57 protein-coding genes (1 of these 57 cut by a window edge) are annotated in these 55,927 nt (G+C 72.1%); 32 read left to right on the plus strand and 25 right to left on the minus strand.

The genetic code is table 11. The features are described from left to right. Positions 1-113 precede the first annotated feature (113 nt). From MT346_RS16855 to MT346_RS16870, 4 genes are read left to right on the plus strand one after another with little or no spacing between them, the layout of a single operon-like run. Entirely contained in the window at positions 114-1,073 is a 960-nt protein-coding gene (locus MT346_RS16855) for an ABC transporter permease (protein WP_243564251.1), read from the plus strand. Positions 1,074-1,128: 55 nt separating this feature from the next. Beyond that, positions 1,129-2,025, plus strand: a complete 897-nt coding sequence (locus tag MT346_RS16860) for an ABC transporter permease (RefSeq protein WP_243564252.1) — start codon at positions 1,129-1,131, stop codon at positions 2,023-2,025. Beyond that, complete coding sequence (locus MT346_RS16865) at positions 2,022-3,743, plus strand: ABC transporter ATP-binding protein (protein ID WP_243564253.1); 1,722 nt, start codon at positions 2,022-2,024, stop codon at positions 3,741-3,743. The genes MT346_RS16860 and MT346_RS16865 overlap by 4 nt, the downstream gene beginning before the upstream one ends. Beyond that, positions 3,743-4,663: an ROK family protein gene (locus MT346_RS16870; protein WP_243564254.1), complete on the plus strand. Its 921-nt coding sequence runs from the start codon at positions 3,743-3,745 to the stop codon at positions 4,661-4,663. Before MT346_RS16865 ends, MT346_RS16870 begins: the two co-directional genes overlap by 1 nt. A gap of 143 nt (positions 4,664-4,806) precedes the next feature. Here MT346_RS16870 and MT346_RS16875 read toward each other — a convergent pair whose 3' ends face one another. Next, positions 4,807-5,265, minus strand: a complete 459-nt coding sequence (locus MT346_RS16875; protein ID WP_243564255.1) for a DUF4383 domain-containing protein — start codon at positions 5,263-5,265, stop codon at positions 4,807-4,809. Between the two features lie 212 nt (positions 5,266-5,477). On the opposite strand from MT346_RS16875, the gene MT346_RS16880 reads away from it, so the two are divergent. The 3 genes from MT346_RS16880 (at position 5,478) to MT346_RS16890 (ending at position 8,790) form a co-directional block, all read left to right on the plus strand. Continuing rightward, the gene (locus tag MT346_RS16880) at positions 5,478-6,209 is read left to right on the plus strand and encodes a trypsin-like serine protease (RefSeq protein ID WP_243564256.1); all 732 of its coding nucleotides are present in this window, start codon (positions 5,478-5,480) and stop codon (positions 6,207-6,209) included. Between the two features lie 104 nt (positions 6,210-6,313). After that, the gene (locus tag MT346_RS16885) at positions 6,314-7,807 is read left to right on the plus strand and encodes an ATP-binding protein (protein ID WP_243564257.1); all 1,494 of its coding nucleotides are present in this window, start codon (positions 6,314-6,316) and stop codon (positions 7,805-7,807) included. A gap of 95 nt (positions 7,808-7,902) precedes the next feature. After that, positions 7,903-8,790 (plus strand): SDR family oxidoreductase, encoded by an 888-nt coding sequence (locus tag MT346_RS16890; protein WP_243564258.1) that lies wholly within the window; start codon positions 7,903-7,905, stop codon positions 8,788-8,790. Positions 8,791-8,921: 131 nt separating this feature from the next. Here MT346_RS16890 and MT346_RS16895 read toward each other — a convergent pair whose 3' ends face one another. Then, positions 8,922-9,782 (minus strand): helix-turn-helix transcriptional regulator, encoded by an 861-nt coding sequence (locus MT346_RS16895; protein WP_243564259.1) that lies wholly within the window; start codon positions 9,780-9,782, stop codon positions 8,922-8,924. Positions 9,783-9,884: 102 nt separating this feature from the next. Between MT346_RS16895 and MT346_RS16900 the strand changes: the two genes are divergently transcribed. Then, on the plus strand, positions 9,885-10,568 hold the full coding sequence (locus MT346_RS16900) for an SDR family NAD(P)-dependent oxidoreductase (protein ID WP_243564260.1): 684 nt from the start codon (positions 9,885-9,887) through the stop codon (positions 10,566-10,568). Positions 10,569-10,632: 64 nt separating this feature from the next. Here MT346_RS16900 and poxB read toward each other — a convergent pair whose 3' ends face one another. After that, complete coding sequence (gene poxB, locus MT346_RS16905; protein WP_243564261.1) at positions 10,633-12,357, minus strand: ubiquinone-dependent pyruvate dehydrogenase; 1,725 nt, start codon at positions 12,355-12,357, stop codon at positions 10,633-10,635. Between the two features lie 144 nt (positions 12,358-12,501). Between poxB and MT346_RS16910 the strand changes: the two genes are divergently transcribed. Beyond that, positions 12,502-13,218 (plus strand): phosphatase PAP2 family protein, encoded by a 717-nt coding sequence (locus tag MT346_RS16910; RefSeq protein WP_243564262.1) that lies wholly within the window; start codon positions 12,502-12,504, stop codon positions 13,216-13,218. Between the two features lie 190 nt (positions 13,219-13,408). Here the strand turns inward: MT346_RS16910 and MT346_RS16915 are convergent, their stop codons facing one another. After that, a complete protein-coding gene (locus MT346_RS16915; protein ID WP_243564263.1) occupies positions 13,409-14,656 on the minus strand; it encodes a multidrug effflux MFS transporter in 1,248 nt (415 codons plus the stop codon). A gap of 46 nt (positions 14,657-14,702) precedes the next feature. Between MT346_RS16915 and MT346_RS16920 the strand changes: the two genes are divergently transcribed. Continuing rightward, complete coding sequence (locus MT346_RS16920; protein WP_243564264.1) at positions 14,703-15,140, plus strand: MarR family winged helix-turn-helix transcriptional regulator; 438 nt, start codon at positions 14,703-14,705, stop codon at positions 15,138-15,140. Here MT346_RS16920 and soxR read toward each other — a convergent pair. After that, positions 15,137-15,628 carry a redox-sensitive transcriptional activator SoxR gene (gene soxR, locus MT346_RS16925; RefSeq protein ID WP_243564265.1) on the minus strand — a complete coding sequence of 164 codons (492 nt, stop codon included), beginning with the start codon at positions 15,626-15,628 and terminating at the stop codon, positions 15,137-15,139. The genes MT346_RS16920 and soxR overlap by 4 nt on opposite strands. 133 nt (positions 15,629-15,761) lie before the next feature. Between soxR and mgrA the strand changes: the two genes are divergently transcribed. From mgrA to MT346_RS16940, 3 genes are all read left to right on the plus strand, one after another. Beyond that, positions 15,762-16,805, plus strand: a complete 1,044-nt coding sequence (gene mgrA, locus MT346_RS16930; protein WP_243564266.1) for an L-glyceraldehyde 3-phosphate reductase — start codon at positions 15,762-15,764, stop codon at positions 16,803-16,805. Between the two features lie 94 nt (positions 16,806-16,899). Beyond that, positions 16,900-17,073, plus strand: a complete 174-nt coding sequence (locus MT346_RS16935; protein ID WP_243564267.1) for a hypothetical protein — start codon at positions 16,900-16,902, stop codon at positions 17,071-17,073. Positions 17,074-17,268: 195 nt separating this feature from the next. After that, complete coding sequence (locus MT346_RS16940) at positions 17,269-18,486, plus strand: MFS transporter (protein WP_243564268.1); 1,218 nt, start codon at positions 17,269-17,271, stop codon at positions 18,484-18,486. A 148-nt stretch (positions 18,487-18,634) separates the two neighbouring features. On the opposite strand, the gene MT346_RS16945 is transcribed toward MT346_RS16940, so the two are convergent. The 7 genes from MT346_RS16945 to MT346_RS16975 all read right to left on the minus strand — a co-directional run bounded on the left by MT346_RS16945 (position 18,635) and on the right by MT346_RS16975 (position 25,957). Continuing rightward, positions 18,635-18,988, minus strand: coding sequence for a monovalent cation/H(+) antiporter subunit G (locus MT346_RS16945; RefSeq protein ID WP_243564269.1), 354 nt, complete (start codon positions 18,986-18,988; stop codon positions 18,635-18,637). After that, complete coding sequence (locus tag MT346_RS16950) at positions 18,985-19,314, minus strand: sodium:proton antiporter (protein WP_243564270.1); 330 nt, start codon at positions 19,312-19,314, stop codon at positions 18,985-18,987. The genes MT346_RS16945 and MT346_RS16950 overlap by 4 nt, the downstream gene beginning before the upstream one ends. Then, positions 19,311-19,895: a Na+/H+ antiporter subunit E gene (locus tag MT346_RS16955; RefSeq protein WP_243564271.1), complete on the minus strand. Its 585-nt coding sequence runs from the start codon at positions 19,893-19,895 to the stop codon at positions 19,311-19,313. Before MT346_RS16955 ends, MT346_RS16950 begins: the two co-directional genes overlap by 4 nt. Continuing rightward, the gene (locus MT346_RS16960; protein WP_243564272.1) at positions 19,892-21,559 is read right to left on the minus strand and encodes a Na+/H+ antiporter subunit D; all 1,668 of its coding nucleotides are present in this window, start codon (positions 21,557-21,559) and stop codon (positions 19,892-19,894) included. Before MT346_RS16960 ends, MT346_RS16955 begins: the two co-directional genes overlap by 4 nt. Then, positions 21,556-22,014 (minus strand): Na(+)/H(+) antiporter subunit C, encoded by a 459-nt coding sequence (locus MT346_RS16965; RefSeq protein WP_243564273.1) that lies wholly within the window; start codon positions 22,012-22,014, stop codon positions 21,556-21,558. The genes MT346_RS16960 and MT346_RS16965 overlap by 4 nt, the downstream gene beginning before the upstream one ends. Continuing rightward, on the minus strand, positions 22,011-24,902 hold the full coding sequence (locus MT346_RS16970) for a Na+/H+ antiporter subunit A (RefSeq protein ID WP_243564274.1): 2,892 nt from the start codon (positions 24,900-24,902) through the stop codon (positions 22,011-22,013). Before MT346_RS16970 ends, MT346_RS16965 begins: the two co-directional genes overlap by 4 nt. 110 nt (positions 24,903-25,012) lie before the next feature. After that, positions 25,013-25,957 carry a zinc-binding alcohol dehydrogenase family protein gene (locus MT346_RS16975; RefSeq protein WP_243564275.1) on the minus strand — a complete coding sequence of 315 codons (945 nt, stop codon included), beginning with the start codon at positions 25,955-25,957 and terminating at the stop codon, positions 25,013-25,015. A 72-nt stretch (positions 25,958-26,029) separates the two neighbouring features. On the opposite strand from MT346_RS16975, the gene MT346_RS16980 reads away from it, so the two are divergent. Beyond that, positions 26,030-26,443, plus strand: a complete 414-nt coding sequence (locus MT346_RS16980; protein WP_243564276.1) for a MarR family winged helix-turn-helix transcriptional regulator — start codon at positions 26,030-26,032, stop codon at positions 26,441-26,443. Positions 26,444-26,459: 16 nt separating this feature from the next. Here MT346_RS16980 and MT346_RS16985 read toward each other — a convergent pair whose 3' ends face one another. Further along, a complete protein-coding gene (locus MT346_RS16985) occupies positions 26,460-27,209 on the minus strand; it encodes an SDR family NAD(P)-dependent oxidoreductase (RefSeq protein WP_243564336.1) in 750 nt (249 codons plus the stop codon). Positions 27,210-27,266: 57 nt separating this feature from the next. On the opposite strand from MT346_RS16985, the gene MT346_RS16990 reads away from it, so the two are divergent. The 7 genes from MT346_RS16990 to MT346_RS18230 all read left to right on the plus strand — a co-directional run bounded on the left by MT346_RS16990 (position 27,267) and on the right by MT346_RS18230 (position 33,268). Beyond that, the gene (locus tag MT346_RS16990) at positions 27,267-28,001 is read left to right on the plus strand and encodes an SDR family oxidoreductase (protein ID WP_243564277.1); all 735 of its coding nucleotides are present in this window, start codon (positions 27,267-27,269) and stop codon (positions 27,999-28,001) included. A 232-nt stretch (positions 28,002-28,233) separates the two neighbouring features. Then, positions 28,234-28,650 (plus strand): hypothetical protein, encoded by a 417-nt coding sequence (locus MT346_RS18520; protein WP_308221920.1) that lies wholly within the window; start codon positions 28,234-28,236, stop codon positions 28,648-28,650. Further along, complete coding sequence (locus tag MT346_RS16995; RefSeq protein WP_308221921.1) at positions 28,533-29,345, plus strand: PQQ-dependent sugar dehydrogenase; 813 nt, start codon at positions 28,533-28,535, stop codon at positions 29,343-29,345. The genes MT346_RS18520 and MT346_RS16995 overlap by 118 nt, the downstream gene beginning before the upstream one ends. Positions 29,346-29,366: 21 nt before the next feature. Beyond that, on the plus strand, positions 29,367-30,188 hold the full coding sequence (locus tag MT346_RS17000) for an aldo/keto reductase (RefSeq protein ID WP_243564278.1): 822 nt from the start codon (positions 29,367-29,369) through the stop codon (positions 30,186-30,188). Between the two features lie 23 nt (positions 30,189-30,211). Further along, a complete protein-coding gene (locus MT346_RS17005; protein ID WP_308221922.1) occupies positions 30,212-31,111 on the plus strand; it encodes an SMP-30/gluconolactonase/LRE family protein in 900 nt (299 codons plus the stop codon). Positions 31,112-31,118: 7 nt separating this feature from the next. Further along, positions 31,119-32,276, plus strand: a complete 1,158-nt coding sequence (gene rlmC, locus MT346_RS17010) for a 23S rRNA (uracil(747)-C(5))-methyltransferase RlmC (protein ID WP_243564279.1) — start codon at positions 31,119-31,121, stop codon at positions 32,274-32,276. Positions 32,277-32,596: 320 nt separating this feature from the next. Beyond that, complete coding sequence (locus MT346_RS18230) at positions 32,597-33,268, plus strand: transglycosylase family protein (protein ID WP_279397204.1); 672 nt, start codon at positions 32,597-32,599, stop codon at positions 33,266-33,268. Positions 33,269-33,354: 86 nt separating this feature from the next. Here MT346_RS18230 and MT346_RS17025 read toward each other — a convergent pair whose 3' ends face one another. Together MT346_RS17025 and MT346_RS17030 are read right to left on the minus strand one after the other, a co-directional pair. After that, on the minus strand, positions 33,355-34,359 hold the full coding sequence (locus tag MT346_RS17025; RefSeq protein ID WP_243564280.1) for an LCP family protein: 1,005 nt from the start codon (positions 34,357-34,359) through the stop codon (positions 33,355-33,357). A 68-nt stretch (positions 34,360-34,427) separates the two neighbouring features. Continuing rightward, on the minus strand, positions 34,428-34,835 hold the full coding sequence (locus tag MT346_RS17030) for a MarR family winged helix-turn-helix transcriptional regulator (RefSeq protein WP_243564281.1): 408 nt from the start codon (positions 34,833-34,835) through the stop codon (positions 34,428-34,430). Between the two features lie 76 nt (positions 34,836-34,911). Between MT346_RS17030 and MT346_RS17035 the strand changes: the two genes are divergently transcribed. The 5 genes from MT346_RS17035 (at position 34,912) to MT346_RS17055 (ending at position 40,803) form a co-directional block, all read left to right on the plus strand. Further along, positions 34,912-37,077 carry an efflux RND transporter permease subunit gene (locus MT346_RS17035; RefSeq protein ID WP_243564282.1) on the plus strand — a complete coding sequence of 722 codons (2,166 nt, stop codon included), beginning with the start codon at positions 34,912-34,914 and terminating at the stop codon, positions 37,075-37,077. Between the two features lie 12 nt (positions 37,078-37,089). Continuing rightward, positions 37,090-37,740, plus strand: a complete 651-nt coding sequence (locus tag MT346_RS17040) for a GntR family transcriptional regulator (protein ID WP_243564283.1) — start codon at positions 37,090-37,092, stop codon at positions 37,738-37,740. 141 nt (positions 37,741-37,881) lie between these two features. Continuing rightward, positions 37,882-39,390, plus strand: coding sequence for an LCP family protein (locus MT346_RS17045; protein WP_243564284.1), 1,509 nt, complete (start codon positions 37,882-37,884; stop codon positions 39,388-39,390). Between the two features lie 42 nt (positions 39,391-39,432). Then, positions 39,433-40,011: a sigma-70 family RNA polymerase sigma factor gene (locus MT346_RS17050; RefSeq protein WP_243564285.1), complete on the plus strand. Its 579-nt coding sequence runs from the start codon at positions 39,433-39,435 to the stop codon at positions 40,009-40,011. Positions 40,012-40,020: 9 nt separating this feature from the next. After that, a complete protein-coding gene (locus tag MT346_RS17055) occupies positions 40,021-40,803 on the plus strand; it encodes an endonuclease/exonuclease/phosphatase family protein (protein ID WP_243564286.1) in 783 nt (260 codons plus the stop codon). A gap of 7 nt (positions 40,804-40,810) precedes the next feature. Here MT346_RS17055 and MT346_RS17060 read toward each other — a convergent pair whose 3' ends face one another. After that, positions 40,811-41,524: a hypothetical protein gene (locus MT346_RS17060; RefSeq protein WP_243564287.1), complete on the minus strand. Its 714-nt coding sequence runs from the start codon at positions 41,522-41,524 to the stop codon at positions 40,811-40,813. A gap of 229 nt (positions 41,525-41,753) precedes the next feature. On the opposite strand from MT346_RS17060, the gene MT346_RS17065 reads away from it, so the two are divergent. Next, positions 41,754-42,665: an SDR family oxidoreductase gene (locus MT346_RS17065; RefSeq protein ID WP_374202539.1), complete on the plus strand. Its 912-nt coding sequence runs from the start codon at positions 41,754-41,756 to the stop codon at positions 42,663-42,665. 87 nt (positions 42,666-42,752) lie between these two features. Here MT346_RS17065 and MT346_RS17070 read toward each other — a convergent pair whose 3' ends face one another. Continuing rightward, positions 42,753-43,073, minus strand: a complete 321-nt coding sequence (locus tag MT346_RS17070) for a hypothetical protein (protein WP_243564288.1) — start codon at positions 43,071-43,073, stop codon at positions 42,753-42,755. Positions 43,074-43,266: 193 nt separating this feature from the next. Between MT346_RS17070 and MT346_RS17075 the strand changes: the two genes are divergently transcribed. Then, positions 43,267-43,944 carry a TetR/AcrR family transcriptional regulator gene (locus tag MT346_RS17075; protein ID WP_243564289.1) on the plus strand — a complete coding sequence of 226 codons (678 nt, stop codon included), beginning with the start codon at positions 43,267-43,269 and terminating at the stop codon, positions 43,942-43,944. Between the two features lie 69 nt (positions 43,945-44,013). Here MT346_RS17075 and MT346_RS17080 read toward each other — a convergent pair whose 3' ends face one another. Next, positions 44,014-45,531 (minus strand): threonine/serine exporter ThrE family protein, encoded by a 1,518-nt coding sequence (locus MT346_RS17080; protein WP_243564290.1) that lies wholly within the window; start codon positions 45,529-45,531, stop codon positions 44,014-44,016. Between the two features lie 83 nt (positions 45,532-45,614). On the opposite strand from MT346_RS17080, the gene MT346_RS17085 reads away from it, so the two are divergent. After that, complete coding sequence (locus tag MT346_RS17085) at positions 45,615-46,319, plus strand: hypothetical protein (RefSeq protein WP_243564291.1); 705 nt, start codon at positions 45,615-45,617, stop codon at positions 46,317-46,319. Here MT346_RS17085 and MT346_RS17090 read toward each other — a convergent pair. Continuing rightward, entirely contained in the window at positions 46,297-46,557 is a 261-nt protein-coding gene (locus MT346_RS17090; protein ID WP_243564292.1) for a hypothetical protein, read from the minus strand. The two genes, MT346_RS17085 and MT346_RS17090, sit on opposite strands and share 23 nt — an antisense overlap. 81 nt (positions 46,558-46,638) lie before the next feature. Beyond that, entirely contained in the window at positions 46,639-47,079 is a 441-nt protein-coding gene (locus MT346_RS17095; protein WP_243564293.1) for an OsmC family peroxiredoxin, read from the minus strand. A gap of 120 nt (positions 47,080-47,199) precedes the next feature. On the opposite strand from MT346_RS17095, the gene MT346_RS17100 reads away from it, so the two are divergent. From MT346_RS17100 to MT346_RS18235, 3 genes are all read left to right on the plus strand, one after another. Further along, complete coding sequence (locus MT346_RS17100) at positions 47,200-47,790, plus strand: DUF805 domain-containing protein (protein WP_243564294.1); 591 nt, start codon at positions 47,200-47,202, stop codon at positions 47,788-47,790. A 10-nt stretch (positions 47,791-47,800) separates the two neighbouring features. Beyond that, positions 47,801-48,844: an NAD(P)-dependent alcohol dehydrogenase gene (locus tag MT346_RS17105; RefSeq protein ID WP_243564295.1), complete on the plus strand. Its 1,044-nt coding sequence runs from the start codon at positions 47,801-47,803 to the stop codon at positions 48,842-48,844. A gap of 160 nt (positions 48,845-49,004) precedes the next feature. After that, positions 49,005-50,165 (plus strand): peptidoglycan DD-metalloendopeptidase family protein, encoded by a 1,161-nt coding sequence (locus MT346_RS18235; protein ID WP_279397206.1) that lies wholly within the window; start codon positions 49,005-49,007, stop codon positions 50,163-50,165. A 55-nt stretch (positions 50,166-50,220) separates the two neighbouring features. Here MT346_RS18235 and MT346_RS17115 read toward each other — a convergent pair whose 3' ends face one another. The 5 genes in view from MT346_RS17115 to MT346_RS18525 are tightly spaced (at most 8 nt apart) and all read right to left on the minus strand, a layout consistent with a single transcriptional unit that may run on beyond the window. Next, positions 50,221-50,928 (minus strand): GntR family transcriptional regulator, encoded by a 708-nt coding sequence (locus tag MT346_RS17115; RefSeq protein ID WP_243564296.1) that lies wholly within the window; start codon positions 50,926-50,928, stop codon positions 50,221-50,223. A 7-nt stretch (positions 50,929-50,935) separates the two neighbouring features. Then, positions 50,936-52,606, minus strand: a complete 1,671-nt coding sequence (locus tag MT346_RS17120) for an ABC transporter ATP-binding protein (protein WP_243564297.1) — start codon at positions 52,604-52,606, stop codon at positions 50,936-50,938. Further along, on the minus strand, positions 52,590-54,467 hold the full coding sequence (locus MT346_RS17125) for a gamma-glutamyltransferase family protein (protein ID WP_243564298.1): 1,878 nt from the start codon (positions 54,465-54,467) through the stop codon (positions 52,590-52,592). The genes MT346_RS17120 and MT346_RS17125 overlap by 17 nt, the downstream gene beginning before the upstream one ends. 8 nt (positions 54,468-54,475) lie before the next feature. Continuing rightward, positions 54,476-55,342 carry an ABC transporter permease gene (locus MT346_RS17130; RefSeq protein ID WP_243564299.1) on the minus strand — a complete coding sequence of 289 codons (867 nt, stop codon included), beginning with the start codon at positions 55,340-55,342 and terminating at the stop codon, positions 54,476-54,478. A gap of 5 nt (positions 55,343-55,347) precedes the next feature. After that, a protein-coding gene (locus MT346_RS18525) for an ABC transporter permease (RefSeq protein WP_243564300.1) crosses the window boundary here: on the minus strand, positions 55,348-55,927 show its 3' portion. 374 nt of this gene lie beyond the right edge of the window; 580 of the gene's 954 nt are visible here — the last part of the coding sequence; the start codon falls outside the window, past its right edge — the gene reads right to left on this strand; it ends in the stop codon at positions 55,348-55,350.

Raw genomic sequence — 55,927 nt, forward strand, 5'->3', positions numbered from 1 at the left:
GGAAGTGGAGCAAGTAGGCCGCTGACGCGACCACGGCCTGGATGCGCGGTGCGGGTCCGACCCGCACCGCGCCTCCCGGCCGGCTCACGCAAGAACCGACCAACGGAAGCCGCATGACCACAGTCCTCTACCTGACCCGGCGGGTGCTCCAGGCGCTCGCCGTGGTCTTCATCGTCACGATCGTGGTGTTCTGCCTGCTGCACGCACTGCCGGGCGGTCCCGCCCGCGGTGTCCTCGGCGTCTCCGCGACGCCCGCGCAGATCGCCGCGTTCAACCAGGCGCAGGGCCTCGACCAGGCGCTGCCGATCCAGTACCTGCGGTTCCTCGGCCGGCTGCTCAGCGGCGACCTCGGCACCTCGTACACGCTCAACGAACCGGTGGCGCAGCTCATCCGCGAGCGCCTGCCGAAGACCCTGGTGCTCACCGGCCTGTCCGCGGTGCTCGGCCTGGTCATCGCGATCCCGGTCGGCATGTGGCAGGCGGCCCGCCGCAACGGTGCGGTGGACTACACGGTCACGGCCCTGGCGTTCGTCTTCTACTCCACGCCCGCGTTCTTCCTCGGTCTGGTCCTGATCGTCGTCTTCACCCAGCAGCTGCCGTGGCTGCCCTCGCAGGCGCCGAGCGGCACCACCCTGGCCGAGGTGTTCCAGGACCCCGCCGGACTCGTGCTGCCCGTGCTGACCGGAGCGCTCGCGATGATCGCCGTGTTCAGTCGGTACATGCGGGCCTCGACGCTCGAGAACCTGCAGGAGGACTACGTGCGCACCGCCCGTGCCGGCGGCGCCTCGACCGCGACCATCCTGCGGCGGCACGTGTTCCGGAACTCGCTGACCCCGGTCGTCGCGATGCTCGGCTACTACCTGCCCGTGCTGTTCGGCGGCGCGCTGGTCACCGAGCAGCTGTTCAACTACCCGGGCATGGGGCTGCTGTTCTGGAACGCGGCCCAGACCTCGGACTACCCGACCCTGCTCGGCTGCGTGCTCGTCATCTCGATCGCGACGGTGGTCGGCACGCTGCTGGCCGACGTCGCACAGTCCCTGATCGACCCGAGAGTGAAGGCGGACCGCGCATGACCGACGCAGCCCTCATCGACACGTACCGCTACCGCACAGTGAAGGCGGACCGCGCATGACCACCGTGCAGATCGCACCGGAAGCCCCCGGCGCCCCCGTCTCGGTCGCCGCGACCGGGTTCCGCCTGGCCGCCCGCCGGTTCTCGCACAACACGCTCGCCGTGATCGGCCTGGCCGTCATCGTCGTCATCGTGCTGTTCTGCTTCGTCGGGCCGTTCCTGTACCCGACCGACCAGACCCACACGCAGCTGTCCCAGGCGAACCTCGGCCCGAGCGCCGCCCACTGGCTCGGCACCGACGCCGTCGGCCACGACGTGCTCGGCCGCCTGATGTACGGCGGCAAGGTGTCGCTCCTGGTCGGCATCGCCGCCGGGGTGCTGGCCACCGTCGTCGGCACGCTGTGGGGTTCCGTCGCCGGGTACGTCGGCGGCTGGGTCGACGCCGTCATGATGCGCATCGTCGACGCTGGCATCGCGATCCCCGCGCTGTTCATCCTGCTCGTCATCTCGGCGATCACCACGCCGGGCGTCGCCGGGCTGATCGTGATCCTCGGCCTGGTGTCGTGGCTGGTGCCCTCGCGCCTGATCCGCGCCGAGACCCTGACGCTCAAGAACCGCGACTACGTGCTGACGCTCCGCGCGATCGGCGGCTCGCACGCCCGGGCGATCGGCAAGCACCTGCTGCCGAACTCGGTGTCGACGATCGTGGTCGCCGCGACGTTCCAGGTCGCTGACGCGATCCTGCTCGTCGCCTACGTGTCCTACCTGGGCCTCGGGGTGCAGCCGCCCGCGACGGACTGGGGCGGGATGCTGTCGGCGGGACTCACCGCCGCCTACTCGGGACGGTGGTGGCTGATCGTGCCACCGGGCCTGGCCGTGATCCTGGTCGTCTGCGCCTTCAACGCCGTGGGCGACGGGCTGCGGGACGCCTTCGACGTGAGGGGACGAGGATGACCGACATCCTGCAGATGACCGACCTGGGGGTCACGTTCACCACCGAGTCGGGACCGGTCGACGCCGTGCGCGGGGTCTCGCTGACCGTCGCTCCGGGGGAGACCCTGGCGCTGGTCGGCGAGTCCGGCTCGGGCAAGTCCACCGTCGCGCTCGCCGCGATGGGGCTGCTCTCCGGCAATGCGACCGCGACCGGCAGCGCCGAGATCGCCGGACACCAGGTCATCGGTGCCGCCGAACCCGCGCTGCGCGGACTGCGCGGCAGCACCGTGTCCATGGTGTTCCAGGAACCGGCGACGGCGCTCGATCCCCTCACGCGTGTGGGGGCGCAGATCGCCGAGGTGATCCGGAACCACCGGCAGGCGTCCGCGTCCCAGGCATCTGCCGAGGCCGTCGAACTGCTCCGCAAGGTCGGCATCCCGGACCCGTCCGAGCGCGCGAAGGCCTTCCCGTTCCAGCTCTCCGGCGGGCAGCGGCAGCGTGTCGTCATCGCGATGGCGATCGCGAACGCGCCGAAGCTGCTGATCGCGGACGAGCCCACGACCGCACTCGACGTCACGGTGCAGGCCGAGATCCTCGAGCTGCTGCGCGCGCTCGCCGTGGACAGCGGCACCGGTGTGCTGCTCGTCACACACAACATGGGTGTCGTGGCCGACTTCGCCGACCGGGTCGCGGTGATGCTGCAGGGCGAGATCGTCGAGACCGGATCCGTCGAGGACGTCCTGCTCCGTCCCGAGCACGCGTACACGAAGCGGCTGCTCGCCGCGGTGCCGCGGCTGGACACCCCCGAGACGATCGCGCTGCGCGAGCGGGCGGCGGCCCCGGATGTGCCAGCGGGTGCGGGTGCGGGTCCGGTCCCGGCATCCGGACCGTCGGACGGGAGGCCCGACCCGGCTCCGGCGGTCGACCTGCGGGACGTCTCGGTGACCTTCGGGCGCGGGGCGCGCGCGGTCCACGCCCTGCAGGGCATCGACATCGCGGTGCACGCCGGCGAGACGGTCGGCCTGGTCGGTGAGTCCGGCTCGGGCAAGTCCACGGCAGCGCGGGTCGCGCTCGGTCTGATCGCGCCGACGTCCGGCACGGTCAGCCTGTTCGGGCAGGACCTGCGTCGGGCTCCGCGGCGCGATCGACGGGCGCTGCGCTCGGGGATCGGTGTCGTGCTGCAGGACCCCGTCGCCTCGCTCGACGCCCGGATGTCGGTGGGGGAGTGCATCGCCGAACCACTCGCCGTGCACCATCGCGGGATGTCTGCGTCCGAGCGTCGCGGGCGCGTGGACGAGGTGCTCGACGCCGTCCGGCTGCCCCGGGCGCTGGCGAACCGGGCACCGCGCGAGCTGTCCGGTGGGCAGCGGCAGCGGGTCAGCCTGGCCCGGGCGCTCGTGCTCGAGCCGCGGCTGCTCGTCGCCGACGAACCCACGTCGGCGCTCGACGTCAGCGTGCAAGAGGCGGTGCTCGAGGTCCTCACCGAGCTGCAGGCCGACTTCGGCTTCGCGTGCCTGTTCGTCTCGCACGACCTGGCCGTCGTGCAGCACTTCGCCGAGCGCGTCGTGGTGATGCGCCGCGGCGTCATCGAGGAGCAGGGCACGACCGGCACCACGCTGCTGCACCCGACCACCGACTACACCCGACGTCTGCTGGCCGCCGTGCCCGTCCCCGACCCGGTGCTGCAACGGCAGCGTCGGACGGAGCGGCTGGCGACCCTCGCCGCGGTGAGCTCGTGATGCGCGTGCTCGCCGGCATCGACGTCGGTGGGACGAACACGAAGGTCGTGCTCGCGACCCCGGCGCTCGAGGTGGTCGACCGGATCGACCTGCCGACGCCGGCGCACGCGGGTGGCGCGGCGATCGTGACGAGTGCGCTCGGAGCGGTGAGCGGTCTGCTCGACACGCACCGGGCCGTGTTGGCGGGTGTCGGGATCGGCGCGGCCGGCGTGGTCGACGCGGCCACGGGGACCGTCCTGGTGACCGGCAACTCGTTCACCGGGTGGGCCGGGTACGGCGTGACCGAGGCGGTGACCCAGGCGCTCGGCGTGCCCGCGACGCTCGACAACGACGTGAACGCGTTCCTGCTCGGCGAGGTCGCTGCCGGCGCGGTCGTCGGCGAGCGCGACGTGCTCGGGATGACCCTGGGAACCGGGGTCGGCGGTGCCCTCGTGCTCGACGGCGAACCGTTCGCCGGACCCCGTGGCGCTGCGGGCGAGATCGGCCACGTGCCCGGGTTCGGCGACGCGCTGTGCACGTGCGGGCAGCACGGTCACCTCGAGACGATCGCGGCCGCCCGGGGGATGGCGGACCGCTTCGCGACGCTGACCGGCACCCGGTTGCCGGTGCACGCGATCGCCGATGCCGCCCGATCGGGGGATGCGGACGCCGCGTCGGTGTTCCACACCGCCGGGTGGGGGATCGCCCGTGGCATCCTGCTGACCGCCGGGATCCTCGACGTGACGACGGTCGTCGTCGGGGGTGGGGTCGCTCGGTCGTGGGACCTGCTCGGCCCGGCCATCGCCGACGCGATCGCTGCCGAGCCGCCCGTCTCCGGTGCGACCATCCGCGTCGAGCCGGCGTTGCTCGGGTCGGACGCGGTCGCGCTCGGGGCCGCCGCGCAGGTGCGTTCCCTGGTGCTGAACGCCGAGCTCGCCTAAGCGCTCGTCCGCCTGGCCGCCTGGCCCGGCCGCCGGCGTGTTCAGCGTGCGCTCGCACAACGAGAAGCACCTCGCACCACGACGATCCGTGGCGCGAGGTGCTTCCGGTTGTGCGGGTGGAGCCGTGCGGGGAGGCCGTGCGGTCAGGCGCGACGGGCTCCGACGCGGGGCAGGACCACGCCGAGCACGATCATCGCCACGGCCAGGACCGCGTGCAGCACGTTGTCGGCGCTGTTGAGCGGCACGAAGTTCGCGGCGCTGGTCATGTTCGCCGTGAACAGGCCGTACACGAACAGCACGGCGTAGACGATGCCGCCGACCAGCAGGTACAGGCGCGCGCCCGCGGCGGACCGGGCTGCGATGAGCCCGACGATGCCGAACAGCAGGTGGACGATGTTGTGCAGGACGGAGACCTGGAACAGGCCCAGCAGGTGCGCCATCGACCCGTTGCCGGCGGCCGACATCGTGCCCATGTCCATCGTCAGGCCGGGGACGAACCCGGCGATGCCGACGATCAGGAAGACGACCCCGAAGACGAGCGCGCCCTTCTGGGTCCAGGTGGAGCCGTAGCCGGTGCGGCCGGTTGCTGCGTGTGCGGTCATGACGGGACCTTTCGTGGTTGGTGGGTCGTCGTCCGACGCCCCTGTGTGTCTCAGGAGATTCGGAGCGGATGTGCTGCCGGTTTGCAGCAAATGCGGTTGACAACTTGGGTCCGTCGAAAAGCGGACTGGTGTCACCCTCGAACAGGGGACGAGGATGGTGCCCAGTTGCACAGCGCAACTGGGCAGGTCCTTCCACCGACAGAGGAGTCGTCATGAAGAAGTCCATCGCCACCGCGTTCGCCGCGGTCGTCGTCGTCGCGGGGAGCCTGGCGGCCGCCGCGCCGGCCTCGGCGCTGACCTCGAGCCCGCAGATCGTCGGCGGTTCGACCGCGCCCGCCACCGCGTGGGCCGTCCAGCTCGAGGCGTCGGGCGGATCGATCCCCGCCGGCTACGTCAGCAACTGCACGGGCGAGCAGATCAACGCCTCGTGGGTGCTCACCGCTCGCCACTGCATCGACGGCATCGGTGCGATGAACGTCTACCACTCCAACTCCACGGCGAACCGCGGGACCCCGGTCGCCGTCGACCGCGTCAGCGCAGCCCCGACCGGGGACATCGCGCTCGTGCACCTGCGCAGCACGTACGCGCTGTCGTCCTACGCGTCCCTCGACCTCGGCGCGACCGCCAAGTCGAGCGGTACCGGCACGATCGAGGGCTACGGCCTGCGCGCCAACGCCCAGCAGTCGACCGGGCTGTACCAGGCCTCGGTGTCCCTGACGGGTGCCAGCACCGATGCCTACAGCGGCACCGCGCAGCACGTGACGGGCATCAGCGGCGCGTCGAACCACGGCGACTCGGGTGGGCCGCTGCTGGTGAACGGCAAGGTCGTCGGCGTGTGCTCGACGGGCGACAGCGCCGACCCGGGCGCGAACACCACGGCCGGCTCGAACTACGCCCTGCTCGCGCAGTCCGCGTCCTGGATCCGGTCGACCGCAGGCGTCTGACCCACTGACGAACCGGAGGCCTGTGGCGGACCCGCCACGGGCCTCCCGTCCTTCCTGTGGTCGCGTTCATGGCGAGCGCCGCCCGGTGCTGCCAGGATGCGGTCGTGCTGGATGACGACGACCGGACCATGATGCTCGCGCTCAGGCGCTACCTCGAGCACGCGAACGAGCTGGCAGGCCGCGAAGAGCGGACCGAGCTCACCCCGATCGGCGAACGGATCCGCGACCACCTGGGCGTCGACCCGCAGACCGTCCCCGTCGTCACCGAAGAGATCGCCGACCACCGACTGGTGGATGCCGACATCGCGCTCGAGGTCCTCAGCGGCGGCGATGCTGCGTCCCTGGTCGGCATCGCCGGGGACGACGGGCGGTTCCACAGCTCGCTGAGCGAGTTCATCGCACACGCACACTCGCGGTGGTCGATCGGCCCGGTCAGCTACGCGGCGAGGGCGACCGGACCGGACACCACACGCCGCGTCGTGTCGTTCGGGCTGTGGCTGCTGACGATCGACGGCACACCGATCGCCGTCCTGCAGCGCGCGGCGAAGCCCGAGTACGGGCGGGCGAGCGCGACGCTCGACGTGCTCTCCGCCGACCAGGACCGTGCGTCGGCGTTCCTCGTCCGGCTGCGTGCCCTGATGATCGAGCACAGCGTGCTGCGCGGACAGGTGCTGTCGTTCACACGCTCCGAGTATGGCGCGGACGCGGGCGCCACGTTCCTGCGGCGGCCGGACGTCAGCGCCGACGACGTCGTCCTGCCCGACGGGTTGCTCGACGAGGTCGTGGCGCACGTGGTCGGCATCGGTGAACAGCGTGCGGCGCTGCTCGCCGCCGGGCAGCACCTGAAGCGCGGGGTCCTGCTCTACGGGCCTCCCGGCACGGGCAAGACCCTGACCATCCGGCACCTGCTGACCCGGACACCGACCGTGACCGCCGTCCTGCTGACCGGATCGAGCATCGCGGCGATCGGTGCTGCCGCCGAGATCGCCCGCACGTTCCAACCGTCCGTCGTCGTGCTCGAGGACATCGACCTCGTCGCGATGGAGCGGACCGCCTCGCCGCAGCCACTGCTGTTCGAGGTGCTCGACGCGTTGGACGGCCTGGACGGAGACGCCGACGTGGCCTTCGTGATGACGACCAACCGGGTGTCGGTGCTCGAACGCGCGCTCGCCGACCGACCCGGACGCGTCGACCTGGCCGTCGAGGTCCCGCTCCCCGCGCTCCCCGAGCGCACGCGGCTGTTCCGGCGCTACGCGGGGTCGCTGCCCTTCTCCGACCAGGCGATCGCCGACGCCGCCGAACGGGCCGAGGACACCACCGGCTCGTTCGCCAAGGAGCTGATGCGTCGGAGTGTCCTGGGGGCGGCGTTGCGTGGAGCCGAGCCCGAGGACCAGGACCTGGCGGATGCGCTCGAGTCGTTGTTGACCGCGCGCTCGGCGCTCACCCGCAAGCTGCTCGGCACGCGGGACGGCGATGCTGACGACGACGAGGGCGGCTCGGACGACGGGACCGAGGACGACGGCTCCGATGGTGGCCACTGGGTCGCGTACGCGCCGCTCGCCGGGCAGGTCATCGCACGGAGCGGGACCACGGACTGAGCTCGGGCCGCGACCGGACCGAGCGCGGGTCCGTGTCCGACGGCTCGCGGCCGGACCTGGGTGTGCGTCCGTGCGGGGCCGAGGACCGTGGAACCATGAGCCAGTACGACAAGCGCGACCCGAACACCCTCTACCCCGCACCGCCGTACCCGAAGCAGGAGCAGTCGCTGCCGGGTGCCGCCTGGAAGATGGACCCGAAGCCCGACCACGGCGAGGAGAGCTACGTCGGCAAGGAACGGCTGACGGGATACCGTGGCATCGTCACCGGCGCCGACTCGGGCATCGGCCGCGCCGCCGCGATCGCCATGTCGCGCGAGGGCGCCGACCTGGTGCTGTCGTACCTGCCGGACGAACAGGAGGACGCCGAGCAGGTCCGCGACCTGCTGGAGTCCGAAGGGCGTCGTGCCGTGCTGGTCCCCGGGGACATCTCCGACGAGCAGTACTGCACGGACCTGGTGCAGACGGCCGTCACCGAGCTCGGTGGCCTCGACACCCTGGTCATGGTCGCCGGGCGCATGGAGAGCAACGACGACATCCTGACGCTCGACACGGCGATGTTCGACTCGACGTTCAAGACGAACATCTACTCGCTCTTCTGGCTGACGAAGGCCGCGGTCCCGCACCTGGAGCCGGGCTCGACGATCGTCACGACCGGCTCGATCCAGGCATCGACGCCGTCGCCCGACAAGATCGACTACGCCGTGTCCAAGGGCGCGATCAAGCTCTTCACCGAGGCCGTCGCGCAGCAGCTCGCGCCGAAGGGCATCCGCGTGAACTCCGTGGCACCCGGTCCGGTGTGGACGCCGCTGCAGCCCGGGTCCGACGACGCCGAGACGGTCTCGCACTTCGGGGAGCAGTCGCCGTTCGGGCGGCCGGGGCAGCCCGCCGAACTCGGCGCCGCCTACGTGCACCTGGTCAGCCCGGAGTCGAGCTACCAGTCCGGCTCGACCATCACGATCGCCGGCGGCACGCCCGCGTTCTGAGTCACGAGCCCGACCGGATTCCCTGGGTCGCACCCCCGCGACGACATCGCGCCCCGTCCTGACGGGGCGCGATGTTCGCGTGGGGGTGCGAACCTGCGGGCATCAGCGGGGCCGACGACCGGACCAGCGCGTCAGTGACCGACCCGCTCGTCGACCAGCTCCTGCGTCCCCAGCACGATCGCGAGCGCCAACCGCTCGGCGTCCGGCGTGCCCGGTTCGGCGGTGTAGGCCATGATCCGCAGGTCCTCGGGCCCCACCACGAGCGTGTCGCAGTCGATCCGGATCGGCCCGACGGTGGGGTGCAGGATCGTCTTCTGCCGCGAGGCGTGCTCGACCGCCGGCGCTGCAGCGGACTCCCACAGCGCCACGAACCGCGGGCTGGCGGCGCGCAGGTCCCGCACGAGCTGCTGCAGCTGCCGGTCCAGCGGGTAGCGAGCCGCGGTCGCTCGGAGTCCGGCGACGACGTTCTCCTCGAACGCGGCCTGCTCGGCGGGGGTGTGCAGGGCGCGGCTGCCGGGCCCGACCAGGTGCCGCCACGCCGTGTTCCGCTCGTGCCCGCGGAGCGCACCGACCGGCCCCATCAGCGCGTCGTACGGCAGGTTCGCCACGAGCAGGTTCCCCGCCGCGTCGAGCACCGCGACGGGAGTGTCCGCCAGGCGGTCGAGCAGGCGCTGCACGCTCGGCGGGATCCGCGTCGGCACGACGTCCGCGCCGGGAGTGGCGTGCCCGGCGAGCGCGTAGAGCAGCTCACGCTCGGCGTCGGACACCCGGAGCGCGCGGACCAGTGCCTCGACCACCTGTGCGGACGGTGACGTCGCCCGGCCCTGTTCGAGCCGGGTCAGGTAGTCCGCCGAGATCCCGGCCAGTCCGGCCAGCTCCTCGCGCCGCAGCCCGGTCGCGCGGCGACGGGGACCGATCGGCACCCCCACCGCCGACGGGGCGACGTGGTCGCGCAGCCGCCGCAGCGTGGTGCCGAACTCGGAGTGGTCCATGGCGACAGTCTGCCGCGCGGGCCTCGTGCGGGCCTGGCCCTGCGAGTCCTACGACAACCGCGCGACTGCCTGCGCGCGATCGGTCGGGCGCACGCTACCGCCATGACAACGACACTCGTGACCGGCGCCTCCCGTGGCCTCGGCAAGGAAACCGCCCGCCAGCTCGTCGCCGCCGGGCACACCGTCTGGATCGGCGTCCGCGACCTGCAGGCCGGCACCGCGGTCGCCGAGGAGATCGGCGCCCACGCGGTGCAGCTCGACGTGACGGACGACGCCTCGGTCACCGCCGCGTTCGCGCACCTCGACGCCCAGGGCGGACTCGACGTCCTGGTCAACAACGCCGGCATCGCGATGCTCGGGCTGAACGGCCCCGACGCGCTCGCCGTGTTCGACACGAACGCCGTCGGCATCGTCCGGACCACCGAGGCCGCGCTGCCGGTGCTGCGCCGCTCGGCGAACCCGATCGTCGTGAACATCGGCAGCGCGCTCGGCTCGTTCGCCGCGACCCACGACCCCGCCAAGCCGGCGTCGACCGTGAACGCGATCGTCTACGGCGCGAGCAAGGCCGCCGTGTCGATGCTCACGTCGCAGTACGCGCGCGCCGTGCCCGAGGTGCACTTCGTGGTGCTCGAGCCCGGCTACACCGCGACCGAGCTCGGCGGCGTGCCGAACCCGCACGGGCGCCCGGTCGAGGTCAGCGCCGCCACCGTCGTGGCCGCCGCGTCGGAGGGCCCGCAGGGCCCGACCGGCGTGTTCCTGGAGGACGGCGAACCGCTCGGGTGGTGATCCGTGACGGACAGGAGGCTCCTACCGGACCCGGTGGGAGCCTCCCGTCCGTCGTCGGGTCCGGTCAGATGAACTGCCGGAAGTTGGTCGAGGCCAGGTCCAGCAGCTCGTCACCGCGGCCGCTGAGCACCGTGCGGATGGCGTAGAGCGTGAAGCCCTTGGCCTGCTCCAACGTGACCGCCGGCGGCATCGACAGCTCTTGGCGGTCGGCCTTGACGGACACCAGCGCGGGGCCGTCGTGGGCGAGCGCCGCGGCCATGGCCGACTCGAAGTCGTCCGACTCGTCCACGCGGAAGCCCTTGATGCCGATCGCCTCGGCGACCTTGGCGAAGTCGGGGTTCTGCAGCTCGGTGCCGTACGTGACGAAGCCCGCGGCCTTCATCTCGAGCTCGACGAAGTTGAGGGACGCGTTGTCGAACACGACGATCTTCACCGGCAGCTTGTTCTGCACGATCGTGATGAGCTCGCCGAGCAGCATCGTCAGGCCGCCGTCACCGGCCATCGCGATGACCTGCCGGTCCGGGAACGCCGCTTGCGCGCCGATCGCCTGCGGCACGGCGTTCGCCATCGTGCCGTGCACGAACGAGCCGATCAGCCGTCGCTTGCCGTTCAGCGTCAGGTACCGCGATGCCCAGACGACCGGCGAGCCCACGTCGGGGATGAACACGGCGTCGTCGGCGGCCAGCCGGTCGAGCACCCGGGTGACGTACTGCGGGTGCAGCGGCTTGTGCTTGCCAGCGGGAACGGCCAGGTCGTCGAGCTTCTCGCGGGTCTTCGTGTAGTGCTTGCGGGCGTCCTGCAGGTGGTGGGCCGGCTTCGCTCCGTCCAGCAAGGGGATGAGCGCGAGCGCGGTGTCCTTCACGGTGCCGACCAGTCCGATGTCCACCGGGTGCCGGCGCCCGAGCTGCGAGCCGCGCACGTCCACCTGCACGTGCTTCGCCTTCGCCGGGAAGAACTGCTGGTACGGGAAGTCGGTGCCCAGCATGAGCACCACGTCGGCGTCCTCCATGGCACGGTAGCCGGACGCGAAGCCGAGCAGCCCGGTCATGCCGACGTCGTACGGGTTGTCGTACTCGATGTGCTCCTTGCCGCGCAGCGCGTGCACGATCGGCGCCTGCAGCCGTTCGGCCAGGGCGACGACCTCGTCGTGCGCACCGGCGACACCCGCGCCGGCCAGGATCGTGATCTTGTCCGCGCCGTTGAGCAGGTCCGCGGTGCGCTGCAGCTCGGCGTCGGACGGGAGGATGCGCGGCGTGGTGCGCTCGATGCGGGTGGTCCTGGTGTCCTTCGCCTCGGCGAGCAGCACGTCCCCGGGGATCACCAGGACGGCGACGCCGCGCTTCTCGATCGCCTCGCGCATCGCGATCTCGAGCAGGCGGGGCATCTGCGACGGGTCGGCGACGTACTCCACGTACACCGAGCACTCGCGGAACAGTTCCTGCGGGTGGGTCTCCTGGAAGTACCCGGAGCCGATCTCCGCCGTGGGGATGTGTGCCGCGATGGCCAGCACCGGTACGCGGGAGCGGTTGGCGTCGTACAGCCCGTTGATCAAGTGCAGGTTCCCCGGGCCGCAGCTGCCGGCACACACCGCCAGGTCGCCGGTGAGCTCGGCTTCGGCCGACGCGGCGAACGCGGCCGCCTCTTCGTGCCGGACGTGCTCCCACCGGATCGTGCCGTCCTTGCGCAGCGCGTCGGTGAAGCCGTTGAGGGAGTCCCCGGGCAGGCCGTAGACCCGCTGGACGTCGTTCAGGCGGAGGGTGGCGACGATGTTCTCGGCGACGGTGGGCATGCGGTTCCTCTCGTGGTGGACACCTTCCGGTGTAGTCGTCCCCCGCTGACCGCGGCTGAGCGACGGAGCGCGGCTGAGCGCATTCGGATCGACTCGGTGACCGCTGCGTGCCCGCTGATCGCCGGGTGCTGCGACCATGGACGGATGATCGACGATGCGCCGCCGCTGCGCCCACGCCGCCGCGAGCCCGACGCGAACGGCATCCTGGTCCGCTCGCCGTACCCGCTCGCGACGCTGACGATCGGCATCGGAGCGGTCGTCGTGCTCACGGTCATCGGCTTCTTCCTGGGCACCGTCGACCTCGGGCTGGCCCGCGCGCTCAACGCCCTGCACACCGGAGCCCTCGGCGCGTTCACCGACGGGGTCTACCACGCGATCAGCCCGGCGCCCGCGATCGTCGTCACCGTGATCGTCACCGCGGTGATCTGGGTGGTGCAGCGGAACGTCCGTCCGGCCGCGGCCTTCGCCGGGGTCGTCGCGATCACCTGGGTGCCGTCGGACATCGTGAAGGAGCTGGTCCACCGCGCTCGCCCCGACGTGTCCGTGCTGCCGCACCCGTTCGCCGTGCAGCCGGACCCGGGCTACCCGAGCGGCCACACCGTCTTCATGGTGGCCTTCACGATCGCGATCTGCTGGGTGCTGCGCGACACGCGGTGGCACACCCTGGCCGTGACGCTCGGCGCGGTCGCGGTCGTCGTCGTGTTCTTCGCGGTGACGATCGACGCCGTGCACTTCCCCACGGACGCGCTGGCCTCGGTGGCGTGGGCGCTCGCCGTGGCCCCGGCCGCCCGGGTGCTCTGGGTCGACCTGCTCATGCCGCGGCTGCCGTACCTGCGCCCCGCGAAGCCCGTCGCCCGCTGACGCGCCGCCGCGGTGCTGCCGGGCCACACCGTGCCGCGCCGAGTCTCGCCCCGGCGGACACTTTGCTCCGCTCTGGGCCGCGATTCTGTCCGCGGGGCCGAGACTCGGCGACGCCGGGCGGGCGCGGGCGCGGGCCGGCGCGGGCCGGCGCGAGCGCGACGCCGGGCCGACCGCCGGGCGCGACGCCGAGTCACTCGGCGCGGGCTGCCCGCCGATCCCGGGCCACGAGCAGCGCGACCACGGCGACGACCGCGGCGGCGACCATCACGATCGCCAGGGGCGCGGCCGTGCTCGACCCGCCGATGCTCACGAGCGGTGACACCAGCGCCGCGAGTCCGAACTGCAGCGCGCCGAGCACCGCCGAGGCACTGCCCGCCGCCGACGGCACGGCCCCGAGCGCCAGGGCCGTCGCGTTCCCGAGCACCAGGCCGAGGCTGCCGACCGCGGTGAACAGCGGCACGGCGAGCAGGAACACCGGCGCCGCGGTGACGACCAGCAGCGCGAACGCCACGGTCGACGCCAGCACCAGCACGATGCCGAGCGACAGCACCCCGGTCACCGAGCGACATTCGGTGAGCTTGGCCGACAGCACACTCACGCCCATCAGTGCCAGCGCGTTCAGCCCGAACGCCAGCCCGTAGCCGACGGTGCCCAGGCCGAGCATGTCCTGGTACAGGAACGGCGACGCCGAGATGTACGCCATCATCACGGCGAAGGCGAACCCGAACACCGCGGTGTAGCCGAGGAACGTCCGCGAGCGCAGGGCCGCCAGCGGTGACGACGACGCGGAGCGTGCCGCACGCTGGGCGTCCCGGTGCGACCGCAGGTGGGTCTCGCGGATGACGGCGAGCACCGTCACCAGCATGAGGACCGCCAGCCCGAGCACGATGGTCAGCAGTCCACGCCACCCGATCGGGCCGGTGAGCAGCCCGCCGAGCAGCGGCGCGACGACCGGGGCGACCCCGCTGACGATCATCATGAGCGAGAACGCGCGGGCCGCGGGCTTGCCGGTCGCCAGGTCGGAGATCACCGCGCGCCCGATCACCATGCCGGCCGCGCCGCCCAGGCCCTGCAGCAGCCGGGCGACGATCAGCACGGTGACGTTCGGCGCCAGCACGGCGACGACACTGGCGAGCACGCACAGTGCGGCGCCGGCGATCAGCGGGGGCACGCGGCCGAAGCGGTCGGACAACGGACCGAAGACGAGCTGCCCCGCGGTCACCCCGACCAGGAACGCGGTGAGGGTCAGCTGGACGGTCGTGGCTGACGTCTGCAGCTCGCTGGTCATCTCCGGGAAGGCCGGCAGGTACAGGTCGGTGGCGAAGGGTGCCACCGCGCTGAGCAGGCCGAGGGCGAGCAACAGTGCGGTGGTGATGCCCTGCGGTTGTGTCGTGGGCGTCGCGAGGTCCGCGCGGTTCGAGCCGGTGTTGATCGTCATGGTTATGAAACCATAACCCATTCTCGACCAGCGGTACAGTCGGCGCATGGATCCCGCCCCGACCGACGACGACCTGGCCGAGCTGGCCGACGTCGTCCTGCGCATCTCGCGCGAGGTCGACCCGAGTGCGTCGCACGCGCTCGACATCGTCCCGCTGACCGGTACCGAAGCGCTCGTGATGCGGTGGATCGACCGCCACCAGGGCACCTCGCCGAGCGCCACGGCCGAGGCCACCGGGCTGCAGCGGAGCAACCTCAGCGCCGCACTCCGCGCGCTGGTGGCGAAGGACATGGTCGACCGCCGTCCGGACCCCGACGACGCCCGGCTCGTACAGCTCTTCTCGACCGCACGGGCGACGGAGAGCATCGCCGTGCTGCACGCGCGCTGGGCCGAGCAGCTCCGACGCGCACTCGGGACGGACCACGCGGGCGTCGCCACGACCCTCGCGGTGCTGACCCGGATCGACGACGGACTGCGCGACTAGCCAGCAGGGACAGCGTCGTCCGCGTCCTCGTCCGCGATCGGCAGCAGCCGCCGAGCGCCGTGCCCCTCGGCGCCGAGCGTGTCGCCCGGGTTCATCACCAGGCAGGCGTTGAGCGAGATGCACCCGCACCCGATGCACTGCGTCATCTCCTGCTGCAACCGCTCGAGCTCGAGTTGTCGGGCACGCAGTCGCGCACGCCAGCGCTCGTTCAGCCGGCTCCAGTCGCGCAGGGAGGGCATCCGGTCCTCGGGCAACGCCTGGAACTGCTCGGCGACCTCGGCGAGCGCGATGCCCAGGCGCTTGGCGACCTGGATGATCGCGATGCGCCGTTCGACGTGCCGCGGGTACAGCCGCGTGCCGCCGTCTGAACGCTCCGGGTGGATCAGGCCCTTCCGCTCGTAGAAGTGCAGCGCGCTGGCGGCGACCCCGGTGCGGGCCACGACCTCACCGATCGTCAGCAGGTCGGTCGGGCGCGGGATCTCCACCATGGTGGAGATCCTACGGACCGGAAAGCCGGCAGGCCGGAGGACGGGAGGCGCGTGGCGGGCGCCGCCACGATCCTCCAGCCCGCCCCTGGTCGCGCACCGATCCCTCGTGGTGACCGCGTGGCAGGCTCGGAGCATGACCTACATCGCCCGCGACGACCGCTACGACTCGATGACGTACCGCCGCACCGGCCACTCCGGCCTCGACCTGCCACTGCTCTCGCTAGGGTACTGGCACAACTTCGGCGACGACGTGCCCTTCGAGACGCAGCGTGCCGTCAGCCGCCGCGCGTTCGACCTCGGCATCACGCACCACGACCTCGCGAACAACTACGGGCCGCCCTACGGTGCCGCCGAGGTCAACTTCGGCCGCCTGATGCGTGAGGACTTCGCGCCGTACCGCGACGAGATGGTGATCTCGACCAAGGCCGGGTGGGACATGTGGCCGGGGCCGTACGGCCAGGGCGGCGGGTCGCGCAAGTACGTGCTCGCATCACTCGACCAGTCCCTGACCCGCATGGGTCTCGACCACGTCGACGTCTTCTACTCCCACCGGCTCGACGCCTCGACCCCGCTCGAGGAGACGATGGGCGCGCTGCACACCGCCGTGCAGCAGGGCAAGGCGCTGTACGTCGGCATCTCGTCGTACGACGCCGACCGCACCCGCCAGGCCGCGGCGATCCTGCGCGACCTCGGCACGCCGCTGCTGATCCACCAGCCCTCGTACTCGATGCTCAACCGGTGGATCGAGACCGAGGGGCTGCTCGACACCGCCAGTGAGCTCGGCTTCGGCGTGATCGGCTTCACCGCGCTCGCGCAGGGGCTGCTGACGGGCAAGTACCTGGACGGGGTGCCGGCGGACTCCCGCGCGGCGGCCGGCAAGTCCCTCGACGCGTCGAGCATCACGCCCGAGGTCGTCGAGCACCTGCGCGCGCTCAACGGCGTCGCCGAGTCGCGCGGGCAGACGATGGCGCAGCTCGCACTGTCGTGGGCGCTGCGCGACGAGCGGGTGACCTCGCTGGTGATCGGGGCGTCGCGGGTGTCGCAGCTCGACGACAACGTCGCGGCGCTGGGCAACCTGACGTTCTCGGACGACGAGCTCCGCACGATCGACGAGCACTCGGTCGGCATCACGGACGTCGACCTGTGGGCGGGTGCCCGCGCCGGGGAGGTCTCGTAGCGCGGTTTTCATCGCACTTGACAGGCTCTACTGACATCCAATATGTTGCGTACAGCGAGCCAGATCAGGTGCTCGGAACCGACCAGGAGTCACCATGAGCACCATCACCGCGATCGCCCCCGGCATCCCCGCCACCATCGTCGTCCCCGGGCCGCTGCTCGAGGCGACGCTGTCGGGACTCGAGCGCACCGGTGCCCGACTGCCGCACGCGCTGGCCGTGCCCGTCATGCTGGCGCACGCCGCGATCGCGACGGTCGCCTACCGCTGAGTCGGTGACCGGACGCGGACAGGAGGCCCGGTGCCAGCTGCCACCGGGCCTCCCGTTCCGTCTCCGGTCCCGTCCGGGGCCACTGGTACCCTCGACGCAGCAAGTGTGTATCTACCGGACGCCGCACCTCGGCGGACAACGGCGGCACCCGATGGGTCCGCCGGACAGACGCGGGCCGAGAAGGCACACCTCGACATGCTCCAGTCGCGCTCCGCAGACGCTTCCCTGATCGCCCACGCCGGGCGCTCCTACTTCCCGATCGCCCTGATCGCGCGGCTCCCGTTCGCGATGATGGTCGTCGGGGTCCTGACGCTCGTGGTCGCCTCGCGCGACTCGGTCGCACTGGGTGGCATCAACTCGGCCTTCGTCGGCATCGGGTCGGCGGTGTTCGGGCCGATGGTCGGCGCCGCCGCGGACCGGTTCGGACAGCGCACCGTGCTGGTGCCGGTCGGCCTGACCAACGCCGTGCTGCTCGGGGTGTTCCCGTTCGTCGTGCAGGGCTCCGCGCCCGACCTGGCGGTGCTGGCGATGGCGTTCTGCATCGGTGCGAGCGCACCCCAGGTCGCACCGATGTCCCGCTCGCGCCTCGTCGCGATCATCCGGCAGCGCATGGCGCCGGACCGGCACGAGAAGGTCCTGAGCGGCACGATGGCCTACGAGTCCGCTGCCGACGAGGTCGTCTTCATCATCGGACCGTTCCTGGTCGGACTGCTCGCGACGGCCATCGCCCCGTGGGTCGCGGTCGCCGGGGCCTCGGTGCTGACGTTCGTCTTCGTGACCGCGTTCGCACTGCACCCGACCGGCAAGCTGGCCCTCGCGCACCACACCGACGTCCCGCAAGCGCCCGCCAGCCAGCTGCTGCGTCTCCGCCTCGTCGTCGTGGTGGTCGGGATCCTGGGGATCGGGTTCTTCTTCGGCTCGACGCTGACGTCGCTGACCGCGTTCATGGAGACCCACGGCCAGGCGTCCCAGGCCGGCCTGCTGTACGGCCTGATGGGCATCGGCTCGGCCGGGCTCGCGCTCGGGTCGGCGGCGTTCCCGCGGGCCTTCGGTGTCGGCTGGCGATGGCTGGTGTTCGGCGTCGTCCTGCTGGGCGGGACGATCGCCTTCGCGTCGGCGGACTCCGTCGTGGCGGTCGCGGTCGTGCTGGCGGTGATGGGCATCGGCATCGGCCCGACCCTCGTCGCGCAGTACAGCCTGGGGTCGGACCGCTCCCCGGTGGGTCGGTCGGCGACGACCATGACGATCCTGGGCTCGGCGGTCATCGTCGGGCAGTCGCTCGCGTCGGCGGTCGTCGGCGACGTCGCGGAGCGCTCGGGCACGGCGACGGCGATGCTCTTCCCCGCGGTGTCGGCCGGCATCGTCGTACTGGCCGCGGTCGTGAACCTGGTGCTGTCGCGCCGCAGGGCCTGACGCGGCGGCCGGACGCCGCGCCGTGCTGCGGCTCGTGCGAGGTTGCACGGCCCGTGGCCGGTTGTTGCCGGGCACCGGGCAGGGAACCTCGCACGGGCGGCGAACCTCGCACGGTGCGCGCGCCCGAGCGCACCCGCCCGGCGCATGCCTACTCGGTGTCGTCGACCAGCAGGTCCTCGTGCCGGTAGTCGCCCGACCGGACCCCCGCCCGCGCGATCATGTGCGTCGACACGGGCACCAGGAACAGCTGGAACACCATGATCGGCAGCACCACCCAGAACGCCGTCCAGGTCCCCACCGCGACGACGATCGCCGCGAGTGCCAGCGCCAGCCCGAGCACCTGCGGCTTCGCCATCGCGTGCAGGCGCACCAGCGGATCGGGGAAGCGCACGATGCCCACCGCGGCGCCGAGGGACAGCACCGAGCCGACCAGCAGCAGCACGAGCGCGATCCACGCCCGCACCCCGGCGGTGTCGATGAAGGACTGCAGGATCTCGGTCACGACTCGCTCCGTTCCGGGATCGTCACGTCGGTGCCCTCGTCGGACGGGTCGGACGACGGCGTCACCGCCCGGGCGACCGCGACGGTGGCGAACACGCTCGTCGCGGCGATCACCACGAGCACCGGGATGGCGGTCAGGTCCCGGCGGATGACCATGGCGGCGGCGATCACCACCAGCACGGTGGTCAGCACCAGATCGGAGCCGATCATCCGGTCCAGGATCGTCGGTCCGCGCACGATGCGGAACACGGCGAGTGCCAGCGTCGCGCCGAGCAGGGTGAGCACGAGGGCGATGCCGACGCCCATGACGACGAGCCCGGCGTTCATCGCGTCACCTCGGGCAGGGGGTCGGACAGTTCGGCGACGTCCTGCTTCGACCCGAGGGCCTTGATCACCAGGGCGTCGATCCGCAGCGCCATCCGCTTCTCGGCCTCGACCTGTTCCTGCCGCTCGGTGTCGAGCACGTGCAGCAGCAGGCGTCGGCGGTGCAGGTCGACGTCGGCGACGTACGAGCCGGGCACGAGTGAGACGGCGAGCGTCGCCAGGGTGAAGGTCATCTCGGAGGTCGTGTGCAGCTGCACCAGGACGATCGAGCTGCGCCGGACACCGCGGGGCCGGAACGCCACCCACGCGACCTTGAACGACGCCGCGATGACGAGCCCCGACCACACGACCAGGAACCGCAGCGCGTGCGGCACCGAGAACCGGGGGGACAGGGGAACGGGCGGCAGCGGCAGCGCCTGGGTCACGAGCACCGCCACGACGAGCCCGCACAGCAGCGTCAGCGGGGTCCACGACCCCCACAGCAGCGCCCAGAACACGGTCAGCCCGATACCGAGCGGCACCTCGTAGCGCCAGGCGACGACGATGCGCCGGGCCCGGGTGATGCGTCGTGTGTCGTTCGTCACTGCGCGCTCCCCAGGACGGCCTGCACGTAGGACACGGGCGACTCGAGTGACTCCGCCGCGCGGGTCGCGTACCCGTACAGCGGGCCGGCGACGACGGTCAGCGCGACCGATCCGAGCACCGCGACGGTGGTGACGCCCACCAGCATCCGGGGCAGGCGCACCTTCTCACCGGTCAGCAGGGCCGGACGGGAGGTTCCGCTCACCGGGGCGGCGTCGGTGACGGTCACCGAGCCTCCCGCGATGACACTGCCGTCGGCTTCGGAGACCGTGACCGGCGCCGGTTCCGGCGCGCGCAGGTGCTCGCGCGGCTCGGCGACCGAGGCGTGCGGTGCCGCCGGCTCGGCGGCCGGCTTCGGCCGCCAGAACGCGGCGTCCCACACCCGCATGAGCGCGTACAGGGTGAGCAGCGAGGTGACGACGCCGGCGCCGATCGTGACGTAGGCCATCGGGCTGCCCTGCTCGGCCGCGGCACGGAACAGCCCGAGCTTGCCGATGAAGCCCGAGAACGGGGGGATGCCGCCGAGGTTGAACGCCGGGATCAGGTAGAGCGCCGCCAGCAGCGGGGTCGCCTTGAGCAGCCCGCCGAGCGACCTGGTCGACGTCGTCCCGCCGACGCGTTCCATCAGCCCCGACACCAGGAACAGGGTGGTCTGCACGACGATGTGGTGCACCGTGTAGAACACCGCGGCAGCCGTGCCGGCGACCGTGCCGAGCCCGATGCCCATCACCATGAAGCCGATGTGGCTGATGAGCGTGAAGGACAGCAGCCGTTTGACGTCCGTCTGCGACACGGCGCCCAGCACGCCGACGATCATCGTCAACGCGGCGACCACCAGCAGCACGGTGTTCAGTTGCGGCCTGGGGAAGATGATCGTCTCGAGCCGGATGATCGCGTAGATGCCGACCTTGGTGAGCAGGCCCGCGAACACCGCGGTGACCGGCGCCGGCGCGGTCGGGTACGAGTCCGGAAGCCAGAACGCCAGCGGGAACACGGCCGCCTTGATGCCGAACCCGATGAGCAGCATCGTGTGCAGCAGCAGCTGGACGTGCTCGGGCAGGGCGGCCATGCGCTCGCTGATCTGGGCGATGTTGACCGTGCCGACGGCGCCGTAGACCAGGCCGATCGCGGACAGGAACAGCGCCGACGCGATCAGGCTCGTCACGATGTAGGTGGTGCCGGCGCGGACCCGCTGCTCGCTGCCGCCCAGGGTGATGAGCACGTAGCTGGCCACCAGGAGCATCTCGAACGCGACGTACAGGTTGAACAGGTCACCGGCGATGAACGAGTCGAGGACGCCCGCCGCCAGCACCAGGTACGTCGGGTAGAAGATCGTGACCGGTGCCTCGCCGTCGTCGGCGGCCAGGCCCTGCCCGATCGAGAACAGCAGGACGAGCAGCAGCACGCTCGCGCTCACGGTCAGCAGCAGGGCACTCAGCCGGTCGACCACGAGTGAGATGCCGTACGGCGCCTGCCAGCCACCGACCTGCACCACGATCGTGCCGTGCTGGTCGACGAGCACCATGAGCGTGGCGGCGACGGCCAGCGCGATGACCAGGACGGCGACCGTGATCGCGCGCTGGAGCTTCTGGTGGCGGAGCAGTCCGAGGGCGACCGCGGCGCCGAGCAGCGGGACCAGGACGAGCAGCGGTGCGAGGAAGGTCATCGGTGCTCCTGCCGCTCGGGGTGCGGTTCGTGGTGGCGCTCGTGGCCGTCGTCGGACTCGGACTCGGGGTCGGTGTCCGTCTCCGGGTCGTCGTGTCCGGCCGCCGACCGGTCCCGCCGGATCGCGACGTCGGCCTCGTCCACCTCGACCTCGTCCGCGCGGGACAGGGTCCACGAGCGGTGGATCAGCGCGAGCAGGAACGCGCTGACCGCGAAGGTGATGACGATCGCGGTCAGGGCGAAGGCCTGGGGGAGCGGGTCGGTGATCCCCTCGGCCGACGTGCCGATCGGCGGGTTGCCCGCGGCACCGGACATGATCAGCAGCAGCAGGTTGAGCGCGTTGCCGAGCAGCAGGAACCCGAGCAGCATCCGGGTCAGGGAGCGTTCGAGCAGCAGGTAGACGCCGCACGAGAACAGCACGGCCATCGCGATGACCAGGACCAGGGTGACGGTCATGCGGAGACCTCTTCCGTGTCGCGGCTGGCTTCGGTGGTGTCGCTGGTCGGGACGCGGGAGTCCTCGAGTCGCTGCCGGTCGACCTCGGCGCCCAGACTGCGCAGCACGTCGAGCACGAGCCCGACGACGACCAGGTAGACCCCGATGTCGAAGAACGTCGCCGTGACGAACTCCACGTGGCCGAGCACCGGGACCGTGGCCTCGAAGAACTCCGAGTACAGGGCGTCCTTGCCGAAGAACAGCGGGACGATGGCGGTGATCGCGGCGGTCGCGACCCCCAGCCCGAGCAGACGGCCGGCGCGCACGGGGGCGGCCGCACCGAGCTCGGCGGCGCCGCCGGCCAGGTAGCGCGCGGCGAGCGCGATGCCCGCCACCAGGCCGCCCGCGAACCCGCCGCCCGCGGCGTTGTGTCCGGCGAACAGCAGGTACAGGGACAGCACGATCAGGCCGTGGAACAGCAGCCGAACGACCACGTCGAGCAGGGCGGACCGGCCGGTCGGCAGTGCAGCGCTGGTGGGCAGCCAGGCGCGTGGTTCGCCGTCGGCACGGTCGTTCGTCGCGTCGCCCGGGGCCATGTCGCGCAGGCGGGGCAGCGTGTCCTCGCGCGAGTTCACGAAGATCAGGCTGGCGACCCCGGTGGCCGCCGCGACGACGACGGTCAGCTCGCCGAGGGTGTCCCAGCCGCGCAGGTCGACCAGCGCGACGTTCACGACGTTCAGGCCGTGTCCGAACGAGCTGGTGAGCGCGGGGATGTCGGGCCAGATCGGGGTGGCCGTCCGGGACGAGGCGGCGACGACGACCACGATCGCCAGGGTCAGCCCGGCCAGACCGGCGAACAGTGCGCGGAGCACCCGGAATCGCGAGGGGTTGGCGGTGTTGATGCGCGGGGGGAGCCGGCGGAGCACGAGCACGAACGCGATGAGCGTGACGGTCTCGACGACCAGCTGCGTCAGGGCCAGGTCGACGGCCCCGTGCAGGACGAACAGCACGGACATGCCGTAGCCGGTGACCCCGACCAGCACGGCCGCCGCGAAGCGGGTCTTGGCGGCGGTGACGGCGATCGCGGCGATCGCCATCACGATCACCACGGGGACCTGGCCCCACGAGTCGGCGAACCGCACCCGGAACTGCCACGGGCCGCCGACGACCAGGTTCGCGAGCGCCCCGGCGACGAACACCGACAGGATCACGGTCAGGTAGTAGGGGAGCGAGCCGCGCTGCAGGTTGGCGGTCAGGGCCGTCGCGCCGCGGTCGAGTCCACGCATCAGGCGCCGGTACGTGCCCGCGGCACTCGGGGCTCCGGCCAGGCGGTGCTGCAGGGCTTCGACCCGGGTGCGCGCGGCGAAGAGCGCCACGCCGCCCAGCACCGTGATGGCGGAGATGCCGAGCGCGGGCTCGAGGCCGTGCCAGAGCGCCAGGTGCGGCACGACGTCGTCCCCGGGCAGCGACGCGGCCGCGGCGGCAGGCTCGATGCCGTGGGCGACGAGGGGGGTGAGCAGCCCGAGGGCCAGGCCGGTCAGGCCGAGCACGGACGGCACGACGCCCAGCCCGTGCAGCGCGTGCGGTTCGGTCTGCGGGACGCCGGGCTTGGTGGCGAAGGTGCCCCAGAAGAACCGGAGCGAGTACGCCACCGTCAGGACGGAACCGATCGTGACGCCGACCAGCGCGAGCCACGCCCACCCGGCATCCGGGCCGTGCAGGGCCTCGACGAAGCCGGTCAGCACGGCTTCCTTCGCGACGAAGCCGATCGTGGGCGGGATCCCGGCCATCGAGACCAGCGCGAGCACCGCGACCGTCGCGAGCCACGGCATCCGACGACCGACACCGCTGAGCTTGCCGAGCTCACGCGTGCCGGTCACGTGGTCGACCGTGCCGACGACCAGGAACAGCGTGGACTTGAAGGTCGCGTGGGCGACCAGCAGGGCGACGCCGCCGAGCGCCACGGCCGGTGAGCCCCACCCGGCGGCCAGGACGAGGAACCCGAGCTGCGCCACGGTGCCGTACGCCAGCAGCAGCTTGAGGTCGGTCTGCCGCAGGGCCCGGTACCCGCCGACGAGCATGCCGAGCACGCCGAGGACGGTGACGGTCGCGTGCCACCCGTCGAGCAACGCGAACGCCGGGGCCAGTCGTGCGACCAGGTAGATGCCGGCCTTCACCATCGCGGCGGCGTGCAGGTAGGCGCTGACGGGAGTCGGTGCGGCCATGGCGGCGGGCAGCCAGAAGTGGAACGGGACGATCGCCGACTTCGTCAGGGCACCGACGAGCACCAGGACGACCGACACGGTGACGACCGTGCCCGTCGGGGGCTGCTCGATGATCGCCGAGAGCCTGGTCGTGCCGGCCGCGACGGAGAGCATCACGAGCCCGGCCAGCATCGCCAGCCCGCCGGCCGTCGTGACGACGAGCGCCTGCATCGCGGCTGCCCGGCTGGCGCGCTTGGCCGCGTCGTGGCCGATGAGCAGGTACGAGAAGACGGTGGTCGCTTCCCACAGGACGAACAGCACGATGACGTCGTCGGCGATGACCAGCCCGTACATCGACCCGGCGAACGCGGTCAGCACGCCGGCGAAGCGGCCGAGCCCCGGTTCGTCGTCCCCGAAGTACGACGCGCAGTACACGAGCACCAGGGCGCCGACGACCGACACCACGAGCGCGAGCACCCAGGACAGGGCGTCGACGCGCATCCCGATCGCCAGGTCGAGCTGGGGGATCCACGAGAACGACTCGGTGACCCCGCCGTGCAGTGCCCGGTCGGTCTGGGTGATGGTGAGGACAGCTGCGGCGGCCGGAGCGAGGGCGGCGACGTAGAAGGAGCGTCGGCCGAGCAGCGGGGTGAGGGCCGGCACCACCAGGGCGACGACGGCGAACGCGACGAGGACGGTGACCATGGGGCGCCTCCTCGGGGTCGGGCGTGCAAGTCCGGCTCTGGGTGGCTCACAGGCTACCGAGAGCGGGATGGGCAGAACCTGTGCGGCCGGACAGGATGCCCGATCGCGGATCAGACTGCGAGCACCACTCTGCCCGCCCCGACGGCACCCTGTCCGGCCCACGCCCGGGCGACCCCGGCCATCGGGACGGCGGTCGCATCCACCGCGATCGTGCCGTCGGCGATCGCTCGGACGATGCCGGGCAGTTCCGCCACGAAGCCGCCGATGCCCACGGAACCCTGCCCGCTGCCGACGACGGTCAGCCCCGATGCCCGCAGTGCCGCGGACGGGATCACCGCCTCGGGACCGGCTGTCGATCCGATCGCGATCCAGTCGAGGCGGTCGCCGCGGGCTCGCCGTGCGGTGACGATCGCCGCCATCGCCGATGCGGTCGGAGCGCCCCAGACGTAGTCGAGCACCACGTCGACGTCCGACGCCGCGGCCGCCAGGGCTGCGACGTCGTCGAGCGGCACGACCGCGTCGGCTTCGAGCGCGGCGAGCGTGGCCAGGCGTCGGGGATCGCGCCCACTGGCCACCACACGCGAGGCGCCGAGGTGCTTCGCGACCTGGATCGCCGCGCGCCCGGAGGCCCCGGTCGCGCCGAGCACCAGCACGCGGGCTCCGGCGGGGAACACGATGCGCTGGCGCAGGGCGACCCAGGACGACATCACCGGGTTGGTGCCGGCGGCGACGGTGACGGGGTCGGTGCCGTCGGGCAGCACGACACTGGCGCGGGGGTCGACCGCCACGCGCTCGGCCATCGAGCCGCGGGTGTCGGACTGCACCGCGAAGTACCGGAGCGTGCCGTCCGGGAACCGCCCGACGCCGTCCACGCCGGGGACCAGCGGGAGTGCCCCGTCGCTCGTGTAGTGCGAGCCGGATGCCTGGGAGCGCACCCGGGGGTGCAGCCCGGCAGCGACGACGTCGACCAGGACCTGATCGGCGGTGGGGGTGGGGTCCTGGAACGTCGTCCAGGTCGGGGCGGTGTCGAAGTGGGTGACGACGGCTGCGTGCATGATCGGCTCCTGTGGTTCGTGTTACGAATCAAAGTAGTTCGTTTCACGAACTGCGTCAACTAGGCTGTCGTCATGGACACGAGCGAACAGGACCGCCTGGTCGACGCCCTCGGGCAGACGGCCTTCACCACCATGGGTGCACTGACCGACCTGGCCGCGGACGCGGGTCTGTCCCTCACCCAGCTGCGGGTGCTGGCGATCCTGCGCGACCGCCGTCTGCGGATCGGCGACCTGGCGGCGTACATGGGGCTCGAGAAGTCGACGATGACCGGTCTGGTGGCGCGGGCGTCGACGAAGGGGCTGCTGGCGCGGGTGCCGAACGCCGACGACGCACGCGCGGTCGACGTCGTGCTGACGGATCGCGGCCACGAGGTCGCGGCGGAACTCGAGACCGCGATCCGACGCGCCCTGGTGCCCCTGACCGAGAAGCTGCCGGCGGCGGACCGGCGCCGGCTCCGTGACCTGCTCGAGCGCATGCTGCGCTGACGGCCGCTTCCGGCAGCTACCGCCCGTGTGCGCGCGACGGGATCTGCGTCGCGAGCTTGCCGCCCGACACGTCGAGCAGCGTCCCCGTGATGTACGCCGACGCGTCGCTCGCCAGGAACACCAGCAGGTCGGCGACGTCGTCCGGGGTCTCCCACCGCCGCAGCGACAGGGTGTCGAGCAGCCGGTCCTGGGCCTCGGCCGGCATGGTCGCGAAGCCGTTCATCGCCGTCGGCACCATGCCCGGCGCGTACGCGTTCACCGTGATGCCCCACGGCCCGAGCTCCGACGCCAGCACCCGCGTGAAGGCCACGACGGCGGACTTCGACGCGGCGTAGGCGGCGCTGCCGACACTCGGCACGATCGCCGCGAAGGACGCCGCGTTGATGATCCGCCCGCTGCCGGCCCGCTGCATCACCGGGGCCACCGCCTGGCTCATCAGGAACGTGCCGCCCAGGTTGACGTCCATGCACCGCTGCCAGTCCGGCCACGTCAGGTCCGCCACCAGGCCGTCCACGTTGATGCCGGCGTTGTTCACGAGCACGTCGATCGTGCCGTGCCGGTCGACGACCGTCTCCACCGCCGCGGCGACCGAGTCCGGGTCGGCGACGTTGCACACGACGTGGTCGGGGTCGTCCGGCCCGTCGAAGGCCAGGTCGAGGGCGACGACGCGTGCGCCCTCGGTGCGGAAGCGCTCCGCGAGCACGCTCCCGATCCCGCGGCCGGCTCCGGTGACGACGACCACACGGTCGCTCAGGTCGAGGTGCATCATCGCTCCTGTCCAGTCGACGGACGTCGTCGACACCACCACCTCTACCATTCCCCCATGGCCAACGCAGCATCGGGACGAGTCCTCTGGATCACGGGAGGCGGCAGCGGCATGGGTGCCGCAGCCGCCCGGACCGCGGCGGCGAGCGGCTGGACGGTGGTGCTCAGCGGGCGCCGGGCGGACCGGCTGCACGAGGTCGCGGACCAGGTCCGGCAGGCGGGCGGTACCGCGGACGTGCTGCCGCTGGACGCATCCGACCAGGAGGCGGTGGTCGCCGCCGCAGCGACCGTCGCGTCCCGACACGGTCGGCTCGACGGCCTGGTGCTGGCCGCCGGCCTGAACGCGCCGGCACGCCGGTGGGACGACCAGTCGCTCGAGACGTTCCGCGCGGTCGTCGACACGAACCTGACCGGCGTCGTGAGCGTCGTCGACGCCGCGCTCCCCGCACTCCGGACGAGCGGTGCCGGCGTGGTGGTCGTGGTGTCCTCGTACGCGGGATGGTCCTTCCAGCCGGGGGCCGGAGTCGCTTACTCGGCGTCGAAGACCGCGCTCGGCTCGGTCGTCCGGACCCTCAACCAGCAGGAGGCACCGCACGGTCTGCGGGCGACGCACCTGTGCCCCGGCGACGTCGCGACCGACTTCCTGCAGCAGCGTCCGACGGTGCCCGACGCCGCCGCCCGCGCCGTGATGCTCACCCCCGAGGACATCGGCCGCACGATCGGGTTCGTCCTCGACGCCCCGGCGCACGTCCGAGTCGACGAGCTCGTCATCAGCCCGGTCTCCCAGCGCTGACGCGCGGCCGCCCCACCCCACCCGCACTCCCCGCCTTCTCGCGAAAGCGACACATCTCCGCCGACAGTCCCGCCAGATCTGTCGCTTTCGCGAGGGGAACGAACGTGGGCCGCGCGGATCTGTCGCTTTCGCGAGGGGGACCGGCCGTCCACCTGACGGACCGCCGGGTGTCCGCCGGACAGGTGCCGAGCCTCCTGTCCGTCCACCTGTGGGAACGCATAGCGTGACGGCCATGCGCACCCGAACCGCCGCCCCGCTCGCGTCACTCGCCCTGGTCGTCCTGGCGCTCGCCGGGTGCACGGCAGGGCCCGATGCCGAGGACGACGAGCGCGGCCGGGTCTCGGCCTCGCCGCCGAGCGACCTGGCGCGCGACGAGGCCGCCCCGACCGGCGCCGTGCGCGACGTGGCGACCGACCTGCAGGCGCCGTGGTCGGTCGTGATGACCGACGCCGACGTGCCGCTCGTGAGCCTGCGCGACTCGGGCGACGTCCTCGAACTGGCGGACGACGGTCCACGCGCACCGTCGGAACGGTGGACGGCATCCGGCACGGCGGCGAGGGCGGGCTGCTCGGACTGGCGGTCGAGGACGACGACCTGTTCGTGTACTCCACCGGCCAGGACGGCAACCGGGTCGAGCGCTACCCGCTGACGGGGCAGCCCGGGTCGTACGGCCTCGGCGACCCGACGACCGTCATCGACGACCTGCCGGCGAACAGCTTCCACAACGGCGGCCGGATCGCGTTCGGACCCGACGACATGCTCTACGTCACGGTCGGCGACGCCGGAGCGCGGTCCGAGGCGCAGGACCGGGACTCGCTGGCCGGCAAGATCCTGCGCCTGACGCCCTCGGGCGCCGTGCCGGACGACAACCCGTTCGCGGGCTCGCCGGTGTACTCGCTCGGGCACCGCAACGTGCAGGGGCTGGGGTGGGCGGACGACGGCACGATGTTCGCCTCGGAGTTCGGCGAGGACACGTGGGACGAACTGAACGTGATCCGGGCCGGCGAGAACCACGGGTGGCCCGAGGTCGAGGGGAAGGGCGGGACCGACCAGGGCTTCGTGGACCCCGTGCAGCAGTGGCGGACCGACGACGCGAGCCCCTCGGGTCTGGCGGTCGTCGACGAGACGGTGTTCATCGCGAACCTGCAGGGCGAGGTGCTCCGGTCGGTGCCCGTCGCCGAGCCGACGACGTCACGCGAGTGGTTCGGCGGGACCTACGGGCGGCTGCGCACCGTGCTCGAGGGCCCGGACGACACGCTCTGGTTCGTCACGAACAACACCGACGGACGCGGTTCCGCCGGCGACGGCGACGACCGGATCCTGTCCGTGGACCTGACCGACTGACGCGGGCGTACTGTCCGGGACATGCCTGCTCTCACCGACACGTTCGTCATGTCCAACGGTCTGCACATCCCGAAGATCGGCTTCGGCACCTGGCAGATCCCCTCCGGCACCCAGGCGTACGACGCCACCCGAGCCGCCCTCGACGCCGGGTACCGCCACATCGACACCGCCCTGGCGTACGGCAACGAAGCCAGTGTCGGCGAAGCGGTGCGCGACAGCGGTGTCCCGCGCGACGAGGTCTTCATCACCACCAAGCTGCCGGCCGAGATCAAGACGGCGGCCGGTGCGCGCGACGCGTTCGCCGAGTCGTCGGGCAACCTCGACCTGGGCGTCGTCGACCTGTACCTGATCCACGCGCCGTGGCCCTGGAGCGACATGGGCAGCGACCACCGCGACGGCAACGTCGAGGTCTGGAAGGTGTTCGAGGAGCTCTACGACGCCGGCAGGACGAAGTCCATCGGCGTCTCCAACTTCGCCGTCCCCGACCTGGAGCACCTGCTCGGCGCCACCGACGTCGTCCCGCACGCCAACCAGATCCGCTGGTTCATCGGCAACACCCAGGACGACACCACGGCGTTCTGCGCCGAGCGGGACGTCCTGGTCGAGGGCTACTCGCCGCTCGCCACGGGCGGGTTGCTGTCGAACACGGCCATCCAGGAGATCGCGGCGGGGTACGACAAGACCGTCGCCCAGGTCGCCATCCGCTACCTGCTCGAGAAGGACGTGCTGCCGCTGCCGAAGTCGACCACGCCGTCGCGCATCGCCGAGAACGCGGACGTCGACTTCGTGCTCTCGCCCGAGGACATCGCGACGCTCGACGCGCTGCAGGACACCACCGACTGAGCCGCTCCCGCTAGCCTGACGCCATGTCGACGATGACGGACCTGGTCCCCGATCCCGGCGCCCTCGAGCGCATCGCCACCGGCAGCACCTGGGCCGAGGGGCCGCTCTGGATCCCGGAGACCAGCACCCTGCGCTGGTCGGACATCCCCGGCGACCGGATCCTGCAGTGGCATGCTGCGTCCGGCGCCGTGGACGAGTACGCCACCGGGGTCGAGTTCACGAACGGCCGCACGCGCGACCGGGACGGCAGCGTCGTGCAGTGCTCGCACGGACACCGGCGGGTCGAGCGCGACCGGGACGGCGTCGTGACGGTGATCGCCGATGCCTGGAACGGCGTCCGGCTCAACTCCCCGAACGACGTCGTGGTCGCGCGGGACGGCAGCGTGTGGTTCACCGACCCGGCCTACGGCATCACCCAGCCGCGCGAAGGGCACCCCGGCGTCCGGGAGTACGGCGACCACTGGGTGTTCCGCTGCGGCCCCGACGGCCAGGACCTGCGCCCGGTCGTCCTCGACGTGGACGAGCCGAACGGACTGGCGTTCGACCCGTCCGAGCGGGTGCTCTACGTCGCGAGCTCGTCCGGTGACGCCCCCGTGATCCGGGCCTACGACGTCGACGCGTCGCCCCGGGGAGACGGGGACGCCGTCCTGCCCCGCGTGAAGAACGGCCGCGAGTTCGCGCGGTTCGGAGCTGGCGAGGGCGTCCCCGACGGCATCCGGGTCGACGTCGCGGGCAACGTGTGGTCGTCCTCGCACCGGGGCATCGTCGTGTTCGCCCCCGACGGCAGCCGCATCGGCGAGGTCCCCGTGCCCGAGGTCGTGTCGAACCTGTGCTTCGGCGGCGACGACGGCACCACGCTGTTCCTCACCGCCACTACGAGCGTGTACCGGCTGCCGACGGGGACCCGCGACGCCGTATCCTGACTCGGCCATGCAGTGCGACTACTTCGACCGCGGGGTGTGCCGCTCGTGCACGCTCATGGGGCAGCCGTACGCCGAGCAGGTCCTCGACAAGGAACTCCGCACCCGTGAGCTCCTGCACGACGCGGTCGAGGCTGCCGGAGGACCGGGCGCGGTCTCGTGGCTGCCGGCGGTCACCAGCCCCGAGTCCGGCTACCGCAACAGGGCGAAGATGGTCGTCGGCGGATCCGCCGAGCACCCCACGATCGGCCTGCTCGACCACCGGCAGCGTGCCGTCGACATCCGGCACTGCGGCATCTGCACGCTGGGCATCCGCCAGGCCCTGCCCGTGCTGGCCGACTTCGTCACGTCGGCCGGGCTGATCCCGTACGACGTGGCCTCGCGTCGGGGTGAGCTGAAGTTCGTCCTGGTCACGGAGTCGCCCGACGGCGAGCTGATGGTGCGCTTCGTGCTGCGGTCCGAGGGGCAGCTCGCACGGCTGCGGTCACGGCTCGGCGACCTGCTGCTCGCGCTGCCGCGCGCCGTGGTCGTCACCGCGAACCTGCTGCCCGAGCACAAGGCCGTCACCGAGGGGGAGCGCGAGATCGTGCTCACCGAACAGGAGACCCTGCCGATGCGGGTCGGCCCCGTCACGATGCACCTGCGGCCGCAGAGCTTCTTCCAGACGAACACGGTCGTGGCGTCCGAGCTCTACGCCCAGGCGTCGGCGTGGATCGACGAGGTCGCTCCGTCCTCGATGTGGGACCTGTACTGCGGCGTCGGCGGGTTCGCCCTGCACGCCGCGCGACCCGGGCGGCTGGTCACCGGGATCGAGACCTCGCGCGAGGCGATCCGGTCCGCCGGGCAGTCCGCGCGCGAGGCCGGGTCGTCCGACGTCCGGTTCGCCGCCGACGATGCCACCGAGCACGCGCTGCGCGCCCGGCCCGACCAGACGCCGGAGCTCGTCGTCGTGAACCCGCCCCGCCGCGGCATCGGGACGGCACTCGCCGACTGGCTCGAGGGCTCGGACGTCCAGCACGTCGTCTACTCGAGTTGCAACCCCGTGACGCTGGCGCGTGACCTGGCGCGCATGCCGTCGCTGCGGTTGCGACGGGCCCGGGTGCTGGACATGTTCCCGCAGACCGGACACCTGGAAGCCGTCACCCTGCTGTCCCGCATCGGGTCCTGACGCCTGGCCCGCAGGCGCATCGGTCGAGCTGCTCCGGCAGAAACCGACCATTGCCAGGGAATTCGGATGTTCATCGTCACGGGGACGTCGGATCCGCTCGGACGCGGCGATCCGGCCGTACAGGAAATCGTTCTCGGCGCCTAGCACCAATGGGTAGAACCATTTGTCTCAGTTTGATAACGAGTCGGAGTTTCCTATGGTGGCCGACCGTGACGCCGGCGCGACCACTGCCCCCGGCGACACCTCACCAGACCGCGATCGGTCGGGGTGGGCAGTGGAACGCCGGATCTCCGGCGCGCGACCCCGTTGGAGCAACACACATGAAGAAGACCACCCGAACTCGCGCCGTCCTCGGCGGACTCGCCTTCGCCGGCATCGCCGCAGCCGGCGTGGGGCTGTCCGCCCCCGCGAACGCTGCCGACGGCTCGACCTGGGACGCCCTCGCGCAGTGCGAGTCCGGCGGCAACTGGGCGATCAACACCGGCAATGGCTACTACGGCGGCCTGCAGTTCACGCAGAGCACCTGGACCGCCAACGGCGGCTCCGGGAGCCCGGCGAACGCCAGCCGCGAGACGCAGATCGCCGTCGCGGAGCACGTCCTCGCGTCGCAGGGCTGGGGCGCATGGCCCGCCTGCTCCGCGAAGCTCGGCCTGAGCGGCACGACCGGTGCCGCGCCGGCTGCCATCCCGCAGCAGCAGGCAGCTCCTGCCGCCGCAGCACCGGCTCCGCAGGCCGCCGCCCCCACGGCGACCGCGCCGCGCACGTCGGTGGCGCCGAAGGCCACCACGCCGGCAGTCCCGGCCGGGCCCACCAAGCCCGCGGCCGTGCCGACGAGCGGCAAGACCTACACGGTGGCGTCGGGCGACACGCTCGACAGCATCGCCACCAAGCTGGAGATCGACGGCGGCTGGAACACGCTCTGGGCCGCGAACACCTCGATCGACAACGCGAACCTGATCTACGCGGGTCAGACGCTGCAGCTCCCGGCCTGATCCGGACCACCGGATCGGGTCGCCCGGTCACCACGAACGCCCCCACGACCACTGGTCGCGGGGGCGTTCGTCATGCTGCTCACCGATCAGTGCGGGTTCGTCGCCAACCAGTTCGTCAGGTCGTCCGACCGGAGCGCGGCGCTGAGGGACTGCACGGCGCCCTGGTTCACGGTGACGTAGGACTGTCCGTCCGGTGAGGTGCCGCCGCCCGCCGTGGGCATCGTGAAGGTCTGCAGGTCGTCCGGCGAGGCATGGCGGAGCGACCAGCCCAGGCCGACGAGGGTGCCGAAGTCGAGCCCGGGATCGACGGACAGGTACCTGCTGGTCGCGGTGACGAAGTCCTGGATGCGACCGGGGTCGGTCAGGGTGCCCTTCGACAGCACGCCGTCGACGATCCCGCGCATGAACGCCTGCTGGTTCGCCACCCGGGTGTGGTCGGCATCGGCGAACGCGTGTCGCTCCCGCACGAAGTCCAGCGCTGCGGTGCCGTCGAGCCGGTTCTCGCCCGCGACGAAGTGGTGGCCGCCCGCCTCGAACGCCTGCGGAGACCGCACCGTGACCCCGCCGAGCGCGTCCGTCATGCCCGTGAACCCCGCGAAGTCGATCTCGGCGACGTGGTCGATCCGGACGTCGAGCAGCTGTTCGACGGTCTGCACCGTGAGCGGGATGCCACCCCACGCGTACGCCGCGTTGACCTTCGCCGTGCCGTGTCCGGGGATGTCGACCCACGAGTCGCGCATGATCGACATGAGCTGCACCGATCTGCGGTCGGCCGGCAGGTGCGCGAGCATCAGGGTGTCGGAGCGGCCGCCGGCCGTGTGGTCGCCGCCCGGGTCGAGGCGGCTCCGGGAGTCGGACCCGATCAGCAGGACGTTGACCGCGTCGTCGTCCGCCGGGGCCGGGCGTTCGCCGGTCGGGAAGGCGTCCGCGATGGTGTCGGTGTTGCGGTCGTAGCTGCGCGCGAGACCGCTGACGAAGATGCTCGCGACGACGGCGATCACCGCCGCGATGCCGACGAGCGAGCCGAGGGTGGCGACGAGCGCCACGAGGAACGGGCGTCGGCGACGCGGGGCGGAACGGCGACCGGACATGCAGACTCCTGGGATCGAGTCGGCCCTGGTGCCGACGACCCAGTGTACTCCATGTGGTATTTCAGATGCTATTGCTTCTGCGAGCGCTCCATGATGCGCCCGAGCGCGGCACGCAGTTCGGCGTCGTCGGGCAGGACCTCGCGCTCGACGTGCTTGGCCTCGCCCCAGGCGGCTCGGCCCCGTTCGGTCACCGTGACGACCCGGCGGCGGCGGTCGTCGGGGTGCGGGCCGCGCTCGACCAGTCCGTCGCGCTCGAGACGTTCGAGTGTGCGCGACATCGTCTGGGGCTGGACCCGAGCCGTCCGGGCCAGGGTGTCCGCGCCCGTGGGGCCGGTGCGGATCAGGATGTCGATGGCGATCAGGGCCGCGTGTGGCAGCCCGATCTCGCGCAGACGCTCGTCCCAGTCGCGCTCGACCGACCGTGCTGCCGCTGCCAGGAGTCGGCCGAGCGGCCAGGCGGCGGGATCGTCGTGCATGGACCCGAGTCTACGGAGCGACGCTCGCGCGTCACCGAGTGTTCAGCATGCTGACGATTGGAGTACGCTCAGCGCCGTGCCCCGCTTCCTCCGCATCGTGCTCCCCGCGCTCGTCATCGTGGTCTGGCTCGGCGTCGCCTCGGTCAGCGGCCCGTTCTTCGGCAAGATCTCCGAGGTCTCGACCAACGACCAGACCTCGTTCCTGCCCGCGTCCGCCGACGCGACGAAGGTGCAGCAGCAGTCCGCAGCGTTCCGCGACGAGACCGGCGCCCCGGCCGTCGTCGTGCTCGAGCGTGACGGTGGTCTGCGGTCGTCCGACACCGCCGCGGCATCGGACCTGGCCCAGCAGCTGGGGGACCGGTCCGACGTCGCGTCCGTCAGCCCGCCGATCCCGAGCCAGGACGGCGACGCGGTCGAGATCGTGGCGACACTGACGAAGGCCGCGGAGACCGGCGACGCCGTCGCCGCCATCCGGAGCGACGTCGACCGAGCGCTGCCGTCCGGGGTGCAGGGCTTCGTGACGGGGCCGGCCGGCTTCACCGCCGACCTGACCGCGGCGTTCGCGGGCATCGACGGAATCCTGCTCGGGGTGGCACTGCTCGCGGTGCTGGTGATCCTGGTGGTCGTCTACCGGTCGCCGCTGCTGCCGTTCCTGGTCCTGGGCACCGCGACGTTCGCCCTGACGGCATCGATCCTGGTCGTCTACGCCCTGGCGAAGGCGGGCATCGTCACCGTCAACGGGCAGGTGCAGGGCATCCTGTCGATCCTGGTGATCGGCGCCGCGACGGACTACGCCCTGCTGTACGTCTCGCGCTACCGCGAGGCGCTGCGGGACCAACGCACCGGGTGGGACGCCACGAAGGCGGCACTGCGCGGCAGCCTCGAACCGATCCTGGCCTCCGGCGGCACCGTCATCGTGGGCGTGCTCTGCCTGCTGCTGTCGGACCTCAACTCGAACAAGGCGCTCGGGCCCGTCGCGGCGATCGGCATCGCGTTCAGCGTGCTCGCCGCCCTGACGCTGCTGCCCGCGCTGCTGCTGGCCTTCCGACGCGCCGCGTTCTGGCCGCTCCGACCGACGTACGGCAGCGCCCACAAGGCCGTGACCGGGCCGGACGCCCGCGGGGTCTGGGCACGGGTCGGTCGGCTGGTGGCCCGACGGTCGCGCGTGGTCTGGATCGTCTGCACGGTCGGTCTGCTGGCGATGGGGACCGGGTTGCTCGGGCTCCGGGCCGACGGCGTGCCGCAGAGCGACCTGGTGATCGGGCAGTCCCAGGCCCGCGACGGCCAGACCGTGCTCGCCGACCACTTCCCGGGGGGATCGGGCAGTCCCGCCCAGGTGATCGGTGACGCCGACCGCCTCGACCGGCTCGTCGCGGCCATCGAGCGCACCGACGGCATCGACGGGGTGGCCGCGGTGTCGAAGCAGTCACAGACCGGCACCGTGCCGGTCGGCAAGGACGCCGACGCGACACAGGGCCGCACCGGGCAGCCCGGCGCGACGCAGTCCGCCACCGGGCAGGCGGCCGAGCCGACCGTGGTCGACGGTCGTGTGCTGCTGCAGGCCACCCTGACCGACACCGCCGACTCCGACGCCGCCGAGCAGACCGTCCGCGACCTGCGGGTCGCCGTCGAGCGCGCCGACCCGGGGGCGATCGTCGGCGGGGTCACCGCGACGGCGGTCGACACGAACGACACCGGCATCCGCGACCGCACGCTCATCATCCCCGTCGTGCTGGTCGTGATCCTGCTCATCCTGATGCTGTTGCTGCGCAGCATCGTCGCGCCCCTGGTGCTGATCGGCAGCGTGATCGTGTCCTTCGCGGCGGCCCTCGGTGTCGGTGCGCTCGTGTTCGACCACGTGTTCCACTTCCCCGGAGCCGACCCGTCCGTCCCGCTGTTCTCGTTCGTGTTCCTGGTGGCGCTCGGCGTGGACTACAACATCTTCCTGATGACCCGGGTGCGCGAGGAGACGATCCGCTCGGGGCCGCACGAGGGGGTGCTGCGCGGGCTGGGCGTCACCGGCGGCGTGATCACCTCGGCCGGCGTCGTCCTCGCCGCCACCTTCGCCGCGCTCGGCGTCATCCCGATCCTGTTCCTGGTGCAGATCGCCTTCGTCGTGGCGTTCGGGGTGCTCCTCGACACGATCGTCGTGCGCTCGCTGCTGGTGCCCGCGCTGGTGTACGACCTGGGCCACCGTGCGTGGTGGCCGTCGCGCCTGTCGCGCAAGCACGCTGACATGTGACACGCTGGGCCCATGCCAGTCCCCTCGACGCAGCCCGCCGCAGAGCGGAAGCTCCTCCGTGACACCGTGCAGGACAAGATCCGCGACGCGATCATGGACGGCACCCTCGAACCGGGCGAGCGCCTGAACGACGACGACCTGATCGCCTGGCTCGGCGTCTCGCGCACCCCCATCCGCGAAGCACTGGCCGAACTGGCCCGTGCGGGTCTCATCGAGATGGCGCCGAACCGCTACACCCGGGTCGCCGCACCGTCGAAGGACGAACTGCTCGACGCCTACCGCACCCTCGGCGTCATCTACGGCGGTGTGGTCCGACTGGCCGTGCCCCGGCTGAAGGACGGCGAACGCAAGAGGATCGTCGCGATGATCGACCGCAGCCTGGCGAGCCTGGACAAGGACGAACAGGCGAAGGTCGCCCACGACGGCGCCGACCTGTACTCGATGTGGGCCGGGTCGTGCGGCAACCCGTCGCTCGAACAGCTCTGCCGCTCGACGACCGACGGGCTGGCGTTCAAGCTGCGCGTGCCCGAGCTCGCCGAGCTGATCCCCGCCGACGTCGTGCGCCCCGAGCTGCAGAAGCTGCGCGACGCGGTCGTCGCGAAGGACCCGATCGCGGCGGAGCTCGCGATGGAGGCCGTGCACCTGCTGCCGACGCGCGGCTGACACCGGACGCTCGCGCGGCGACCAGCCGACGGACAGGAGGCGCGGGGCGGGCCCGCACCGGGCCTCCAGTCCGGGGGTGGTCCGGACCGGTTCTCGGGTCCGTCCCATGCTCATCCCGCGGTCTGCGGTTATCGTGCTGCAGTGAGCACGCAGCCTGAAGAGACGACCGAGCGCCGCCGACGCGGCACCGTGCCGCCCCGGCACGGCCGGCAGAAGCGCGGGATCGGCGTGGTGATCCCCGCCATCGCGGGCGTGCTGACGATGGGGCTGCTGCTGAGCGGCGGGTACGCGGCCTTCGCCTACAACCGACTGGCATCGAGCGTCACCAAGGTCGACGCGATCACCGGTTCGACGACGAAGCAGGACGACGTCGACGGCAAGGCCATGAACATCCTGCTGGTCGGCGACGACCACCGGCCGGACAACGCGACGCCCGAGCAGCTCGCCGAACTGAGCACCGAGTCCGACGGCGGCGCGACCAACACCGACACGATGATCGTGTTGCACATCTCGGCCGACGGCAAGGACGCGACGATGATCTCGTTCCCCCGCGACTCGTACGTGTCGATCCCCGGTGTCGGCAAGGGCAAGCTCAACAGCGCCTTCTACTACGGCACGTTGAACAACGGCGGGGCTGCAGGCGGAGCGCAGCTGCTCATCAAGACGATCGAGGGCCTGAGCGGGCTGTCGATCGACCACTACGTCCGGGTCTCCCTGCTCGGCTTCTACGAGATCGTCAAGCAGCTCGGCCCGGTCAGCGTGTGCCTGAAGGAACCGGCGAAGGACGAGTACTCCGGGGTCGACCTGCCCGCCGGCGACTCCCAGCTCGACGCCAAGCAGGCGCTGTCCTTCGTGCGGCAACGGCACGGCCTGCCGAACGGCGACCTGGACCGGCAGGTCCGCCAGCAGTACTTCCTGTCGCAAGAGGCGCGCAAGATCCTGTCCGCCGGCACGCTGCTCAACCCGGTCAAGGCCACGAACGTCATCGACGCGATCGGTGGGTCGATCGAGACGGACCAGGGTCTCGACATGCTCTCGCTCGCCACGCAGCTGCGGAACCTGCGGCCCGCGGCGATCAAGTCCGCGACGATCCCGATCCTCGGCACCCCGACCATCTCCGTCGGCGGGTCCGCGCTGTCGATCGTCGAGGTCGACACCGCGGGCATGCCGGCCTTCGTGCAGGGGCTGGTCGGACAACCCGAGGCCTACACGACGGCGACCGCCGCGGACCCGGCGTCGGTCTCGGTCACGGTGCTCAACGGCAGCGGCGTCACGGGTGCGGCCGGTGCGGCGGGGACGACGCTGGCGGGCCGCGGCTTCCAGGTCGGCGCTCCGGGATCGTCCGACACCACCGCGACGACGATGGTGCAGTACCCCGCCGGGTCCGAGGCGCAGGCCAAGGCCGTCGCCGACGCCGTGCCCGGCGCTGTGGCGGTGCAGACGGCCAGCGTGACGGGTGTCACGCTGGTGCTCGGGACCGACGGCAAGACCGCCGTGGCCGCCCCGGCTGCCCCGGCGGCACCCGCAACGGGCTCCGCCGATGCCGGGTCGTCCGACGGTGGCTCGTCCGCGGCGTCGCCCTCGGACGAGCCGAGCCCGACGTCGACCGCGGTGCACGCGTACGGTCAAGCGGACTCCTGCATCTACTGACCCCGACTTGCACCACCGCCGGAAGAATGTCACATTCTGGTGGTGACGATCGACCGGCCAGCACTCCGCGCCGAGGAGTGCGCACTCCTGGCGGCGGTCGGTCACGGCGACCGGGCGGCGTTCACCCGCGTGCACGAGCGGTACCGCCCGCTCGTGCAGCACTGGGTCCGCCAGTACCTCGCCGACGCGTGCGTGGCGGACGAGGTCGTGCAGGACGTGTTCTTCGAGCTGTGGACGATCGCCGACCGGTTCGACCCGGAGCAGTCGGCCGTCGCGTGGATCCGGACGATCGCCCAGCGCCGCGCGATCGACCGCCTGCGGAAGGCACGTGCGGACCGGGACCGCGACCTGCGGATCGGGGCGCGTGACCTGGAGCTCGTCGACCACGCCCACGTCGAGCGCGCGGAGTCGGTGCTCGACCGTCGGGACCTGTACCGCGCGGTGCGCGCACTGCCCGATCGGCAACGGGACGCCGTCGTCCTGCGGTACCTGGTCGGGATGAGCGGCCCCGAGACGGGGGAGCGGCTCGGTGTCTCCACCGCCACCGCGAAGTCCCGGGCGCGGGACGGCATCCTGGCGTTGCGCCGGGTCATGACGACCGCGTCCGGGACATGCCCGTAGGTTCGACACGTGAGCACCTCCGCGCAGCCGATCACCCTCGTGACCTACAACATCAAGAACCCGGACCCGGCCCACGACTGGCCGGCGCGGCTGCCCGTCCTGCTCGACGTCGTCCGCCGGCACGATCCCGACGTGCTCTGCGTGCAGGAGGCCTTCGACCACCAGATGGACGACCTGCGCCAGGGGCTGCCCGGGTACGGCGACGTCGGCCAGGGACGTGAGGGTGGCACAGCGGGCGAGCACGCCGCCGTGTTCTTCCGGACCGCACGGCTCCGCCCGGTCGACGAGGGCTCCTTCTGGCTGTCGGACACCCCCGACGAGCCGGTGTCGAACACCTGGGGCAGCGTCTTCCCGCGCATCGCGAACCACGCCCGGTTCCTCGACCTGCAGGGCGACGACTTCACGCTCGTGACGACGCACTTCGACCACGAGGACACCGCGCACGGTGACGACGTCCGTGCACGGAGCGCAGCGTTGATCGTCGAGCGGTTCGCGGGCGTCGACGGACCAGTCGTGTTCGCGGGCGACTGCAACGAGCCGGCCGGTGCCGGTGCGGCGTCGCGGGTGTTCGCCGAGGGCGGGTTCACCGACGCGTGGGTCGTCGCCGGTGATCCCGAGGACCGGACGGCGACGTTCAACGACTGGGAGCCGCCGGTCAGTTCCGGCGAGCGGATCGACTGGGTCCTGACCAGGGGCGTGACCGCGGTCGAGCGGGTCGTGATCGACCACGACGGGCCGGAGACCTGGTTCGCCAGCGACCACTTCCCGGTGGTGGCGCGCCTGCGGATCTGAGTCGGCGTCAGCAGCCGTGGTCGGCGTTGACGGGCAACGGCGACCCGATCACGGTGACGGTGGTGTCGTCCGTCAGCGCCGAGACGCCGTTCGTGCCGGCGCCCGCGCGGTCCGACGGCCACCCCTCGGCGAGCAGGACCTGCCAGGCCGTGGCGTCGCCGGACCCGAGGGACTCGCGGTCGCGCTGCCGTGCGTCGTCGATCAGGTCGTGCACGTCGTCGCCGACCTGCACGTCATCGGGTCCGCTCAGCTCGACGAGCCCGCCGGTGCGCGCGCGGACCTCGGAGCGGAGGATGCGGACCTCGAGCGCGTTGCCGAGGTCGGAGGGGCTGGTGAGTGCAGCCACGCGGAACCCGCCGCCCCACGTGTACGTGACACCGGCGGGGAAGCACCGGCCGCCGTCACCCTCGGCGGTCTGGGTGCGCGACGGCGTGCCGAACAGTCGGTCGAGCAGCGCGACGGTCTCGTCCGCGTTGCGCATCGACGCGACGGCGACGGTCCGGTCGCCGCGGCGCAGGGTCATCGACTCGGCATCGAGCTCGAGGCCGTCGACACGTCGGAGCTTGGCGTTCGACACGTGCGCGGCGTCGGGCCCGGGGGTGACCTCGGCGGCGACGGCCCGGTCGTCGAGCGCGTGCCCGTGCGACAGGTCGGCGGTCGTCGCACCGGCCACGATGGCGAGTGCGGCAGCGCCGAGCGCGATGCAGGTCCGAGCGGTCACCGTCCGACCGTACGACCACGGGTCCTGCTCGGCGACGGGTGTTACCGAATCGGGTCCGCGCCGTCACCGGACCGTGATGTTCGCCACGGGCTGTCCGGAGCCGCGCGACGGACCGGCCCCGGGCCTCCTGAACGGGGCGGCCGGGCGGCCGGGCGGCCGGGCGGCCGGGCGCGAGCGGGGGACACCCGCCTGACGGGACGGAGAGGCCCCGCTGCGTAGCGTCGTGGCCATGACGGACCAGCAGCTCGACCAGTACGCAATGCAGGACCCGACCACGATGTACGCCGACAAGCAGCCGGACGAGCAGTACCTCCCCGGCGCCGGGACCGACGAGGAGATGGCGAAGAACGTGCCGGCCGACCACGGCGAGGACACCTACCGCGGCGCCGGTCGTCTGGAGGGCCGGAAGGCGCTCGTGACCGGCGGCGACTCCGGGATCGGTGCTGCGGTCGCGATCGCCTACGCCCGCGAGGGTGCCGACGTCGCGATCGGCTACCTGCCCGAGGAGCAGGAGGACGCCGACCGCATCGTCGGGCTGATCGAGGCTGCCGGGCGCAAGGCCGTCGCGATCCCGGGCGACATCACCTCGCTTGCGTTCTGCGAGCAGCTCGTCGCGACCGCGGTGCAGGAACTCGGTGGACTGGACATCCTGGTGAACAACGCGGGCAAGCAGCAGAACGTCGAGTCGATCGTCGACATCTCGGACGAGGAGTTCGACGAGACCTTCACGACGAACGTGTACGCGACCTTCCGGATCACGAAGGCCGCGGTGCCGCACCTGCAGCCCGGCTCGACGATCATCAACACGACGTCGATCCAGGCGTACGCGCCGTCGCCGCACCTGGTCCACTACGCGGCCACCAAGGCGACCGTGAACAACCTGGCGAAGGGCCTGGCGGCGCAGCTCGCACCGAAGGGCATCCGCGTGAACGCCGTCGCACCCGGGCCGATCTGGACCCCGTTGCAGCCGGCCGGTGGTCAGCCGCCCGAGGCGCTGCCGTCCGCGGGCGAGCAGACCTACCTGGGCCGCTGGGGCCAGCCGGCCGAGCTCGCACCGGCCTACGTGTTCCTGGCGAGCGGCGAGTCGTCGTACGTCGTCGGGGAGACGCTGCACGTCGACGGTGGGATGCCGACGCCGTAGCGGTCCGGGTCCCCACTGGACGGACGGGAGGCCCGGTGCCAGCTGGCACCGGGCCTCCCGTCCGGTGTGTGGTGCCGACGTGGCGCGTCAGCCGACGCTGCAGCTCCGTGCCAGGCGCTCGAGGAGCTCGCGGGCCGACAGCGCCGCCGCCAGCTCGACCTCGACCGGGTTGATGCCGAACGCCCGCTCGAGGCGCCGCCGTTCGGCCTGGGCGGCCACCGGCACCTCGGGTCGCTGCGGCAGGACGGCGATCGCCTGCGCGGCCGCCTCGAACGCGCCCTGCGGCCGTCCGAGCTGCTGCCACATCGTCCGGACGTCGTGCGCGACCTGGTCGGGGTCGCCGCCGAACTCGAAGCCGGCGGACGCCATGGTCGCCAGGCCCTGGGCGGTGGGGTGGTCCGGGGTCATGCCGGCATCGTCACACAGCCGACCGGGAACACGCCAGGTGCGCACGACCGTCCTGTCCTCCAGAATGCCGACCCCCGTACCGGGGATTCTGTTGCGCCCCGGAACACGTCAGGCTGAGGGATGCGGACAGGACGTCCGCGATCGGACACGGGTCCCACTGAAGTCGACCCGCCGTCCCGGATCGACGGAGGGCATGATGCTCGAGGACACCAGCGCGGACACCGCGGCAGCCGCCGCAGCGGCCGCGACCCTGCACCTGCGGATCACGATCGTCGGGGCCACCGTCGACCTGCTCCGGGACGTGCCGTTCCACGAGGCGCGGCCCGACGCCGTCGCCGAGCGGCTCGACATCACGGTGCACGAACTGCAGCAGCACTTCCCGTCGTGGGACGGCCTGGTGCTCGCCGCGCTGGACCGGTGGAACGGCGCGCGGATGGACGAGGTCACGCGCGAGGTCGGCGACGGCAGCACCGTGCAGCTCCTGCGCGGGATCGTCGCCTCGAACGCCGAGGACCCGGCCCTGATGCGCCTGCTCGTCGCGCTGCTGTCGGTCGCGGGGAACCCCGCACACCCGATGTCGTCGTACCTGCGGTCCCGCTACCAGCTCTTCTTCGCGCAGATCAAGCGCGGGCTCGAACACGACGTCGCCGTCGGACGCGCGCCGCACACGATGGAACCCCGACGCGGCGCCGAGCAGCTCATTGCCCTGTACGAGGGCCTGCAGCTGCAGGCACTGCTGCGTGCCGACCTGGACCTGGTGCCGGCGTTCGACCGGGCCGTCGGCCGACTCGAGCGCGGGTGGATGGAGCGGTACCAGCCGCAGGCCGTCCGTCGGCTGTCGACGTGGTCCGACGACGGCTGGGACCTGTAGTCCGCCTGCGGCGCAGACGCGGGGCGCTCGCGTCGTCCGCCCGCTGCACACGGTGCGCGCCCGCACGGTTCAGTGCGTGCGCGGCAGCCGCGGCACGGTGCCGTTGCCGGGGTCGTACCCGCTGTCGCGGATGACCCGCAGCGCGGTGGTGTCGTTGTGCACCGAGTGCACCACGACCCGTCGCGTCCGGCGCAGGGCCCGTCGTGCCCCCGGGGTCGCGAAGAGCCCGCCCAGCACGAGTCCGGCGCCGATGCCGAGCGCCACCGACACCGCCGCGACGAAGTCCAGCGCGGCACTCGAGCTGCCCGACATGACGTTCAGCAGCGCGTTCGACACCGCGACACCGGGCAGCAGCGCGCCGCAGAACGCCGGGACCGAGATCGCCGACACCGCGGTGCGCATCCGAACCGCGGCGTACGTCGACAGCACACCGAGCAGCACCGCCGCCACGAAGGTCGCGCCGAGCAGCGGGATCCCGAGCTGGCGGAGCCCCCACAGCGACGCGCCCGCGGCCACCGAGAACACGACCGCGACCGGGATCACCCGCGCGCTCGCCTGCTGCACGAAGCAGTTCGCGCCGGCCGACACGACCGTCAGCGACAGCGACGCCCACAGCGGCAGTGTCTGCGTGACGATGCCCGACGGGTCGATCTCCAGGTGCAACCACGTCGTCAGCGCGATGCCGGCCGGCACCCCCACGACGATCGCGGCGATCACCAGGCCGATGTAGAACGCCCGGGCGACCGCCATCGCCCGGAAGCCGGAGATGGCGTCCTGTGCCCAGGTGACCAGTGACACGTGCGGCAGCAGCAGCACCACCAGGGCGGCGACCATCGTGGCCGCCCCCGCCGGCTGCAGCACCCCGGCGCCGATCGCAAGGGTGCCGATCACCGACGCCACGGCGCCCTGCGCGCCGGACACGAAGAACTGCGGGTACCCGCGTCCGGTCAGCCAGCGCCCGGAGACGATGATGCCGAGCATGAGCACGAAGGCGCCGACGCCCGCACGCCACCCGCCACCGGCCTGCATCGCGACCGAGGTGCCGAGGATCGACAACCCCACGTCGGCGACCCACATCGGCCACCGCGGCGGCATCCGCAGCACCGCGACCAGGGCGCTGACCGCCGAGGTCATGTCGCGCTCGTCGTGGATGACGTCGTCGACGATCTGGTTCGCCCACGCCAGTCGGTTCAGGTCGGACCCGTCCGAGCGGACCGTGCGGATCTTGACCAGGGTCGGACCCTCGGCGGGGGCGTACTGGATCGTCACCGAACTGCCCGTGAAGTCGAGCTCGAGCGGCGCCAGGTTCCACTTCGTCGCCACCGCCACCAGGGCGATCTCGACGCTGCGGGTGTCAGCTCCCGACGCGAGCATGACCTCGGCGACGTCGAGACAGAAGTCCACGATCTGCACCGCGGTGTACTGCGCGGCGGCCTGCCGGTCGGGTTCGACGTGCTCGTAGATCGAGCCACGGAGCCGAGCGCGGATGTCGCGCAGGTCGTGCTGGGCGACATTGCGCGCGCGAGCACGGTGCGGAGGACGAGGGGGCCGGCCCGTCCGGGGAACAGGGTGGAGCGGATCGGGCATCACGCCATTGTGCCTGGCGTCCGCCGCATGCGTCATCCACGCGTCCTGCACCCGGCCTGGACGCATGCCCTACCGTGTCGGGTATGCCATCGACGTCGACGGAGACCGCCCGCGCGCTGCTGCAGGAGCTCGATCCCGGGGCCACCCACCGTGACGTGGACGCGTCGCTTCGAGCGGCCGGGTGGACGCCGTGCGGCACCGGCGACTGGGCGTGGGCGCTGCGCTCGCCGGACGGTTCCGTCGTCGCGCGGATCAGCCCGTTCGACCCCGCCGCACCGTACGCAGCGATGTTCTACCGCCAGGCTTCCGACACCGGGCAGGTCCCGGCACTGTTCGGCCACCGCGTGCTGGACGGCGGCGGCGACCTGACCCTGATGGAGCCACTCGGCCCGGTTCCCGAACCGGAAGCGTCGACGTTCCTGCACGCCGTCGCCGCGGGTGCTCCCGAGGTCGCGGAGCTGGCAGGGCACGTGCGCCAGGTGCACGCACGCGGTGCCGCCGAGCAGCCGCGGTGGGGCCCGCTCGACTCGAACCCGGCGAACGTGATGCGGGGTGCGGACGGTCGACTCGTGTTGACCGACCCGTACTACGCGGACGGACCGAACCTGTACCGCACGGTGCTCGAGGACCCGGACCGCGTCGTCCGTGCCTTCCCCGCGGCGCGCCGACGGTTCATGACCGAGCTGCCGCTGGCCGGGTCCGGTGGGTGGCCCGACGGCGACGCGGAGCGGATGCGTCAGGCGATCGCCGCGGCGGACGCCCGGCTCAGCGCGGCGGACGGACGCTGAGCCGCCCTGAGGCGAACGCGGCGGCGACCGCACCGACGACGGCGAGGCCGACGCCGGTCCACAGCTGCCAGGGCGTCCTGCCGGCGACGAAGGCGGAGCCGGACAAGGGCGCGTACGCGTACCAGCCGAACGACGCCGGTGACGAGGGCGCCGTCGCGGCCACGACCACACCGGCGACGACGGCCACGACGCCGAGCCACAGCGTCACGTGGGTCCAGGGGCGGGGGCGGGCCGTCATGCTCTCGAGCGTACCGACCGACGCAACAGGAGGCGCGGTGCCAGCCGGCACCGAGCCTCCTGTTGCGTCAGGTGGTGACGACTACTGCTCGAACGTCGCGTTCAGCGAGATGTCGACCCCGGTCAGCGCCTTGCTGACGGGGCAGGTCGCCTTGGCGTCCTCGGCGGCCTTGAGGAAGGCGGCCTCGTCGATGCCGGAGACCTCGCCGTGGACGGTCAGGACGATGCCGGTGAGCTTGAACCCGCCCGCGCTGTCCGGGCCGAGCGAGACGTCGGCCTTGACGTCGAGGGCCTCGACCGTGCCGCCGGCCTCGCCGAGGACCGCGGAGAACTGCATGGCGTAGCACGCGGAGTGCGCGGCGGCGATGAGCTCTTCCGGGCTCGTCGTGCCGCCGGCGTCCTCGGCGGCGCGCTTCGGGAACGACACGTCGTAGGTGCCGACCTTGGAGCTGGAGAGTTCGACCTGGCCGGAGCCGTCGTTCAGGCCGCCGTTCCAGGCGGTGCGAGCGGTGCGCGTGGGCATGGGCGCTCCTTTCGTGTGGGGGTGCGGACCCGAGCGGGTCCGTCGCAGCCGAGTCAATCGGAGAACGACCGTTCTCGCAAGCCGTTCTCGGCGAAGACGCAGTCTCGCTACGATCGCGGCATGGGGGAGTGGACGTTCCGCGAACGCGCGATGGTGCCCGGCGCTGTCCGGGGTACAGGGCCGCTGCTGGCGTGGGCCCGGTTCTGGACGCAGGGGTGGCGGTTCCACGGGCGTGCCAGCCGGTCCGAGTTCCTGTGGCCGCTCGTGCCCGAACTCGTGCTGGTGGTGCTGCTGGTCGGTCTGCCGATCTGGCTGGGCACGCCCTGGCGCTGGGACGCGTACGGCGACCCGTTCGGCATCGTGCCCTCGCCGGCCGTGCACTTCGCACTGCTCGGCGATCCGTCTCGCGGCGTCGAGTTCGGCTTCGGCGGTGGGGTCCGGGTCACACCGAACCCGTGGGACACGGTGGTGATCGTCGGGCTGGCACTGACCGCCCTGCCACGGTGGACGCTGCTGGTGCGCCGGCTGCACGACCGCGACCACACCGGGCTGTGGATCCTGCTGCTGGTGTTCACCGGACCGATCGGCTGGCTGGTCCTGGTCGTGATGGTCCTCCGCGAGCCCCGGTCGAGTGGCGCGCGGTTCGACCCGAGCCTGGCCGACGCGTTCCGGTCCGGTCTCCGCACGCCTCGGACTAAACGACAGGTGTAGCGTGACGCGCATGCGTGCAGTCGTCTTCGAGCAGTACCAGACCTTCCCGTCCCTGACCGAGGTCCCGAAGCCGACACCGGGTCCGGGCGAGGTCCTGCTCAAGGTCGCCGGTGCTGGCGCATGCCACTCCGACGTCGCCGTGTACCGCGAGTTCCAGCAGGGGCAGCCCGGGGCCCAGGCACCCGCGTTCGTCCTGGGACACGAGAACTCCGGGTGGGTCGAGTCCGTCGGTGACGGCGTGACCGGGTTCACCGAGGGCGACGCCCACCTGGTCTACGGCCCCACCGGCTGCGGCCACTGCACCTTCTGCTCGAAGGGGCAGGACACCTACTGTGTGAACGCGGCCACCAACCCGGCGGCCGGCATCGGACTCGGGCGCGACGGCGGGATGGCCGAGTACGTGGCCGTGCCCGCTCGCAACCTCGTGCCACTCGGAGATGCGGACCCGATCGCCGCCGCACCGCTCAGCGACGCCGGTCTGACGCCGTACCACGCGATCAAGAACGCCCTGCCGAACCTGGCCGGTGGCGGACGCTTCGCCCTGGTCGTCGGCCTGGGCGGCCTCGGGCAGATCGCCGTGCAGATCCTGACCGCGCTGACCGGGGCGACCGTCATCGCGACGGACATGAAGCAGGACGCCATGGACCGCGCCGCCGCCCGGGGAGCGCTGACCGTCCCCGGAGGCCCCGACCAGGCCGACCGCATCCGTGAGCTCACCGGCGGGCGGGGTGTCGACGCGGCCTTCGACTTCGTCGGCGCGGCGCCCACGATCACGGTCGCCCAGGCGTCGATGGCCGTCGGCGGGCGGTTGACCGTCGTCGGCATCGCGGGCGGCACGACGACGTGGAACTTCTTCTCGACGCCGTACGAGTCGACCATCACGAACACGTACTGGGGCACGATCGAGGACCTGCACGAGGTCGTCGCGATGTACCGCGCGGGTCAGATCGTGCCGGACGTCGAGCGGTACGCGATGGACGACGCGCTCGCGGCGTACCGCAAGCTCGAGGCCGGCGAGCTGTCCGGGCGCGCGGTCGTGGTCCCCTCGGCCTGACCGCGCCTGCACGTCTGCGGCCCGCGTGCCACCCCCGCAACTGGGGCTGTGGGCGATCGCGTGCACTTGTGACGATCGTTCGGCGACGCGAACAGGGCGCGTCGGACGACCCACTTGCGGGTCGGCGGCCCGCGCCGTTCTCCGCGGGAGCAGGGGAACCATGCGCAGGACCACGATCTGGACCAGGGCCGTCACCGCCGTCGCCGCGATGGCGGTCGCCCTCACCGGCGCGCTCGTCGCCGCGCCCGCACACGCAGCCACCACGCACGTGGGCACCATGAAGGCGGGGACGACGCTCGTCCCGGGTGACCAGGTCACCTCGAACAACGGACAGTTCCGCCTCGTCATGCAGGGCGACGGCAACCTGGTCGAGTACGGGGTGGGCAACGTCGTCCTCTACGCGTCGGACACGGCGAACAAGCCCGGCGCGGTGGCGGTCTTCGGCACGGATGGCGTGATGACGCTCCAGCTCGGTGGCAGGGCGTTCAAGCAGTGGGGCACGAGCACCACGCGCGGCCTGGACTTCGGCGTCCGTCCCGACGGCACCATGCGGTCGATGAACACGGCGAAGCAGGTGCTGTGGTCGATCGCGTCGTTCCAGAGTCGCGTCCCCGCCGGATCGGTCCTGCTCGCGGGCACGACCCTCCGGCCGAGCGCCAGCACGGCGCAGGTCGTCACCATGCAGCCCGACGGCAACCTGGTGCAGTACACGAACGGCAAGCCGACCTGGTCCACCCGGACGAACAACAACCCGGGCGCGTGGGCGGCGATGCAGACGGACGGCAACTTCGTCGTCTACCGCGCCGACAAGAAGGCCATCTGGTCGACCGGCACCCACCGCGCCGGCGGCGGGACCCTGCTGCTGCAGGTCGACGGCAACATCGTGCTGTACGGCAAGGCGGGCACGCGGGTGTGGTCCGCACGCGCGGTCACCACGCTGCAGTGGCCCGTCGTGAGTCGCGTCATCAGCGGCCGCTACGGTGACGACCGCGGCGCCGGACACGTCCCGCGCTACCACCAGGGCACCGACGCCGCCGTCGGCATCGGCACGCCCGTGTACTCGTCCGCGCCGGGCACCGTGTCCAAGACCGTCGCCAACGACCCCTCGTACGGCAACTACGTCGTGGTCACCTACGGCGTGACGACCGTGCTGACGGCGCACCTCAGTCAGATCGAGGTGTCCACCGGGCAGACCGTCCGCGCCGAGCAGGAGATCGCGAAGTCCGGCAACACCGGGCAGTCGACCGGACCGCACGTGCACGTCGAGGTCCGGGTGAACGGGAACCTGACCGACCCGCTGACGGTCCTGCAGTTCCGCTAGCCGACCGTCGGGCCGTCGGGCCGTCGGGCCGTCGGGCCGTCCGGTTGTCCGACCGTCAGGCCGTCGGGCCGGCCGTCCGCAGCTCGGCCGCGCGGTCGGACGAGGACCTGGCCGCGTAGCCGATCCGGCTCTCGCGGACGTGCCGCCCCATGCGCTCCGCCGCCTGGTCGACGTCACCGGCGTCGATGGCGGCCAGGATCCGGCGGTGGTCCGGCCACAGCCGCTTGCCACGCGAGGACGTGTCGAGCGCGTACAGCCACTCGATCTTGCGGGACAGCTGCACGAGCAGGGTCGCCAGCGTGCTGCTGCCGGACAACTCGGCGACCAGCAGGTGGAAGCGTTCGTTGAGGTCGACGAGCAGGTCGAGCTCGTCCCGGTCCACCGCGGCGTCCCCGTCGTCGAGCACGGCACCGAGTGCGCGACGGACCCGCCACCAGTCCGATGGTGGGGCGTCTCCGTCGAACAGGGTCCGGGCGCGGACCGCTGCCCGTCGCGCCGTGGCGATCTCGAGGGACTCACGGACGGCGAACAGGTCGTCGGCCTCGTCGAAGGGGATCTCGGCGATCCGTGACCCGACGTTCGGCCGCGACACCACGAAGCCCTCGCCCTCGAGCCCTCGCAGCGCCTCGCGGACCGGCACCCGTGAGACGCCGTACCGCTCCGAGAGGAACGCCTCCGTCACCCGGGTCCCCGGTTGCAGGGCGCCCGACACGATGTCGCGACGGATCGCGTCGAGGACCCCGCCACCGTTCAGCACGTGCACCAGCGTCTCACGCGACTGCCTCGGCGAGACCCCTCCCGGGGATGGCGTCGAGCAGGTCACGCGTGTACTGCTCCTGCGGGTCGTCGAACACGTCGGCGACCGAGCCCCGTTCGACGACCGTCCCGCGGCGCATCACCACGACGTCGTCGGCGATCCGCCGGACCACCCCCAGGTCGTGCGTGATGAACAGGTAGCTCAGACCCAGGCGGTCCTGCAGGTCCTCGAGCAGCGCCAGGATCTGCTCCTGCACCAGCACGTCGAGCGCCGACACCGCCTCGTCCAGGATGAGCACCTCGGGCTCGAGCGCGAGCGCCCGCGCGATGGCCACGCGCTGCCGCTGCCCGCCGGACAGCTCGTTCGGCCGCAGCTGTGCCACCGACCGGGGCAGGGCGACCTGGTCGAGCAGCGTCGCCACGCGTTCGGTCCGCGAGGCGCGGTCGCCGACACCGAACACCCGCAGGGGTTCGTCCACGATCCGCTCGATGGTCGAGGTCGGGTCGAGCGACCCGTACGGGTCTTGGAACACGGGCTGCACGCGGCGCCGGATCGCCCGTCGTTCGGCACCGCGAGCCGTCCCGATCGCGTGCCCGTCGACCAGTGCCGTGCCCGAGGTGGGGGCCTCGAGCCCGAGCAGGACCCGAGCGACCGTCGTCTTGCCCGAACCGGACTCGCCCACGACCGCGGTCGTCGTGCCGCGGCGGACCTGGAACGAGACGCCGTCCGCCGCTCGGAGCGTCCCCGCCCCACGTCCACGGACCCGGTACTCCTTCACCAGGTCGGTCACGACGAGGATCGGTTGCCCGGCATCGGTCGCCGGCTCCGTGAGCCCGGACAGCGCGGGTGCCGCGGCGATCAGGCGCTTCGTGTACTCGTGCTGCGGATCGCCCAGGATCGCCTGGGGAGCGCCCTGCTCGACGACCTCGCCGTCGAGCATCACCACGATCCGGTCGGTGCGGTCCGCGGCGACGCCCAGGTCGTGCGTCACGAACAGCAGCGTGGTGCCGTGCTGGTCGACGAGCGTCTGCAGATGGTCGAGGATCTGCCGCTGCACCGTGACGTCGAGTGCGCTGGTCGGTTCGTCCGCGATCAGGAGTTCGGGTTGCCGTGCCAGGGCGATCGCGATCAGGATGCGCTGCCGCATCCCGCCGGAGAACTCGTGCGGGTACTGGTCAGCGCGTCGGGCCGCCTCGGGGATGCCGGCCTCGGTCATGAGCGCGACGACCCGGTCGCGGATCGCGGCCCGTCCCTTCATCCCACCGGCCCGGAGCGTGTCGGCGATCTGTGCGCCGACCCGCATCGACGGGTTCAGGTTCGTCGACGGGTCCTGGGGCACCAACCCGATGCGTCCGCCACGCACGGGCCGCATCACGGACTCGTCCGCGGCGCCGATGTCCACGGACCCCAGGTGGATGGAGCCGCCCGTGATGTGCCCGGCACCGGGCAGCAGTCGCAGCACGGCGGCGATGAGCGTGGACTTGCCGGACCCGGACTGCCCGACGATCGCGACGCGCTCACCGCGCCGGACGTCGAGGTCGACGCCGTGCAGGACCTCGCGGTCGCCGAACGCGACCCGCAGGTCGCGGACCGACAGCAGAGGGTCGCCGTGGTCGACGACGACGGTCGGGAGGCCCGGTTCGGCCCCGGCGGTCGGGCGGCGGTCGTCAGCGTCCTGTGGCATGGCCCTGTGCTCCTCTGGGGTTGGCGGCGGCGCCGAGGACGCCGGTGGCGGGGTCGCGCGTCACGCACGACAGGCGACCGAGCGACCAGTCGCCGGCGCGGGTGACGACGTGGCCGAGCTGCTCGAGCCCCGCGATCACGTCGTCACCGAGGCGGTCCTCGACGACCAGGCCGCCGGGGGTCCACGTGCGGGGCCAGAACGACCCCGGGAACGACGTCGTGTGCAGGGCGGGGGCGTCGATCGCCTGCTGCGGGGAGTACCCGCCGACGATGGTGCGCAGCAGGAACAGCAGCTGCCACTGGTCCTGCTGGTCGCCGCCGGGCGAACCGAGCGCCATGACGGGTTCGCCGTCGCGCAGCACGAGCGTCGGGGTGAGCGTCGTGCGAGGGCGCTCGCCGGGGCGCAGCGTCGACGCGGTGCCCGCTTCGAGCCAGGTCATCTGCAGGCGGGTGCCCAGGCAGAACCCGAGCTCGGGGATCGTCGGGCTGGACTGCAGCCAGCCGCCGGACGGCGTCGCGCTGACGATGTTGCCCCAGCGGTCGACGACGTCGATGTGGCACGTGTCGCCGCGCGTCTCGCCGGTCTCCATCACGATCGGCTCGCCGCGGTCCTCGGCGGGTGCCGCCGTCCCGCCGCGGGCACCGGGCACGGTGGGCTCGCCGACGCCGGCGATCGGCTCGCCGCCGGGCGTGTAGGTCTCGCGCAGCGGCGGCAGCGCCCCCGCGGGGACACCGACGGTGCCCGGACGCAGCTCGTGCGACGCCCGCTCGCTGATCAGTGCACGACGGGCGTCGGAGTAGTCGTCGGCGAGCAGCTGGTCCATCGGGACGTCGCCGTCGCCGTAGTACGCCTCGCGGTCGGCCAGGGCGAGCTTCTGCGCCTCGACGATCGTGTGCGCACCCCGGACGGTCGACGGGTCGAGCAGCGCGTCGTCCAGCGGGTCGAGCAGCCGCAGCGTCTGCAGGAGCGCCGGGCCCTGACCCCACGGCCCGGTCTTCGCGATCGTGCACCCGCGGAACTCGGCCGTCGTCGCCGGTTCGTACGACGCCCGGAACGCTGCCATGTCGCCCGCCCGGATCACGCCCGCGTGGTCGGTGCCCGACGCGTGGCGGTGCGGGTCGCGCACGAACCGGTCGACTGCCTGAGCGACGAAGCCCGTCGCCCACGCGTCGCGCGCGGCGTCGATGCGCGCAGCGCGGTCCGCCGGGCCGTCCCCGTCGGTGCCGGAACCCGCGTCGACCAGCCGGTCGAGCACTGCGGCCCAGGTCTCGTTGCGCAGGACGGTGCCGGGGACCGGTGCCGAGCCTCCCGGCAGCCACCGGTCGGCCGAGCTGGGCCAGTGGTCCCGGAACAGGTCCGCGACCGTCGCGATCGTCGCGGCCACGCGCGGTGCGACGGGGTGACCGTCGCGCGCGTACCCGATGGCGTACGCCAGCACGTCGGCGAGTTCCCACGTGCCGTGGTCGCGGAGCAGCAGGAACCAGGCGTCGACGGCGCCGGGCACGGCAGCGGCCAGCGCACCGGCACCGGGTACCAGATCGAGGCCCTCTGATCGGAAGTGCTCCGGGGTGGCGGCCGCTGGGGCGGGGCCCTGGCCGGACAGGACCGTGGGGACCTTGTCGGCAGCGGTCGCGAAGACCGCCGTCATGTCGCCGCCCGGGCCGTTCAGGTGCGGTTCGACGACGTGCAGGACGAACGCACCCGCGACGGCGGCGTCGAAGGCGTTGCCGCCGCGTTCCAGGACGGACTGTGCGGTGGATGCTGCGGTCCAGTGCGTCGCGGCGGCCATGCCGAACGTGCCCTGCAGGTCCGGTCTCGTCGTCTCGACACCGGGTTCGACGAAGGCGGGGTTGGAGCTCATGGTGCGTGCTACTTCCGGTCGGAGGCGGTCGGGTCGAGGGCGTCGCGCAGGGCGTCCCCGAACAGGTTGAAGCCGAGGCAGATCACGGCGATCGCGACACCCGGCACGACGGCGGCCCACGGCGCCTGGCCGAGGTACTGCTGCGCGTCGGACAGCATGATGCCGAGGCTCGGCGTGGGCGGCTGGATGCCGAGCCCCAGGAACGAGAGCAGGGCTTCGCCGATCACCGCGACCGGCATGATCACGGTGGCCTGCACGATGATCGCGGACAGGCAGTTCGGCAGGACGTGCTGCACGATGATCCGCGCGCCGCCGGCGTCGAGCGTCCTCGCGCTCGTGACGAAGTCGGCGCTCGTGATCCGGAGCGTCTCGCCGCGGACGATGCGGATCATCGCCGGCACGTGCGAGACACCGATCGCGATGACCGCGTTCGACAGGCTCGGACCGCTGATGGCAGCGAGCCCGACCGCGATGATCAGGAACGGGAAGGCCAGCGCCACGTCCGTCAGGCGCGAGATGATCGCGTCGAGCCACCGCCAGTACCCGGCGAGTAGGCCGAGTGGAGTGCCGACGACGACGGACACCAGCACGGACAGGGCTCCGACGATCAGCGAGACCTGGATGCCGTACAGCGTGCGGGACAGGATGTCGCGCCCCAGGTCGTCGGTGCCCAGGCCGAAGCCGACCGTGAACGGCACCTGGAACGGCAGGTCGAAGTGCGTCTGCGTGGGGTCGTGCGGCGCGATGAGCGGTGCGGCGATCGCGGCCAGCACGACGACGGCGAGCATGACGCCGCCGGTCAGGCCCAACCGGTTCGCCCGCACCTGCTTCCAGACGCGGCCACGGCTGGAACCGAGGTCGAAGGTGGTCGTCACGGCGGTCACTGGGTGCCTCCCACGCGGATCTTCGGGTTGATGACCGAGTACAGGACGTCGACGGCCAGGTTGATGAGCACGTACCCGACGGTGATCACCAGCACCACGGCCTGGATCACCGGGTAGTCGCGGGTGAACACCGCATCGAGGGTGAGCTTGCCGAAGCCCGGCAGCGCGAAGATGCGCTCCGTGACGACGGCGCCCGAGATCAGGCCGCCGAGCTGCAGGCCGACGATCGTGACGACCACGATCATCGAGTTCCGCAGGCCGTACCGGAACAGCACCCGGCCCCGGCTCAGGCCCTTCGCGCGGGCGGTGCGGACGAAGTCGGTCTTCATCGTCTCGATCATCGACGCGCGGGTCTGTCGCATGATGACCGCGGCGAGCGAGGTGCCGAGGATGAGCGCCGGCAGGGTCAGGTGGGAGATCGCGCTCGCCGGGTTCGTCGTCATCGGGACGTAGCCCGACGCCGGGAACCACCCCAGGCCGGCGGCGAGCCACACGATCGCCAGGATGCCGAGCCAGAAGTTCGGCACCGACAGGCCGACCAGCGCAGCGGCGTTCGCCATCCACTCGGGCCAGCGA

The organism is Curtobacterium sp. VKM Ac-2922 (assembly GCF_022815645.1).
Taxonomy (GTDB): domain Bacteria; phylum Actinomycetota; class Actinomycetes; order Actinomycetales; family Microbacteriaceae; genus Curtobacterium.

Coding starts and splice junctions, on each gene's coding strand:
- MT346_RS16935 (WP_243564267.1), top strand. CDS start 16,900: ATGAGCACCATCACCGCGATCGCCCCCGGCATCCCCGCCACCATCGTC.
- MT346_RS16990 (WP_243564277.1), top strand. CDS start 27,267: ATGGCCAACGCAGCATCGGGACGAGTCCTCTGGATCACGGGAGGCGGC.
- MT346_RS17100 (WP_243564294.1), top strand. CDS start 47,200: ATGGGGGAGTGGACGTTCCGCGAACGCGCGATGGTGCCCGGCGCTGTC.
- MT346_RS16875 (WP_243564255.1), bottom strand. CDS start 5,265: ATGACCGCACACGCAGCAACCGGCCGCACCGGCTACGGCTCCACCTGG.
- MT346_RS17070 (WP_243564288.1), bottom strand. CDS start 43,073: ATGACCCCGGACCACCCCACCGCCCAGGGCCTGGCGACCATGGCGTCC.
- MT346_RS16940 (WP_243564268.1), top strand. CDS start 17,269: ATGCTCCAGTCGCGCTCCGCAGACGCTTCCCTGATCGCCCACGCCGGG.
- rlmC (WP_243564279.1), top strand. CDS start 31,119: ATGCAGTGCGACTACTTCGACCGCGGGGTGTGCCGCTCGTGCACGCTC.
- MT346_RS17120 (WP_243564297.1), bottom strand. CDS start 52,606: ATGCCACAGGACGCTGACGACCGCCGCCCGACCGCCGGGGCCGAACCG.
- MT346_RS16860 (WP_243564252.1), top strand. CDS start 1,129: ATGACCACCGTGCAGATCGCACCGGAAGCCCCCGGCGCCCCCGTCTCG.
- MT346_RS16870 (WP_243564254.1), top strand. CDS start 3,743: ATGCGCGTGCTCGCCGGCATCGACGTCGGTGGGACGAACACGAAGGTC.
- MT346_RS17085 (WP_243564291.1), top strand. CDS start 45,615: ATGCCATCGACGTCGACGGAGACCGCCCGCGCGCTGCTGCAGGAGCTC.
- MT346_RS16910 (WP_243564262.1), top strand. CDS start 12,502: ATGATCGACGATGCGCCGCCGCTGCGCCCACGCCGCCGCGAGCCCGAC.
- MT346_RS17040 (WP_243564283.1), top strand. CDS start 37,090: ATGCCAGTCCCCTCGACGCAGCCCGCCGCAGAGCGGAAGCTCCTCCGT.
- MT346_RS16960 (WP_243564272.1), bottom strand. CDS start 21,559: ATGACCTTCCTCGCACCGCTGCTCGTCCTGGTCCCGCTGCTCGGCGCC.
- MT346_RS18235 (WP_279397206.1), top strand. CDS start 49,005: ATGCGCAGGACCACGATCTGGACCAGGGCCGTCACCGCCGTCGCCGCG.
- MT346_RS16915 (WP_243564263.1), bottom strand. CDS start 14,656: ATGACGATCAACACCGGCTCGAACCGCGCGGACCTCGCGACGCCCACG.
- MT346_RS16880 (WP_243564256.1), top strand. CDS start 5,478: ATGAAGAAGTCCATCGCCACCGCGTTCGCCGCGGTCGTCGTCGTCGCG.
- MT346_RS18520 (WP_308221920.1), top strand. CDS start 28,234: ATGCGCACCCGAACCGCCGCCCCGCTCGCGTCACTCGCCCTGGTCGTC.
- MT346_RS17000 (WP_243564278.1), top strand. CDS start 29,367: ATGCCTGCTCTCACCGACACGTTCGTCATGTCCAACGGTCTGCACATC.
- MT346_RS16975 (WP_243564275.1), bottom strand. CDS start 25,957: ATGCACGCAGCCGTCGTCACCCACTTCGACACCGCCCCGACCTGGACG.
- MT346_RS17030 (WP_243564281.1), bottom strand. CDS start 34,835: ATGCACGACGATCCCGCCGCCTGGCCGCTCGGCCGACTCCTGGCAGCG.
- MT346_RS16950 (WP_243564270.1), bottom strand. CDS start 19,314: ATGAACGCCGGGCTCGTCGTCATGGGCGTCGGCATCGCCCTCGTGCTC.
- MT346_RS16980 (WP_243564276.1), top strand. CDS start 26,030: ATGGACACGAGCGAACAGGACCGCCTGGTCGACGCCCTCGGGCAGACG.
- MT346_RS16855 (WP_243564251.1), top strand. CDS start 114: ATGACCACAGTCCTCTACCTGACCCGGCGGGTGCTCCAGGCGCTCGCC.
- MT346_RS17095 (WP_243564293.1), bottom strand. CDS start 47,079: ATGCCCACGCGCACCGCTCGCACCGCCTGGAACGGCGGCCTGAACGAC.
- MT346_RS16900 (WP_243564260.1), top strand. CDS start 9,885: ATGACAACGACACTCGTGACCGGCGCCTCCCGTGGCCTCGGCAAGGAA.
- MT346_RS16890 (WP_243564258.1), top strand. CDS start 7,903: ATGAGCCAGTACGACAAGCGCGACCCGAACACCCTCTACCCCGCACCG.
- MT346_RS16895 (WP_243564259.1), bottom strand. CDS start 9,782: ATGGACCACTCCGAGTTCGGCACCACGCTGCGGCGGCTGCGCGACCAC.
- MT346_RS16970 (WP_243564274.1), bottom strand. CDS start 24,902: ATGGTCACCGTCCTCGTCGCGTTCGCCGTCGTCGCCCTGGTGGTGCCG.
- MT346_RS17090 (WP_243564292.1), bottom strand. CDS start 46,557: ATGACGGCCCGCCCCCGCCCCTGGACCCACGTGACGCTGTGGCTCGGC.
- MT346_RS17080 (WP_243564290.1), bottom strand. CDS start 45,531: ATGCCCGATCCGCTCCACCCTGTTCCCCGGACGGGCCGGCCCCCTCGT.
- MT346_RS16985 (WP_243564336.1), bottom strand. CDS start 27,209: ATGCACCTCGACCTGAGCGACCGTGTGGTCGTCGTCACCGGAGCCGGC.
- MT346_RS17105 (WP_243564295.1), top strand. CDS start 47,801: ATGCGTGCAGTCGTCTTCGAGCAGTACCAGACCTTCCCGTCCCTGACC.
- MT346_RS17075 (WP_243564289.1), top strand. CDS start 43,267: ATGATGCTCGAGGACACCAGCGCGGACACCGCGGCAGCCGCCGCAGCG.
- MT346_RS18230 (WP_279397204.1), top strand. CDS start 32,597: ATGAAGAAGACCACCCGAACTCGCGCCGTCCTCGGCGGACTCGCCTTC.
- MT346_RS17125 (WP_243564298.1), bottom strand. CDS start 54,467: ATGAGCTCCAACCCCGCCTTCGTCGAACCCGGTGTCGAGACGACGAGA.
- MT346_RS17065 (WP_374202539.1), top strand. CDS start 41,754: ATGACGGACCAGCAGCTCGACCAGTACGCAATGCAGGACCCGACCACG.
- MT346_RS16865 (WP_243564253.1), top strand. CDS start 2,022: ATGACCGACATCCTGCAGATGACCGACCTGGGGGTCACGTTCACCACC.
- MT346_RS16920 (WP_243564264.1), top strand. CDS start 14,703: ATGGATCCCGCCCCGACCGACGACGACCTGGCCGAGCTGGCCGACGTC.
- mgrA (WP_243564266.1), top strand. CDS start 15,762: ATGACCTACATCGCCCGCGACGACCGCTACGACTCGATGACGTACCGC.
- MT346_RS17025 (WP_243564280.1), bottom strand. CDS start 34,359: ATGTCCGGTCGCCGTTCCGCCCCGCGTCGCCGACGCCCGTTCCTCGTG.
- MT346_RS17005 (WP_308221922.1), top strand. CDS start 30,212: ATGTCGACGATGACGGACCTGGTCCCCGATCCCGGCGCCCTCGAGCGC.
- soxR (WP_243564265.1), bottom strand. CDS start 15,628: ATGGTGGAGATCCCGCGCCCGACCGACCTGCTGACGATCGGTGAGGTC.
- poxB (WP_243564261.1), bottom strand. CDS start 12,357: ATGCCCACCGTCGCCGAGAACATCGTCGCCACCCTCCGCCTGAACGAC.
- MT346_RS16965 (WP_243564273.1), bottom strand. CDS start 22,014: ATGACCGTCACCCTGGTCCTGGTCATCGCGATGGCCGTGCTGTTCTCG.